The following is a 56,247-nucleotide window of genomic DNA, read 5'->3' as shown; positions in this document are numbered from 1 at the left end:
TGCCGCAGGCGGGCAATCTCGGCGGTGGCGGCTTCGCCCTGGTGCATCGCCCGGCCGACCGCTCGACCCATGCCCTCGACTTCCGCGAGATGGCGCCGGCAGCGGCGCATCGCGACGTCTTCCTCGCCCCCGACGGTTCGGTCGACAGCGAGCGGTCGCGCTACTCGCACCACGCGGTCGGCGTGCCCGGGTCGGTCGCCGGCTACCTCGATCTGCTGGCGCGCTTCGGATCGTGGCCGCGCCAGCGGGTGATGGCGCCGGCGATCCGGCTGGCGGAGCAGGGCATTCCGGTGACGCGGATCCTTCATCGCAACATCGAACAGCGTCTGGAGCGGTTCCGGCCGTGGCCCGCGACCATGGCGGTGATCGTCCGACCGGACGGCAGCGCGCTTCAGCCGGGAGACGTGCTGCGCCAGCCGGATCTGGCGGCCAGCCTGCGGCAGATATCGGAGCAGGGAGCCGGCGCCTTCTACGAGGGCGGTATCGCCGAGCTGATCGCGGCCGAGATGACCCGCCACCACGGCCCGATCACAAGGGCCGACCTGGCCGGCTATCACACGGTCTGGCGCGCGCCGGTGATGGGCAGCTATCGCGGGGTCGGCATCGCCTCCATGCCGCCGCCCAGCTCCGGCGGCGCGCATCTGCTGCAGATGCTGAACATCCTGGAGGGATGGGACCTCGCCGCGCTGGGCCACAACAGTGCGGCCGGTCTGCACCGCATGGCCGAGGCGATGCGGCGGGCCTATGCCGACCGGGCGGTGCATCTGGGCGATCCGGATTTCTGGGAGGTGCCGCTCGACTGGATCACCTCGAAGACCTATGCGGCGGACCTGCGGGCGGCGATCGACCTGGACCACGCCTCGCCGTCGGACACCGTGGCGCCGGGCACGCCGAAGGCGGAGGGGGCGAACACCACCCATCTGTCGGTGATGGACCGTCGGGGCGGGGCGGTGTCGATGACCACCACCCTGAATTTCGGATTCGGCAGCGGCATCGTTGCCGAGGGCACCGGCATCTTCCTGAATAACGAGATGGACGACTTCTCCGCCAAGCCGGGCGTGCCGAATGCCTACGGACTGGTCGGCGGCGAGGCCAACGCGGTGGCCGCGCACAAGCGCCCGCTGTCGTCGATGACGCCGACCCTGCTGCTGGCGGACGGCCGCGCGGTCGGGGCGCTGGGCAGTCCCGACGGCAGCCGGATCATCACGACTGTGCTTCAGGTCATCCTCAACCTGGTCGACCACGGGATGAATCTGGCCGAGGCGACGGCCGCACCGAGGCTCCATCACCAGTGGCAGCCGGACATTGTCTGGGTGGAAGAGGGGGTGTCGCCGGATACGCTCGACCTGTTGCGCCGTCTCGGCCATACGGTGGAGATCCGGCGGGCGTTCGGCGCGGCCCAGTCGGTGCTGGCCTCGCCCAAGGGCTTCCAGGGGATGACCGATCCGCGGCGCCCCGGCGGTCTGGCCGCAGGACCGGATCATTAATTCTTTGACGAGAAAGCGATTTGATACGATCGGATTTTCCCATCCGATCGTGATTTCTCTCGCGGAGGGCGGTCAGTTGGCGAGGTTCGTGTTCTCGTTCAGAAACGCCTCGAGGTCCTGAGGCGCGATCCGCCATTCCTTGCCGAGCTTGATCGCTCTGATGCGCTTGTCCCGGATCCAGGACCGGACGGTGGCTTCCTGCACTTGGAGCATTGACGCCGCGTCGTGCACGGTCAGGAGAGGGCGATTCAGCATAGGTCCCAATTACCCACCATCATTATGGATATTGTCTTCATTACATGCAGAGCATTGTCAGTATATGCATTGTCCTAAAGGCAGCAAGCTGATTGACGAGGTGAGTGTTCCCTTTGATTGCGGAGCCTGCTGCGAGTGTTTGTGACGCCCCCGGTTTCGTCAGGCGCCCGGCCATGAGACCTCGCTGATTCTCTGACCCGCGGCGGCCATGAGCCGCAACAGTCGACCCCGACCGGCAGTCCTGCCCGGCGCCCTGAACAGTCAGCCTCGCCGGGCGCGCTCTGCCAGACGGATGGTGATCGACGCAGAAACCCGTCCGGCCTCGCTCGCCATGGCCTCGGCCAGGGTCAGGTCGAGATTCGCCACGCTACGCCGGACCCGCTCGGCGATCGTCCGGCCGGGCGAGTCGGCCTCGTCCAGGGCGAGGTCGACCAGGGCGGAAAGCCGTTCCTGGACGGCGAGGATGCGGGCCGGAGCGGCGGCGAGCCAGCGCGAGGCCTGGCGGCGCACGATCTCCAGCGATGGGTCCTCGAGCACGAACCGGCGGGCACGCTCCCCCTGCGGATCGGGGCCGGACCGGGCGATCAGCTCGATGGCGATCCAGGCGAACCACCAGCGCCAGGGATCGGCCCGCAGCACGCCGTCGTCGTAGATGTCCTGCATGTAGTGCAGGGTCACCATGGGCGCGTCCGGCTTCAGGCGCACCAGTTGCGGCGGCAGCGTGGTCAGGGCCAGCGGCCGCAGACCTTTGTCGTAGGAGCGGTCGCCGGAGCGCGCCGGCAGAATGCCGAGGCGGCGTTGTTCGGCCTCCACATCGCGGACCTCGAACCAGTGACGCAGGGCCATGGCCACGCCGCGGAGCTGGTCGTCATGTGATGGGGGAGTGTCCAACCAAATCTCCGCAGCGCGCAGATTGCCGGATGGCGTGCTTCCGACCTTGCTAAAGACTACTCTGAAAATGTACCTTTCGGCGACCTCTCGGGAGAGTCGCTCGACGAAAGGAACTGGCAGGCCGGTGGTTGCCGGCCAAGCAATCGATTGCGGGGGAGAATTCATGACCGATGAGTCCGTGGGATGGGCGGACCGCACGGTGCAGAAGGTTCGGCGGCTCCTGCCTGAGCGCCAGATCATTATCCGCACCGAGGGTGAAACCAGCTATCTGCGATTGAGCACGGCCCTTCAGGTCAGCGTCGTCGCGATCTGGATCGGCGTGGCCGGCTGGGTCGGATTCGCCACCGTCGGGTTCCAGAACCAGAAAGAGATGATCGCGGAGAAGGCGGACGCGATCTCCCGCTCCCGACAGGCCTATCGAAAACTGCTCGATCAGGTGTCGGACTATCAGCTCTCGATCGTCGGCATCACGCGCGACCTGAAGGAGACGGAGGCCCATCTGCGCGGCCTGTTCAGCCAGAACGAGGAGCTGAAGCAGGACCTGAGTTCCACCGAGGTGGCGCTGCGCAGCTCGGAGGAGGAGCGCAGCCGGATCGCGTCTGCCCGCAAGCAGATGAACGACCAGCTCGAGCTGTTCAGTTCGGAGCTGCGCCAGATCACCGGCAAGAACAACGCGCTCGAGGCGCATATCGGCACCCTGCGCCAGCACCTGGCGGTGGTCGAGGCCGAGAAGGCGGAGATCGCGGCCGAGCGGGCGGCGTTGGACGACCGGCTCTGGGCCCTGCACAACGAACTGGAGGCCTCCAGCGCCAAGGTGGCGCTGCTGGAGAGCAACGTTCGGGGGCTGAAGACGGACCTGCGCACCGTCATCCTGGAGCGCAGTGCGGTTGCCGTCGACAACGACACCCTGCGGGCCCAGGTCGCCGACCTGGAGAGCACCCTGGACTCCGAGCGCGACGCCCATCGCCGCGAACTGGTGGAGATTTCGGAGCGGACCCACGGTCAGATCGCGAAGGTCGAGGACGTCATCCGGCGCACCGGCCTGAAGCTGGACAAGGTGGTGCCGCTGCGGCCCGAGGACGCGACCGGCAAGGGCGGCCCGTTCCAGCCGGTCTCGCCCGATATGACTCTGAGCGACGAGGACGACGCGCTGCGTGTGGAGCTCGATCGCCGGTTGGACCGCTGGCAGCAGGTGGTGTCGTTCTACACCGCGCTGCCGCTCGCCAAGCCGCTGGAGCAGTACTACATCACCAGCTATTTCGGCCGCCGCAAGGACCCGATCAACGGGCGCTACTCGGTGCATAGCGGCGTCGATCTGGCCGGTCCGTACAAGCAGGAGGTGACTGCAACCGCTCCGGGCGTGGTCAGCTTCGCCGGCCGGCGGACCGCCTATGGCCGCGTGATCGATGTCGACCATGGACATGGACTGGTGACGCGCTACGCTCACCTCGCTAAGATTAAGGTCAAAGTGGGCCAGCGCGTTGATCTCGGGACGACGATCGCGCTGCTGGGTTCCAGCGGCCGAAGCACCGGGCCGCATGTGCACTACGAAGTGCGGTACAACGATAAGCCGATCAACCCGTCCAAGTTCATGAAAGCGGGCATCCATGTTCAGCAGCAAGCAAAAACCGGCGACTAGGTCCGACGCGGGCGGCGGTCCGCCGAAAGCGCCGGCGGCGCCGTCGATCATCAGCTCGGATCTGACGATCAACGGCAACCTGACCAGCGACGGTGACGTTCAGGTCGATGGTACGGTCGAAGGGGACATCGTCTCCAACAAGCTCACGGTGTCGTCCACCGCGACGGTGCGCGGCGCCATCGAATGCGAGACCGTGGTGATCGCCGGCCATGTCACCGGCCAGATCAAGGCGCGGCACGTGACCCTGGCCAAGACCGCTCGGGTGATCGCCGACGTGATACAGGAGCGTCTGTCCATCGAGCCGGGCGCGTTCTTCGAGGGCAACTGCCGGCACTTCCCGAACGATGCCGACAAGAAGTCCCTGCCGAAGCTGGAGCCGGTCAAGCCCGCGGTCGCCAAGCAGGGCAACGGCTCGGCGGTCCCGGTCGAAGCGACCCCCTGATCAAGCGATCGAAAGGCCCCGTATGGGGCCTTTTCCTTTCCCGGATGCGGGGCGGCTGCGGTGTCTATTCCGCTCCCGGCTGGCTGTAGCCGCTGGAGGTCAGGAATCGCGGGTTGGACAGCCCGAGCCGCTCCACGACCTGGGTTTCCAGAACGCCGAAGACCGGCCCAAGCAGGTCCGCGTCGTAGGTCCCAGCGCGTATCTCGTGTGCCAGGTCGCGCGACAGCGCGTTGATGCGCTCGTCCGCCGTCCCGCCGCTGCGGTGCACGTTGTCGTGGCCATACAGTTCCGCATACGCATCGAGCGTGCGGCGGGCCGCGTCGTGACCGGTCTCGATCTCGCGCCGCGCGGTGGCGATGGCGGCGGCGACCATCAGCGCGGCGTATTTGGCGCTGCCCTCCAGCGCCGGCAGCACCTCGTCCCTCAGGGTTTCCTCGGCGGCGGCCAGCAGCTCGCCCTTGTTCGGCCGGTCGCTCATGACATCCGCTCCATCTTGCCGGTCTCGATCGCGCGGATCTGGGTCAGCACGTCGAACTCCATCTCCGCCGCCTTACGCCCGGTCAGCGCCAGTTCCATCGACATCTCCTCGCCCGACAGGTGCCGCTCGCCCTGGTGCAGGGCGATGATCGCCCAGCGCACGGTGGCCAGCACCTCCCAGAAGCCGACCCTGCCCCAGTCCAGACCGTGTCCGGCCTCCGCCTCGTAGCCCAGGCGGAAATCCGACAGATCGCCGATGCCGCCGACGACCCGGTCGTCCACGCCGAAGCGCCAGCAGCGGGCGCAGATCCAGCCCACATCCTCCATCGGGTCGGACCAGCCGGCGAATTCCCAGTCGAGCACCGCCGTCACCTCGGCTCCGTCGGCCATGATGTTGCCGCAGCGGAAGTCGCCGTGACCGAGCACCGTGGCGGCACTGGCGGGGGCGTTCATCTCCAGCCAGCGGATCGCCCATTCAAGGGCGGGATAGGCCCGGGGCAGGGCGTCGAGCTGGGCGCGGAACTCGTCGAGCCGGCGCTCGACCGGCGGGCGCGGATCCTGTGGCAGGAAGGCGAGTTCGGCCCGGGGCGGCGTGATCGAATGGATCCTCGCCAGCTCCCGGCCGATGGCCGCCGTCAGGGCCGGACGGTGCGGGTCCAGGCCGGTGTCCCGCGACAGGGCGCGCGGGTTCGCGGTCCCGGTGGCCCGGCGCATCAGATAGAACGGCTTGCCCAGCACCGCGCCGCCCTCGTCCAGGGCGAGCGGCTCCGGCACGGTCGCACCGGCGGCGAAGGCGGCCCGCAGCAGGGCGAATTCGTGGGCGCGCGGATGGCTGACCGACACCCCGGACGGCGCGTCGGTGCGCAGCACCAGGGCGTGGCTGCCGGCATGGGGACCGTCCACCACCTCGGCATCCAGCTTCCAGTTTTCCTGGATCGCCCCGCCGGACATCTTCGACGGGGGCGAGAGGGTCACGGTCCCGGCGCCGAGCCGGTCCGCGGTCCAGACGGCGAGGGCGTCAATCTGCTCGGGGGTCACCGGGTGACGCTCCAGGCCCGCGGGCGTGAATGAGAGGGGAGGAAACGGCGTTGCGCGTCCATCGGGGCTCGCTCAGCAGGTGGGTCCTGGTTAGGATGGAGGCGCCAACCTTAACGGCCTCGCGCGCAAGCGGCTAGGTCACCCAGAACGCAGATCAGAAGGAACGATGGGATGAGCATTCAGCGCTTCCAGACCGGCCAACGCATGAGCCAGGTCGTAGTCCATAACGGCACCGTCTATCTTGCCGGCCAGGTCGCCCAGGACAAGCAGGGCGCCAGCGCGGGCGAGCAGACCCAGAACATTCTCGACCGGATCGACGCGCTGCTGGCCGAGGCCGGCACCGACAAGACCAAGCTGCTGTCGGCCACCATCTGGCTGAACACCATGGACGATTTCGACGCCATGAACGCGGTGTGGGACGCCTGGGTGCCGGAAGGCTGTGCGCCGGCTCGCGCCTGCGTGGAGTCGCCCCGCCTGGCCCGCCCGGTCTTCACCGTCGAGATCGGCGTGATCGCCGCCGCCGGCTGACGATCCGACTCAGCGTCGGAGCGCGGGGTCGCCCTGCGCTCCGGCGTCGTCCCGGCGCTCAGGACGGTCGGATGGCCGCCCGGGTGCTGAGCCAGATCTCCTGGCCCGCGGTTTCGATGGCCGCCGGCCGGCTGCGTCTGACTTCGGCGATGGCCTCGGCCGGCGCCATGCCGCCGGCGATCATCAGGGCGGCGGCGATGGTGCCGCTGCGTCCCTGGCCGCCCCGGCAATGGACAAGCACCTTGTTGCCTGCCTCGAGCAGGGCCAGCGCCCTGTCGCGGTGGTCCCACCAGTGGGTCTCGAAGGCTTCGTCGGGGCTGCCGTAGTCCACAAGGGGGGCGCGGAGGCAGACGAGACCCTCGCGCTCGAACCGGGCCGACAGCTCCGGCGCGCCGGCACGCTCCGCCTCGTCCTCCTCGACCAGCGACAGCACGAGACCGGCGCCCCAGGCGCGGATCGCCGCGAAGTCGCCGTCGGTGCGGGGCAGCGGGGCGATCGCGAGGCGGCCCGGCCAGGGACCGCCTCCGATCTCTGCAAGCGCGTAGGTCAGGAGACCTCGCGGATGAACTTGGTGATTTCCGGCAGGATGTTCTCGCGCCACTTGCGGCCGTTGAAGATGCCGTAATGGCCGACCGCCTTTTCGATGTGGTTGCGGCGCCGGGTCTTCGGGATGCCGGTGGTCAGGTCGTGGGCGGCGAGGGTCTGGCCTGGGGCGGAAATGTCGTCCTTCTCGCCCTCGATGGTCAGCATGGCGGTCTTCTTGATCGCCGCCGGCTGCACCAGCTGGCCGCGCCACTTCATGATGCCGCGCGGCAACTGGCGTTCCTTGAACACCCGCTCCACGGTCTCGAGGTAATACTCCGCCGGCACGTCCATGACCGACAGGTACTCGTTGTAGAACCGTTGCTTGCCCTCGGCCGATTCGCCGTCGCCCTCGACCAGGTGGCGGAACATCGCCAGATGGGCGGAGACGTGACGGTCCGGGTTCATGGCGATGAACGCACCGACCTGCATGAAGCCGGGATAGACCCGCCGGAAGGCGCCCGGGTAGAACACCGGAACCCGGGTGATGCAGCGGGTCTCGAACCAGCTCATGGGCCGGGCGTCGGCGAGCTGGGTGACGACCGTCGGAGCGGCGTGCGGGTCGATCGGGCCGCCCATCAGCGTCATCGAGGCGGGCTGCGCCGGATCGTCCATCTCCGCCATCAGCGAGACGGTCGCGAGAACGATCGGGGCCGGCTGGCAAACGGCGACGATGTGAACGTCGGGGCCGAGATGACGGATGAAGTCCATCAACAGCGCGATATAGTCGTCGAGATGGAAGGCCCCATCGCTCAGCGGGATGCCGCGGGCGTCCTTCCAGTCGGTGACGTAGACGTCATGCTCGCGGATCAGACCCTGGACGGTCCCGCGCAGCAACGTGGCGTAGTGGCCTGACACCGGAGCGACCAGCAGGACCTTGGGGTCCTTGCGCTCGGTATCGCGGAACACATGGACGAGATCGCAGAACGGGGTCTCGATCACCGGGTCGAAGCTGACCGGCACGGGGCCGTCCGGCGTCTCGGCGAAGTCGATCTCCCAGTCCGGCTTGCCCCGATCCTTGATCACGCCGTCCAGCACTTCCATGCCGGCTTCCATCGCCTTGCCGAAGGCCATGTAGGAGTAGGGCGTCAGGGGGTGACCGGTCATGGCCTTGGAGGCCTGGGTCAGAAAGCGCATCGGCGCCATGAAGGCACGCTGCGCTTCGTACATCGAGTAGAGCAAGTTGGTCCCTCGACTATTGTGTCGGTTATTTCGCAAGTGCGAAAGGGCCGGAAGCTCACTACCAAACGGCTTCCGGCGCAACCCCTAATATAGCGAAATCCCTTATGGTCTCTTAACGAAAGCGTTCATTGCCGGTGTATCCTTCGGGTGATCCACTGCATTCGGAACGGATCGATACGCGAATCCACGGTGCAGAGAGGGTACCAAAATGAGCATGAAACTTCCCGCCGGCAGTGATCTGCCGGCGATGACGCTGGCCGCCGTCGGCGGCGGCGAGGTCACGCTGGGCGGCGCGCGCGACGGCTGGCAGGCGATTTTCGTCTATCGCGGTCTGCACTGCCCGATCTGCAAGACCTATCTCGGCAAGCTCGAGGCGAAGCTGGGCGAGTTCGCGGAGCTCGGTACCGAGGTGGTGGCCGTCTCCGGCGACCCGAAGGACAAGGCGGAGGCCTTCGCCAAGGAGGTCGGGCTCACGATGCCGGTCGCCTACGACCTCAGCGTGGCGCAGATGCGCGACCTCGGCCTGTATATCTCCACCCCGCGCAGCGACACCGAGACCGACCGGCCGTTCCCGGAGCCGGCGCTGTTCGTCACCACGCCGGAGGGCAAGCTGCAGATCGTCGAGATCGCCAACGCGCCCTTCGTGCGTCCAGACCTGGACCTGATCGTGCGCGGCCTGAACCGCGGCCGGGAGGGCTACCCGGTGCGCGGCACCATGGCGTGAGCCCGAACGGCGAGAGCCGGGTGACCGCGCGCGGTTGAAGTGCGGCACGACAGGGACGATCATGGGCGGGGCGGGGGTTCCGCCCATGCCGTTTCAGTCCCTGTCCCCCGTGCCGTCCCCCGGCCGCTGACCCTTCGGAGATCCCCATGGCCGCGTTCGCCGAGTACATGACCCACGACGCCCTGGCCCTGGCGGAACTGATCCGCGACGGTGAGGTGAGTGCCGGCGACGTGCTCGACTCGGCGCTGGAGCGGGCCGACGCGGTGAACCCGACGATCAACGCCATCGTCTCCCGCAACGACGGAGCGGCGCGCGGCCGGGTCGCCGCCGGCCTGCCCCAGGGGCCGCTCGCCGGGGTGCCGTTCCTGCTGAAGGATCTCGGCGCCATGCAGGCGGGGGTGAGCATGGGCAACGGCTCGCGCCTTTGGAAGGACTTCATCGGACCGATCGACTTCACCTATACCGAACGGGTGGAGGAGGCCGGCCTCGTGATCTTCGGGCGCACCAACACGCCGGAGCTCGGCATCTCCTGGACCACCGAGCCGGTGGTGAACGGCCCGACCCGCAATCCGTGGAACCTGGATCATTCCGCCGGCGGCTCCTCCGGCGGTGCGGCGGCGGCGGTGGCGGCCGGTATCGTGCCGGTGGCCCATGCGACCGACGGCGGCGGCTCGATCCGCATTCCGGCGGCGAATTGCGGTCTGTTCGGCCTGAAGCCGACCCGGGCGCGCAATCCGGCCGGCCCGGTGCTGGGCGAGGGCTGGTCGGGCCTGTCGACCGGCCATGTGGTCAGCCGCAGCGTGCGCGACAGTGCCGCCCTGCTGGACGCCACCCAGGGCCCGGCCCCGGGCGATCCCTATGCCGCCCCGGTGCCGGACGGGCCGTACCTGGCCGAGGTCGGCCGCGATCCGGGCAGGCTGCGCGTGGCGCTGCACCTGACGGGTCTGGACGGCACGCCGCTGAACCCGGAGAACAAGACCGCCGCCGAGGCCGCGGCGAAGCTGTTCGCCGATCTCGGCCATGAGGTGGAGGAGGCGATGCCGCAGGTCGATACCGACGCCCTGCGCGACGCCCTGACCGTCATCATCGCCGGCAATCTCTGGGTCGGGATATCGGCCCGCTACCAGCAACTCGACCGGAAGCCGGACGGCGAGGGGCTGGAGAAGGTGACCTGGGCCTGGGCGAAGCACGGGCGCGAACGGGCGGCCGCCGACTACGCCGCCGCCGTCGCCACAATCCACAAGGCCGGCCGCCAGCTCGCCGCCTTCTACGCGCAATACGACGTCATGCTGTCGACGGTGCTGCGCAACCCGCCGCGCCCGCTGGGGTTCCTGGGGCAGGACGAGCGCGAGCTGGACGACTTCATCGCCGCGCTCGGCGACGAGATGCCGGTGACCCCGCTTGCCAACATGACCGGCACGCCGGCCATGTCGCTGCCGCTGGCCTGGAGCAACGACGGCCTGCCGATCGGCATCCATGTGGGCGCGGCCTTCGGACGCGAGGACCTGCTGCTGCGGCTCGCGGGCCAGGTGGAACAGGCGCAGCCCTGGGCGGACAGGCGGCCGGAGATCTGAGCCCATGCTGTCCTACGAGGAGTATGCCGGCCAGGACGCGCTTGGCCTGGCGAAGCTGATCCGCGACGGCGAGGTCTCCGCCGCCGAGGTGGTCGACGCCGCTCTGGCCCGTGCCGACGCGGTCGAGCCGCAGATCAATGCCCTCGTGGCCCGGCGAGACGACGTCGCCCGCGAGCAGGCGGCCGCGCCGTCCGGCAAGGGCTCCTTCGCCGGGGTGCCTTTCGTCTTCAAGGATCTGGGCTGCTGGCAGGAAGGCTGGCCCGCGGAGGCGGGATCCAACCTCTGGAAAGGCTTCGTCGCCCCGAAGGACTTCACCCACACCAGCCGGGTCAAGGAGACCGGCGCGATCCCCATCGCCCGCACCACCACGTCCGAATTCGGCATCAGCATCTCCACCGAGACGGAAGCCTGCGGGCCGACCCGCAACCCCTGGAACCTGGAGCGGTCGGCCGGCGGCTCTTCCGGCGGGACGGCGGCGGCGGTCGCGGCCGGCATCGTGCCCATGGGCCATGGCAGCGACGGCGGTGGCTCGATCCGCATCCCGGCGGCCAATTGCGGGCTGTTCGGCCTGAAACCGAGCCGGGGGCGCAACCCGTTCGGGCCGTTCGTCGGCGAGGGCTGGGCGGGACTCGCCTGCCAGCACGTGCTGTCGCGCAGCGTTCGGGACAGTGCCGCCATGCTGGACGCCACCCAGGGGGCGGAACCGGGCGATCCCTATGCCTGCCCGCCGCCGACGCGGCCGTATCTGCAGGGGGTGGGAGAGGATCCCGGCCGGCTGCGCGTGGCCTACCACGTCACCGGTCTGGGCGGTCTGCCGCTCGACCCGGTGAACAAGGCGGCGGTGCTGGACGCGGTAGACCTGCTCCAGGCGCTCGGTCATGAGGTGGAGGAGGCGCATCCCGAGGTCGACACCGAGGTTCTTGGACCGGCGATGATCGCGGTCGTCGCCCCGAACCAGAAACTTGCCCTCGACGCCCGCTACGCCCAGCTCGGCCGCCCGCCGGAGGACGGTGACGTGGAGGCCGTCACCCGGGCCTTCGCCGAGCGGGCGGCCGATCTGACCGCCGCCGACTATGCCGCCGCGGTCCAGGCCTTCCATCAGCTCGGTCGACGGTTCGGCATTTTCTTCGAGCGCTACGACGTGCTGGTCTCCACCACCCTGGCCCAGCCGCCGGCCGAGATCGGCGAGATCCGCACCGATTGCGGAACGGCGGACGGCTTTCTTGAGGATGTCTGGCAGAGGATGCCCGTGACCCAGTATTTCAACATGACCGGCTGCCCCGCCATGTCGGTGCCTCTGTATTGGTCGCCGCGCGGCCTGCCCATCGGCGTGCATGTGGGCGCCGGCTTAGGCCGCGAGGACGTGCTGTTCCGCCTCGCCGCCCAGTTGGAGGAGACCCGGCCCTGGTTCCATCGGAGGCCGTCGCTTTGAGCTTCGTATTGACCCAGGATCAGGAGGAGTTGGTCGCGGCTGTCGGACGGATCGCCGACCGGTTCGACGGCGCCTACTGGCGCGACAAGGACGCCACGGCGGTCTTCCCGCACGAGTTCGCCTCCGCCATGGCCGAGGGCGGCTGGCTCGGCATCGCCATGCCGGAGGAGGTCGGCGGTGCGGGCCTAGGGGTCACCGAGGCGGCGCTGATGATGGAGCGGGTGGCCCACTCGCCCGGCGCGATGGCCGCCGCCTCGTCGATCCATATCAACATCTTCGGTCTGCACCCGGTCGTCGTTTTCGGCACGCCCGAGCAGCGCCAGCGTTTCCTGCCGCCGCTGATCGCGGGCGAGGAGCGGGGCTGCTTCGGCGTGACGGAGCCGGACTCGGGGCTCGACACCGGTCGTCTGAAGACCCGGGCGGAGCGCGACGGCGACGTCTACCGGATTACCGGCCGCAAGATCTGGACCTCCACCGCCCAGGAGGCGGACCGGGTGCTGATCATCGCCCGCACGTCGCCGCCGGAGGCCGGCAAGAAGCCGACCGACGGCCTCACCCTGTTCTACGCGCCGCTCGACCGCAGCAAGGTGGAGGTGCGGGCGATCGACAAGATGGGCCGGCACGCGGTGGACTCCAACATGCTGTTCATCGACGGGCTGGAGGTGCCGGTCGAGGATCGGATCGGCGAGGAAGGGCAGGGCTTCCGCTGCCTGCTGCACGGGCTCAACCCGGAGCGCATCCTGATCGCCGCCGAGGCCATCGGCGTCGGCCGGCAGGCGCTGGAGGCGGCCACCGCCTATGCCCGCGAGCGCGAGGTGTTCGGCCGGCCGATCGGTCAGAATCAGGCGATCCAGCATCCGCTGGCCGAGTGCTGGATGGCGCTGGAGGCGGCCTGGCTCATGGTGCTGAAGGCGGCGTCGCTCTACGATTCAGGCGCGCCTTGCGGCGCCGAGGCGAATTCGGCGAAGTACCTGGCGGGCGAGGCCGCGTTCCGGGCCTGCGAACGGGCGGTCATGACCCTGGGCGGCATGGGCTATGCGGCCGAATACGACGTGGAACGGTATTTCCGGGAAGTGCTGATCACTCGCATCGCCCCGGTCTCGCCGGAGCTGATCAAGTGCTTCATCGCCGAACGGGTACTGGGCCTGCCGCGCAGCTATTGAGGGCGAGGGAGGCTCAACGCTTGCCGACCTTGCTGTCGAGACCGAGCATCTGTCGACGCAGCTCCTCGATGGGGTCGACGGCGCCGCCCTTCTTTCGTCCGCCGTTCAGGACGGGATCGTCGGGAAGTTTCCGCCAGTCCCAGTCCTTGTGGTCATCCTCCGGATCCCAGTCGTCCTCCGCCGGAGGCGCCGGTTTCGGGGTCGGTGCCTTGGCGGCGCGGCCCACGCTCGGCATCTTCGGATTGCCGGGCATGGCACCGAGCTTCCAGGCCATTCCGGCCTCGTCGTCTTCGGCGCGCGCCTGGCGCTTGGCGGGGCGCTTCGGCTGCTTGGGAGGCGGCGGCGGCGTTTCGGCGGCGGCGTCCTGGAAGATGGGCTTCCACTGGAGCGGCTCGTCATCGATTATTGGCGGCCTGTTCGCCGTCGGGGCGCCGGCCTTGCCGTCGCGGGTCGGAACCGCGCGCCGGCGCCGTTCCAGAAGATCCCGTTCCGTGGTGGCCTGCTTCTCGGCCTTGGCGCTGATCATGAGGCGATCTTCGGGTGGCAGGCTGTCGAAGGTCTGCTCGGCCCGCTGATAGTCCTGGCGCAGACCCGAGTCGGCGGCGCGCTCCAGCCGTTCTTTCAGCCGTGCGCCCGACGCGGAGCTCTTGCTCGATTGCGCCAAGATTCGGAGGCTGCGGCGATCGATATCGCTCAGCCGCTCGTCATCGGACATCGTCGTCCCACCGATTAAGGCCTCAGGAAGAGGCCTCGATTTCCCCACCGGTGAAGAATACCAGCGAATATAGCTAAAATTCAATACATCAAGTCATGGAGACACATCGACTTGCGATCATTCGACGCGTCAAAAGATGAAATTGATGTCGGTGAGGCCGATATCCTGGACGCCCACCAAACGCACCGCGTCGCTGTAGCCGTAGGTCGATCCGGCGGTGTCGGGGTCGATCCGCAGCAGCATGTCGTCGCCGTCATCGAACAGCTGCATATAGAGGGTCGATCCCGAAACGCCTGAGGCAAATGCGCCGGAGACGTCGATGAATTCGCCGACCACGAAATCGGCGATGACATCGATTTCGGCATAATTCTGCTGGTCGCCGTCGACGACGAAGGTGTCGAGCCCGCCGCCGCCATAGAGCGTGTCGGCATCGGCCACCAGGGTATCGGAGCCGCTGACCGTCCCGTTCAGGATATCGTCGCCCCGGTTGCCGTACAGCACATCGTTCCCGCGGGATCCGGATACGACGTCGTTATCCTGGCCGCCGTAGATCGTGTTGTTGCCATAGGAACCGACCAGTGTGTCGTTCCCGAAGTTGCCGTAGATGACATCGGCATCGGTGCTGGTGCCGGACGAGGCATCGGCATAGACCTCGTCGTTGTCCTGTCCGCCATACAGGGTATCGACACCGGCCCCGCCGAAGATGACGTCTGCTCCCTTATTTCCGTACACGAGGTCGTCGCCGTCGTCGCCCGACATGTAGTCGCTGTCATCGCCGCCGGCCAACGTATCGTTGCCCGAGCCACCGCTCATCCGGTCGATGCCGGCGCCGCCGTACATGAGGTCGTCGTTGCCGTTGCCGGACAGCGTGTCGTTGCCGTGATTGCCCATGATGAAATCGTTGCCGACGCCGCCGCTCAGGATGTCGTTGTCCTGACCGCCATACAGCGAGTCGATCGCGTCGCCGCCGAAGACCGTGTCGTCGCCGGCATTGCCGTAGACGATGTCCTCGCCCTGGCTGCCGGAAAGGGCGTCGTTGTCCTGTCCACCGAAGATCGTGTCGTCGCCGGCATTGCCCTGAATGGTGTCACTGTCGCCATTGCCGTACAGAAGGTCCGAGGCGTTCAGGCCCTGAATGAAGTCATTGCCCGCATTGCCCAGGATGCTGTCGCTGTCGACCGTGCCGATGATCGTTTCTGAGGCGACGGTTCCGTTGATCAGAGCCATTTGATCGCACCGAGTGAGTGGCTGGAGTAGCTGGCGAAGAGTCTCAATCACCTGGCGAGCCGCGCAAGCATTAAATTTAACCTATATTTACGGAAAAGGCCGGTAGCGTCTGTTTTTACTCGCGAATCGCGACCCGGGCCCTGGCGGGGCGATTGTCCGGAACGCCTTGAGAATGACACGATTTCCGGCTATCGCTTGCCGACCTTGAACGGGAGGACGCCATGGGGATGACCGCTCGCATTTTCTCCGCAGCCGCCGTGCTGCTCGGCCTGGCCGCCGCCACTCCGGCGCTGGCAGACGAGGCGCGAATCGGGATTGAACTTAATAAACTCGAGCCGACGGAGGCCGCCTGTCGGTCCTATATCGTCGTGCGCAATCCGGCGGATCAGACCTTCACCGCCTTCAACATGGAAGTGCTGGTGTTCGACACCGACGGGGTGATTCAGAACCGCATCGCCATGGATCTGGCGCCGATCCGGCCGAACAAGACCAGCGTGCTGATCGTCAATCTCGCCGGCATCCAGTGCGACAGGATCGGCGAGGTTCTGGTGAACAGCTTCCTCGATTGCGAACGCGGCGATGAGCGCCTGGGCGACTGCCTCGCCCGGGTCGATCTGTCCTCCAAGACCGGCGCCCGCCTGTTCAAATAATCCTGCATCCATGCCCGGATCGCGCCCCCGGATGCGGCCGGTGCATCGTTATATCCTAACGCGCACCATTGCGAGGGGGCGCAAGGAGGCTCACGGTCGGGGCAACCTGGAGGTGAGTGATGTCCGGATCCTGTGGACACGACGTTGCGTTCGACGGCATGTCGACCGGCTATAAGCGCGCCCTGATCGCGGTGGTGCTGATCAATGCGGCCATGTTCGTGGTCGAACTCGGCGGCGGTGCCTTCGCCGGCTCCATGGCGCTAACGGCGGACAGTCTGGACTTCCTGGCGGACAGCCTGACCTACGCGGTAAGCCTCTGGGTGATCGGCAAGGCGGTCACCTGGCGCGCCTGGGCCGCCTTCGGCAAGGGTGTGTCCCTGGCGGTGATGGGCGTGGGCGTGTTCGCCACCACCGTCTATCAGATCTTCGTGCTGGGCGTGCCCGACGCGGCTGTGATGAGCGGCATCGGACTGCTGGCCATGGCGGCCAATGTCGCCAGCGTGCTGATCCTGTTCAACTGGCGGGACGGCGACGCCAATGTGCGCTCGGTCTGGCTGTGCTCGCGCAACGACGCCATCGGCAATGCCGCCGTGGTCGTGGCGGCCGGTCTGGTCTGGTGGAGCGGCACCGGCTGGCCCGACGTGATCGTCGCCCTGCTGATGTCCGGCCTGTTCCTGCGCTCGGCCTATCAGATCCTGACCCAGTCGATCGCCGAGCTGAAGCAGGCCAAGGCGAACGGTCCGGAGCACGACCATGTGCACGCGCCGGCGCCGGAGGCGGGCGAGTAATTGCCTCTCCCGCGGCCGGAGCCGACTTATCCGGTTCCGGTCGCCCCTTGCGCACTCTACCTTTCGGCTGAGCCACAGCCGTGAGAGTAGGGCGATGACCGATACACAAGACGCCATCCGAACCTTCGCCGACCATGTGATCGCCACTCAGTTCGAGGCGATCCCGGCCCATGCGATCCGCGCCGCCAAGACCTTTCTGCTGGACAGTCTCGGGGTCGGGGTAGCCGGCACCCGGGCGGGCCATGTGGATGCGTGGATCGGCGGATATGGGGGCGCGGTCTCCGGTCCGGGCGGGCGCGTCTGGGGTCTGGGCGGCACTCTGCCCACCCCGGCCGCCGCGGCGGTCAACGGCTATCTGATCCACAATTCGGAATACGACTGCGTGCACGAGGGGGCGGTGCTGCACCCGATGGCGACGCTGCTTTCGGCGCTGATGGCCGAGATGGAGGCGCGGGCGGCGGCGGGGCGGCCGACCGACGGCAAGGCGCTGCTGCGCGCCATCGTGCTCGGCGTCGACGTCTCCACCTCCATCGGCAACGCGGTGACCACGGGGCTGAAGTTCTTCCGCCCGGCCACCGCCGGCGGCTTCGGGGCCACGGCGGCGGTCGGGGCCATCGCCGGCCTCGACCGCGAGACGATGCTCGACGCCTTCGGCCTGTATTACGCCCAGGCCGGGGGCACCATGCAGGCCCATACCGAGGGACTGGCGCTGCTCGCCATGCAGGCCGGGTTCTGCGCCCGCGACGCGGTCGTCGCCGTCCACATGGCCGAGCAGGGCATTCCTGGCACCCGGGGCACCCTGGAGGGTCCGTACGGCTATCTGCGGATCATGGAGGACGACTACGACCGTGCGGCGCTGCTGGACGGGCTGGGCCGGGTCTGGCGCATCACCGAGGTCGCCCACAAGCCGTTCCCGAGCGGCCGCGCCACCCACGGCCTGCTCGACGGGCTGTCGACGCTGCAGGCCGAGCACCACGTTCCCGTCGACGCGGTCGAGCGGGTCGAGGCGGCGGTCCCGCCCCTGACCCAGCGGCTGATCGGCCGGCCGGTGAAGCCGGGGATGACGGCGAACTATGCCCGGCTCTCCGGCCCGTACACGGCGGCACGCTTGCTGCTGACCGGCAAACTCGACCTGACCGATTTCACGGAGGCGGCGCTGGCCGACCCCGCCACGCTGGACCTCGGTGCGCGGATCGCGGTGACCGTCGACGGCAATCCCGATCCCAACGCCTTCTCGCCGGTCGCTGTTGCCGTGGTGCTGAAGGACGGCCGGCGCCTGGAGCGCCGGGTCGAGGTGGTCTATGGCAGCCCCGCCAAGCCGATGAGCCGGGAGGCGCATCTGGAGAAGTTCCGCCGCAACATGGCCCATGGCCGCGGCGGCCTGCCGGCGGAGAACGCGGACCGGCTGATCGCCCTGGTGGACGATCTGGAGAGCGTCGCCGATACCCGCGCGCTGATCGACCTGATCGTTCCGGCGTGACACCTTGACCCGTGCGGGATACCGGGGCAGGAGGGGGACAGCGATTCCATACCCGAACATGGCCGGCTTTCGATGACAGGACTGGTTGATCTCTCGCTCGCCGAGATGGTGGGCGGGCTCGATGACGGCGCGATCTCCTCCGTGGACCTGGTGACGGCCCATCTGCAGGCGATCGCGGCAGTGAACCCGGTCCTGAACGCGGTCTGGGACGTCGATGCCGACGGTGCGCTCGCTGCCGCCCTGGAAAGCGATGCCCGGCGCGGCGAGGGGGCGATTCTGTCGGAGCTGGACGGCATCCCCGTCGGGCTTAAGGACAATATCGACGTGGCCGGACGTCCCAGCACCGCCGGGCTCGGCCTCGCCTGGACGCCCGGCGCGGATGCCGCGGTGACCGGCCGCCTGCGCGAGGCGGGAGCGATCCCGATCGCCAAGCTTGCCATGCACGAGGCGGCCCTGGGGGCGACCAGCGACAATCCCCATCGCGGCCGGGTCGACAATCCCGCCGTGCCGGGCCACACGCCCGGCGGCTCGTCGGGAGGATCGGCGGCGGCGGTCGCAGCCGGGCTGGTGCCGCTGGCGCTGGGCACCGACACGCTGGGCTCGGTGCGGATTCCGGCGGCCTATTGCGGGGTGGCGGGCTTCAAGCCGAGCTTCGACCTGCTGCCGATGGGCGGGGTGACGCCGCTGTGCTGGACCCTCGACCATGTGGGACCGCTGGCCCGCTCGGTCTTCGACCTGGCGCTGTCCCTGCCGGTGCTGGCCAATGTCGAGGCCGAGCCGGTGGACCTCCGCGGCCTGGTGCTGGGCTGGCCCGCCGAGGTGGATAATTGCGAGATCGAGCCGGCGGTGCAGGGGGTGATCGACGCAGCGCTGGACCGGCTGCGGGCCGGCGGGGTGACGATCCGCCAGATCAAGCTGGGGCTCGGCGATCTCGCCCTGCTGCGCCGGGCCGCCCTGCTGCTGATCGAGGCTGAGGGGGCGGTGGCACTGGAGGAGATCTGGCGCGACCATCCCGAGGCCCTGTCCGACACTCTGACCGACATGCTGAGTTACGGCCGCGATGCGCCGGCAGCGAAATACGTGAAGGCCTATCGGCGTGTGGAGACCGCGGGCGAGCTTATCAACGCCGCCTTCGACGACGTGGACGCCCTGATCCTGCCGACGGTGCCGCAGACCGCCTTCGCCGCCGATGCGCCGGTGCCGGTCAATCAGGCGGACCTGACCTCGCTCGCCAATTACGCGGGCGCGCCGGCGGTCAGTCTGCCGGTCCCGGGCGGCGGCGCCCCGGTGGGGCTGCAGCTCGTCGGTGGGTTCTACGAGGACGCGCGACTGATCGGCACGGCCCTGGCGGTGGAGGATCTTCTGCGGCGATAGGGGCGGCAAGATCCCAGCGGTCACCCGCCGATGCGCACCGCGCTGGCGAGCTGTTTCACCGTCTTGGTCACCGCCATGGCGACGATCTTGCCGGTCTTGCGGTTCTCCTCGGCGACGGCGACGTTCTCGGTGAAGGAGAACGAGCCGAAGGCGCCGCGGGCTTCCACCGTGATGATGTGGGTCTCGATGGTCGGGTCGGCGACGATCGTCAGCTTCGTGCGGTCCAGCCCGATCCCGGCCAGCGCCACCGCGGCGGAGATGTTCACGTTCTGCGGATAGGTTGCCGCTCCCTCACGAGCTGAGCCCTCGAAGATCACCGTCGGTTCCGTCATGCGGTCCAGGTCGAACATCTGCTCGGCCGCGGTGCCGTACCAGGCGCTGGGGTCCTTGCGGACGGTCATCTCCACCGCGTCGAGCCCGCCGACGGCGGCGCCCGACAGGATGTCCAGCGCGCCGATCCCGGCAGAGGCCAGGGTGAGGGAGGTGCCGCCTTCCTCCGCCGCCTGACGGCAGCTCTCGTACAGCGCGTCGTCGGTGAACGCGCCGATGGAGGTGACGATCACCCGCACACCGCGCTTCAGCAGCGGGATCACGTGATCGCGGACCGCCTGATGGCCCGCCCCCTCCAGCACCACGTCGTACTCACCGGCATGGAAAGCCACGGGGTCGGTGAGGTAGTCCGGTCCGTTCGCCGCCTGCGGGCGTGGGGTGCGGACCAGCACCGCCGGAATGGCGATGCTGCCCTCCAACTCGTTGGCAACGAAGTCGATCACGTGGGCGCCGATGGCGCCGGCCCCGATCAGGCCGAGGCGTAGGGGAGGTTTGCTTTGCATTCGGTCAGCTTACGCCCGGCAAGGGTCCGTGCCCAAGCCACCATCGTGCGCCCGGCTCATTCCGCCGCCGAGGTCTCCTCGATCCAGCCGTCGTCGTCGAGCAGGATCCAGTCCAGCTCGGGCTCGGCAAGGAAGTCGATGGTATGGACCACGACGTTCTCGTCCTCGATCAGCACCACATTGTAGCTCGGTGCCAGCGGGCCGATGCCGATCGCGTTGCGTCCGCCCAGATCCTGCGCGTTCGGATGGTTGGTGGAGCGCGGCGCCGACATGGGAATGCCGCAGACCGAGCCGGACAGGGTGGAATGGCAATGGCCGAAGAAGATGTGGCGGATCGTGTCCCGGTACTGGGCGAGCAGGGCGCGGACCGGGGCGCCGTCGAGCAGGCCGATCATGTCGGAGGCCGGCGCGCCGATCGGGCAGGGATGGTGGTGCATGAAAACATAGGCCGCCTGGCCCGCCGCCCGGGCGCGGGCCAGTTCGGTCGCCAGCCAGCGCTGCCGGTCCTCGCCGTAGCGCCCGGCATGGGTACCCGGCTCCAGGGTGTCGAGATACAGGAAACGGCCCGCCGGGGTATCCTCGGCATATTGCACGAAGCCGCCGGCATCGACCGGGATTTCCGGAAAGACCGCGCGGAAAGTGTCGCGGTCGTCGTGGTTGCCGAGCAGCAGCCGGGGGTCGAGCGGCGACGCCATGACGATCTCGCGCAGTTGGGCGTAGGAATGGCGCGATCCGTGATGGGTGAGATCTCCGGTGATGACCACCCGGTCGGCGTTCCGGTGATGGGTCTCCACATGCGCGAGACAGGCGGTGAAATTGGCGATCGGCGCCTGACCCAGGATCTTGTCGTCCTGGATATGAATGTCGGTGATGTGGATCAGCTTCACGGTCGCCCCCAGGGTTCTGTCAGGTACCTTAGCCGGCGGATGTGACAGCTTTGCTGGCCTTGTACGGGTGTATCCGGGCCGTCGAGGAGCGGTCGGTCCCTGGCGCTGAAAAGATAGCCATAATTTATTGCCGGTATTATTGAGTGATTACAGCTTGATGGCTAAATGGATCGATGAATTATATATGTAAAGGGTAAATTATAAATTGACATTCATGCATAAAAGGCACGCTCTGTAGGTGAGTTAAAAATAAAACCATCCCACGGAACAAGGAATTTACGATGACTCTTCCCACTTGGATTAAGCCGGTTATTTTCGGTGTGGTGATTGGCGCGATTCTGGCGACGATCGTCGGGTTCACCGCCGGAGGTTGGATGACCGCCGGCAAGGCCGAGGTGGCCGCCAACGACCAGGCGGATGCCGAAGTCACGGCCGCGCTGCTGCCGATCTGCGTTGAGCTCGCCAGCCGTGATAGCGACCGGGCCGCCAAGATCGAGGCGATCCGCGCCAAGCCGTCCTATCAGCGCACCGAGGCCATGAACGATTCCGGCTGGACGACGATGCCCGGCACCGAGAAGGCCGAGCGCCGCGTCGCCTCGGCCTGTGCCGAGCAGCTTCTGAACTGAGCGGCCTTCTGACCTGAGCTACCCATGAAAAACTCCCCGGTCGCGTGCGGCCGGGGAGTGAAGTCTGAGGTTACACTTCAGTCGTCCGGGGCAGCGTCAACGCTGGCCCCGCACTACCCGGCCGGGGAGCGCGCCCGTGGGCGAGCCGTCCCGGTAGGTCACTTCGCCCGCGGCGATGGTCGCCGCGTAGCCCTTCGACTTCTGCAGGAGGCGCTTGCCGCCCGCCGGGAGGTCGAAGGTGACGTAGGGGTCGGAGAAGCCGACCGAATCCCAGTCGATGACGTTCACATCCGCCTTCTTGCCCGCCTTCAGCACGCCGCGGTCGGACAGGCCGGCCGCGCCGGCGGTGTCGGAGGTGAGGCGCCGGATGACGTCCTCCATGGGGAAGCGCGAGCGGTCGCGGCCCCAGTAGCTCATCAGCCAGGTCGGGAACCCGGCATCCAGGATGAAGCCCACATGGGCGCCGCCGTCGCCGAGGCCCATGATGACGTTCGGGTCGGCCATCATCGCTTCCGGCGCAGACATGTCGTAATTCACGAAATTGACCAGCGGCGTGTAGATGAACGCCTTGCCGTCGCGCTCCAGCAGCATGTCGTAGGCGACCTCCTGGGCGGTGCGGCCCTCGCGTTCGGCGACGGCGGCGATCGACTGGTCGCGTTGCGGCTCGTAATTCGCCGGCGAGCCCAGGCGGAACATCTTGGAGAACGAGATCCGGTGGATCAGCGGGAAGGTGCTTTCCTTGATCGGATCGTCGGCCAGGATCTTGGCCCGCACTTCCGGATCGCGCATCGCCGCCACCCGCTTTTCGAGCGGCAGGTGGGCGATCGAGCGGTAGGTCTTGGTGCCGGAGAACGGGTTCTGGCTGCCCTCCAGGCCGAGCAGGATGCCGATCGGACGCGGGGCGGCCACCGGTCGGATCGACAGGCCGTCGGCCTTGGCCTCGTTCGACATGCGCATCAGGTCGCGCCAGAAGTCCGGGCGGTCGTGGCGCTGGGTGAGGGAGAACACAGCGGTGCGGCCGCTCTTCTCCACGACCCGGCGCAGCACGGCGAACTCGCCCTCGGGGCTCGGCTCGTTCCAGTCGGAAACGATCTCCAGGAAGCCGGAGCCGGCCTCCTTCATGCCCATGGCGATGCCGGTCAGCTCGTCCTCGTGGGCGCGCAGGGTCGGGGTCAGGTCGCCGGCCAGGGTCTTGTGGCTGATCGTGCGCGAGGTGGAGAAGCCGAAGGCGCCGGCCTGGATGGCGTCGCGGGTCAACTCGCGCATCTTCGCGATGTCGCCCTGGTTGGCCTGCTCGTGCTGGATCGCCCGCTCCCCCATCACATAGACGCGCAGGGCAGCATGGGGCAGCAGGGTGCACAGGTCGATGTCGCGGGGCAGACGGTCGAGGGTGTCGAGATACTCGCCGAAACTCTCCCACTGCCAGTTCAGGCCCTCATGCATGACCGGGCCGGGGATGTCCTCCACGCCTTCCATCAGCTCGACCAGCTTCTCGCGGTCGGCCGGCTTGCAGGGGGCGAAGCCGACGCCGCAATTGCCCATCACCGCCGTGGTGACGCCATGCCAGGCCGACGGCGCCATGTGCCGGTCCCAGACCGCCTGGCCGTCGTAATGGGTGTGGATATCGACGAAGCCGGGGGTGACGATCTTGCCCTTGGCGTCGATCTCCTCGGCCGCCTTGGTGGACCCGATATCACCCACCGCAAGGATCCTGTCGCCGGCAAGCGCCACGTCGCCCTCGTAGGCGGCGGCGCCGGTGCCGTCGACGATCGTGCCGCCACGGATGATGAGTGTCGCTTCGCTGGTCATGAGTGCTTCCTCCGATGGCCGAGTTCCCCGGCCTTATTCGTTGTCTTGGCAACTATAATCTAGCCAATTACCCCCACCCTCGTGAAGTGCATTCCGCGCACGACACTTTCTCTGCGGCGAAAGTCGTGGGTATCATCGTTTTCTCGCCACCGGACGGGCTCCCGCGCGTCCCCGGAACGACATCAATGAACGATAAGAACACTCCGTCGACGGCGGACCGTCCTGCTGACGAGATGCCGGCCGACCGGCCCGCGCTGGCGATCGCGATGCTGCTGTTCGCGATGTTCGTCTTCACCGCCATGGATGGCGTCGCCAAGGGACTGGCGGGGCAGGGGATGCCGCCGGAGCGGATCATCCTGCTGCGCTACCTGCTGGTCTCGGCGATCCTGCTGCCGGTGGTGCTGGCGCGCTGGAAGCACCGGCCGCTGCGGACCACCCGGCCGATACTGCACATCGTGCGCGGCGTGCTGCTGATCGGGTCGGCGACCCTGTTCGTCTATGCCATGCGCACGCTGCCGCTGGAGACGGCGACGGCCATCGGCTTCGTGTCGCCGCTCTATGTGACGGCCCTGTCGATCCCGTTCCTGGGGGAGAAGGTGGGGGTTCGGCGCTGGGCGGCGGTGGGTGTCGGCTTCGTCGGCGTGCTGGTGATCTTGCGGCCGGGAACCGAGTCCTTCGTGCTGGCGATGCTGATCCCGCTGTTCTCGTCGCTGTGCTGGGCGGTCGGGCTCATCATCACGCGGGCGATGCGCGGGCGCGAAGGGCCGCTGACCATCCTGGTCTGGTCGACCGCCAGCGGCATGATCGTGATCGCGCCCCTGGGCGTCGCCGGCTGGGAGATGCCGACCCCGATCCAGTGGGGCATGCTGGTGGCGATCGCCGCCTGCCATGCCGCGGGGCAGTATTTCACGATCCGCGCCTTCATGATGGCGTCGGCCTCGCTGCTGGCGCCGTTCTCCTACAGCACGATCATCTGGGCCACGCTGATCGGCATGTTCGCCTTCGGCTCCTACCCGGACATCGGCACCATCGCCGGCACCTGCCTGCTGGCGGGCGCCGGGCTGTATGTCTGGCATCGCGAACGCCAGGTCACCGGGCAGCCGACCGTGCCCGGCGGCTCGATCTCCGAGGTCGCCCAGGAGGCGCCGGAAAGCGTTGAGGTCGCGGCGGCGGCGGACGGCTCAGAAGGTCCTGGCACCCGTGACCGGTAGCATCACCGAATAGATCGAGGTGGTGCCGGCGATGAACATGCGGTTGCGCTTGGGTCCGCCGAACACCAGGTTCGCCACCCGCTCGGTGAGCTTGATGCGGCCGAGCAGGGTGCCGTCGGGGGCGTAGCACTCCACGCCGGTGCCCGCACTGGTCCAGATCCGGCCCTCGGTATCCAGGCGGAAGCCGTCATAGATGCCGGTCTGGCAGGTCATCAGCACCTCGCCGCCGGACAGGCTGCCGTCCGCATTGACCGAGAACTTCCGGATGTGCCGGTTGCCGTCCTTGTACCGGCTGAAGCCGCTGTCGACGATGTAGAGGGTCTGCTCGTCCACCGAGAAGGCGAGCCCGTTGGGCCGCTGGAAGTCGTCGGCCACCACGGTCAGCCTGCCGCTGTCGGGATCGAGACGGAAGACGAAGTCGCCGTCCTGTTCCTGCGGCGCGGCGAAGCCCTCGTAGTCGCTGTCGATGCCGTAGGCCGGGTCGGTGAACCAGATCGAGCCGTCGGACCGCACGACCACGTCGTTCGGGCTGTTCAGCTTCCTGCCGTCGTAGCTGTCCGCCAGCACGGTGATGCTGCCGTCGTGTTCGGTGCGGGTGACCCGCCGCGTGCCGTGTTCGCAGCTCACCAGCCGGCCCTGGCGGTCGACCGTGTGGCCGTTGGTGTAGTGACCGTGATTGCCGCGGAACACGCCGGTCTCGCCGGTGCATTCGTCCCAGCGCATGATCCGGTCGTTCGGGATGTCGCTCCACAGCAGCGAGCGCATCGCCGGAAAATAGACGGCACCCTCGGTCCAGCGCCCGCCGGTCCAGATACGCTCCACATTGGCGGCGGTCTTCACCAGGGTGCGGAACCGGTCGTCGAGGATATCGAAGTCGCTCTCGGCCAAGGCGGCCTCCTATGGCTGAAGTCGGTCGAGGAAGTCCTGGATGCGCCGGGCATTGGTGCCGAGATCGTGCCGGCCGATCCGTGAGCGCGAGCGCACATCCACGCGCGTGCCGTTTCCTTCGGGGCGCAGGCGCACCACCACGTCGTCCTTGAAGCGCATCATCGGGGTGGTGGCGACGGCTTCGAGCCGTCCCTCGGCCGGTTCGGCGGCGCGGATCCGCCAGTCCATGTCGATGGCGGCATCGCGCGCCCTCTCGAAGACGGCGTCGGGCGACGCGTCCAGGGTGAGGGGGCCGATCTCGGGATAGCCCCGGCGCTGCTTGTCGGCGAAGTCGGCCGGGTAGGACGGTGCGGGGGTGGCGACGAAGGCCGGCGGATCTGCCAGGTCGGTGGCGATGTCGTTGATGGAGGGCTTGGTGAACAGGGTCTGGAGCATGGGCGCCGTCACGTACAGCACGGCCAGGAGCGCACCGGTAAGGATGCAGAGAACCCCATAGGTGGCCGTGCTGCGTGCGGGCATCTCGTCACCCCTCCAGGAACTCCCGGGTCCACCGGGCGTAGTCGGCGTCGCGGGTGACCCGCTTCATCAGCTCGCCGGACGCCACCCCCTGCAGGTCGGCCGGCGCGGTGCCGTCGCGCAGCGCCTTCAGGGTGTTGTAGGTCGCCTGTACCGACGCGGCGAAGGGCTGGTGGCCGGTCAGGCAGATCCGCACACCGAGCGAGGCGAGCCAGTCGGCGTCGCGCAGGCTCTCCGGCAACCCGCCCAGCATGATTGGCAGCTCGGTCTCCGCCGCCACCGCCTCCAGGTCCGACTTCTCGGTGCCGCCGACGAGGAAGATCGCGTCGACCCCGGCGGCGTCATAGGCCTTCACCCGCGCGATGCAGTCGTCGAGGCCGGTGACCGCCAGCGCGCTGGTCCGCCCGAAGATCGACAGGGACTTGTCGACGCGACCGGCAAGGGCGGCCTTCATCTTGCCGATGCCTTCCTCGACCGAGAGCAGGGCGGTCTTGCCGCCGGAGCGGTGGGCGTAGGGGAGGACCGTGTCCTCGATGCTCATGCCGGAGATGCCGGCGATCTCAAGCTCCTCGACCGTGCGCTGCACGTTGAGCGCGTTGCCGTAGCCGTGATCGGCGTCGACCATCAGGGGGATCGAGGAGGCGCGGCAGATGCGGCCCGCCTGGTCGGCGAACTCGCTGAGGGTGAGCACGATCAGGTCGGGCGCGCCCAGCACGGTCATCGAGGCGACGGAGCCGGCGAACATGCCGATCTCGAAGCCGACCTCCTCGGCGATCCGGGCCGAGATCGGATCGAAGACCGACCCCGGATAGACACAGGATTTGCCGCCCAGCACCGCGCGGAACCGCTCGCGCCGCTCACTCCATTTCATGTTCGTCTCCAACCCTTCAGTGTTCTTGGGCAGGAGACTAGCGGCGCCGGCGGCGCGGAACCAGGGGCGATCAGGTCTCGCGCTCGCCGGACGCGATCGCCTTGGCGACCTCGTCGGCCGGAATGTCGTCGAAGGAGGCGTAGTTCATCCGGTACAGCCGGGCGTACAGCCCGCCCGACGCCATGAGCGCGTCGTGGCTGCCCTGTTCGACGATCTCGCCGCCCTCCAGCACGATGATCCGGTCCGCGCCGCGGATCGTGGCCAGCCGGTGGGCGATCACCATCGCCGTGCGGTCCTTCAGCAGGCGGGCCAGCGCGCGCTGGATCTCCAACTCGGTATAGCTGTCGATGCTGGCGGTCGCCTCGTCCAGCACCAGGATCTTGGCGTCGGCGAGCAGGGCGCGGGCGAAGCTGATGAGCTGACGCTGGCCGAGCGACAGGTTCGAGCCGCGCTGGTCCAGCATGGTGTCGTAACCGTTCTCCAGCCGCATGATGAAATCGTGCGCGCCGACGGCGGTGGCCGCGTCCTCGACCTGGGCGCGGGTGGAGCCGGTCTTGGCGTAGCGGATGTTCTCCTCGATGGTGGCGGAGAACAGGAACGGCTCCTGCAGGACCATGGCGATGTGGCGGCCGAGGCTGTCCTGGGTGACCGCGCGCACGTCGCGGCCGCCGACCAGCACCTCGCCCTCCCAGACGTCGTAGAAGCGATGGACCAGGGCGGTGGTGCTGGTCTTGCCGGATCCGGTCGGGCCGACCAGGGCGACGGTCTCGCCCGGCTGCACCTTGAAGGTGATGTTGCGCAGGATCGGGTTGCCGCGCTCGTAGCCGAAGGTGACGTCGCGGAACTCGATGGCGCCGTCGATCTCCGCCGGATCCTCGGCGTCGGGGGCGTCCTGCACTTCCACTTCCACGTCCATGACCTCGAAGATGCGCTGCCCGGCGGCCATGGCGCGCTGCATGATGCTGTACTGCAGGGTCAGCGAGCGGATCGGGTCGAAGAAGCGCTGGACGTAGAACAGGAAGGCGACCATCACGCCGACATCCAGCGTGTTGTCCAGCACCATGGACCCGCCGATCAGGATCACGATCGCCATGGCCGAACCGGTCAGGGTGTCGACGATCGGCACCATGACGTTGGTGTAGCGCGAGGCGGCCAGATGGGCGTCCAGGTTCTCGCGGGCCTTCTCCTCGAACAGCTCGAAATTCACCGCCTCGCGGCGCAGTTCCTGGATCGCGCGGATGCCGTGGACGTTCTCGGCCAGGGCGGCGTTGGTGGTCGAGCTCGCCTCGCGGGCCCGCATGAAGGCCTTGCGCGCCAGCGGCAGCCAGATGATGCGGACCAGCAGCAGCAGCGGCAGCACCGACAGGGTCAGCCCGCCGAGCGCCGGATCCAGGCTGAGCAGCACAATCACGATGCCGACCAGCAGCACCAGATCGCCGATGGCGAAGATCGAGGACTCGAGGAACTCCTGCAGCGCGTTCACGTCGCCCTGGAGCCGCGACATCAGCCGGCCGACCTCCGTGCGGTCCATGAAGGACAGGGAGACCACCTGGAGATGGGCGTACATCGCCCGGCGCAGGTCGAAAAGCAGACGTTGGGCGGTCTTGCCGATCAGCGTCTCCATGAAGTGGTTGGCCGCATAGTTCAGCACCACCACGCCGAGGAAGGCGACGACGAAGATCTGCAGCAGGCTGAGATCGTCGGCTCCGTCCGCGAGCGCGTGGTCGATGGTGGCACGCACGAGCAGCGGCAGGGTGAGCTGGGTCAGGGTGAAGGCCAGCACGCAGCCGAGCCCGATCAGAAGCTGCCGCTTGTAGGGCGCCAGATACGCCATGAAGCGCTTGATCACCCATGGATCGAAGGCGCGGCCGAACAGCTCCTCGTCCTGGCTGATCTGCGATCCGACGACGGCCAGCGGCGGCCGGTCGGTCTCGGCCCCGCTGCCGTCGCGCCGGGTGGCGTCCTGCTGGCTCTGCACCGGATTCATGACGCACCCCCGGTCTTCGGTTCGGCCCCGGTTTTCGGTTCAGCACCGGTGCGGGCCTGCAGCTCGTAGAGCTGGGCGTAGCGGCCGCCGGCGGCCATCAGGCTGTCGTGGTCGCCGCGCTCGACGATGCGGCCGGCCTCCAGGAATACGATCTCGTCGGCATGCATCAGCGAGGACAGGCGGTGGGCGATGACGATCACCCCACGCTCCTTGGTGTAGTCCTTCAGCGACTCGCGGATCCGGCGCTCGGTGGCGGCGTCGATGGCGGCGGTGCTGTCGTCCAGCACCAGAAGCTTGGCGTCGGGCAGGATGGCGCGGGCGATGGACAGGCGCTGGCGCTGGCCGCCGGACAGGGACACGCCGCGCTCGCCCACGAGGGTCTCGTAGTCGTTCGGCAGCGCCTTGATGTAGTTGTGCAGCTGCGCCGTCTGGGCCGAGCGTTCGATGCTGGAGCGGCCGGCCCAGGGATCGCCATAGGCCACGTTGTGATCGATGCTGGCGGTGAACAGGAACGGCTCCTGCTGGACGATCGCCACCGTGTCGCGCAGGGAGGCCAGCGTAACGTCGCGGATGTCCTGGCCGTCCACGGTGATCCGCCCGCCGGTCACGTCGTAGTAGCGGCCGAGCAGCTGGGCGATAGTGGTCTTGCCGGAGCCCGGCGGGCCGACGATGCCGATCATCTTGCCGGGCCGCGCCTCCAGATCGATGCCGGCCAGGGTGCGGTCGTCCTTGGCCCAGCTCGGATAGCTGAAATCCACGTTCTCGAACCGCACCACGCCCTCGGTGAGGACCAGATCCCCGGCGCCCGGCTTGTCGGCGATGGAGGGCTCCAGGTCGATCACGTTGAACAGCCGGCCGCCGCAGGTCGAGGCCCGCGCGATGGAGTTGATCATCCAGCCGATCTGGCGCACCGGCATCTGCAGGATCAGCATGAAGGCCAGCGCCTCGGTGAGCTGGCCCAGCGATATCTCGCCCGCCGCGACCTTGGCGCCGCCGACCCACAGGGTGAGGCCCATCGCCAGGAAATAGACGAAGGTCATCTGGGTGGTGGACAGCACGAACAGCCGCACCCGCCGGCTGGCGATGGTCAGCGCCTCCTCGGAGATCCGGTCGTAACGGCCGAGCTCGAAGGCCTGGGCGGCGAAGGCGCGGACCACGCGGATGCCGCCGAGATTCTCCTCCATCACATTGGTCAGCTCGGACATCTTGTCCTGCATCAGGATCCAGGTGTCGCGCAGCTTGAGCCGGGCGATGGACGCGCGGATGCCGACGATCGGCACGAAGCTCAGGGCGACGCAGGCCAGCACCGGGTCGTTGCGGAACAGGACCACGGCCCCGCCGCCGATCAGCACGGTCAGCAGCACGCTGCGCAGGATGCCGGTATCGACCCACAGCCGGACGCCCTCGATGTCCAGGATGCCGCGGGTCATCAGATCGCCGGTATGCACCCGGTCGTGCCAGGACAGGCTGAGCCGCTGGAGCTGGCGGTAGTAGTCCAGGCGCAGCCGGTAGCCGATGAGCTGGCCGACCGCCTCGCCCTGGTAGTTGTGCATCATGGTGAACACGCCGCGCAGGATCGCAGCACCAAGCAGCAGCAGGGCGCTGGTCAGCAGGGCCGATTCGGCCGCGCTTTGATCCGAGACCCCGGCCGCGGCGTCGCGCAGCAGCCCCTGCGCCTGGTCGACCGCCTGGCCGAGATATTGCGGCACCATGAGCTGGAACAGTCCGCCCAGGATGGTCGTCAGCACCGCGACCGACATCCGCCAGCGGTGGCGGAACGCCATCGCGGTGATCCGCATGAGCACGGTCGCGTCCACGTTCGAGACGTCGATGCTGTAGGCGCCGTCGACCTGGGTGTCGAGGCGCTTGGCGGTGTCGGGCGCGGGGGCCATGGAGGTATCCGTCTGGGGGGAACGGGGCCGCGGACTATGCCAGAACCGGCAGGCAATGGCGAGCGAGCAGGATCTTTCCGGATAAACATAATGGAGTTAGGGAAAACTGATCGACTTACCGTATAGGTGAGGCGGTTCGAACCAACGGCGGAAGTGCCAGCGAGAGCTGCAGACATGTCACCCTCAAACTACATCGGGCTCCGCCCTTTCTGGGAGGCTCTGGATATTGGCGACGTCGCGACGACGAAGCGGCTTCTTCAGTCAGTGGGAGACGAGGAGCGGGAAACTGCGCCGTTTGTGCTTGCCGAAGCGGCCATGGCCTTCTCGGGCGGCGACATGATCCAGGCGGGGGAGTCGATCGACCGGTATGTCGGCCGGTGGCCTAACGAGCCGGAAGGAATTGAATGGGCAATTCGGATCCATCACGTCGCCGGCCAGGTCGAGCGGGCGCAGAAGATCCGGGCCCTACGCGACCGTGCGGCGGCGCTTGCCAGGTTGGATCTGGAGCGGCGGTTCATTGAATGCGGTAGCGATACGCTACGGCTGGTCGAGGACGTTGTGACCGACACCGCGATCAGCGCCGCGGTCCGCATCCGGCTGGGGGAGATCCTCTTCGGCCGCAACCTGCTGGGGCCGGGGCAGAGTGATGGGATCTTCGACGCGATCGGTGAGCGGGCACAGAACTGGCCCGCTCAGAGCCGCCTGTTCTGGGCGACCGTCCTGTTCAATTTCAGCAGCCGGACGCCGGAAGCCCTCGATCGTCTTTTCGAGTTGGCACGGAATGACGAGATCGATCTCGACTCCTTCGCCGCTCTGCAGGTGGTCATCAACCGGGTGGTCGGCTTCGGCAACATGAAGGTTTTCGCCGCCCGCTACGACCTGCTTAGCCTTCTGCATTTGCGGTGGGCTGCGCGGATCGACGCGGCAATGGACGAGCAGGATCGCCGCCGGCTCCGCCGGATCGAGGCGCCCGCCGAACCCACCCGCCGGATCGCGATTCTGGCCCCGCCACTAGTCAGCCTGTTCCATGCGCCCACCGCGCGCACACTCGACCTCTCGGCTGCCTTGATCGGAGATCACGGCTATCAGGTCCGGATCTTCGCCGGCGGGCCATGCTCGCTGCGGCCCAGGGCGCCGGTAGCGGGCGACGCTTTCCACAACGTACAGGCCGATGCGCTTTCGGCTAGCAGCATCGTGTTTGAGGGCATCAAGATCGAGATTGCCAGCGGTTTTCTGGACGACGGCCAGTATCGCCGGCCGGTGACCGTGGCGGGCGATATCCTGGCGTTTCAACCGGACGCGGTGATCTCCTACGGCGATGCCTCTCCGGTTCAGTCGCTGCTCGCCGACCGGGTGCCGATTCTGGTCATGCCCACAGGCAGCGCGCCTCCTGTCGGTCCGCTCGATCGGTTCGCCGGAGAATGGAGCGAGGATGCCCTGAACGAGCAGGTTGCACGCGGCGCCTGGCCGGCCGATCTGATCGAGCGGGCGGTCTTCGGCGCCACCGGGGTGAAACTGCCGCCGCCGCGGTCCCTCCGGCGTCGACAGGATCTCGTCCCAGGGGCCAGGCTGGTGCTGGGGGTGGCCGGGACCCGACTGGCACAGGAGATCCGCGGTGCCTTCGCCACCCGTCTGGCCGCGCTGCTAGTCGACCGGCCCGATCTGCATCTGGTTCTGATCGGCGGCGGTGATCGGGCGGCCCTGATCGGCGGCGAACTGGCGCCAGTGGCCGACAGGGTCCAAGTCCTGGAATTTTCCGACGATCTCGCGGGCCTGTTCTGCGGCTGCGATGTCGTTCTCAATCCGTACCGCCAGGGCGGGGGTACAGGCCTTGCCATGGCCATGTCGGTGGGATGCCCGGTGGTGTGTCTGGAGTCGGGCGACGGTGCGACCCTGCTGGCGCGGGAGGATCTCTCCCCGGATCTCGACGCCTACTTCCGCCGTCTGAACCGTTTGATCGACGATGAGGCGTTCCGCCGGGAGGTCGGCGATCGGATGCCGGCCCAGGTCGAGCGGATGCTCGGTTTCGATCGCTCGATCCAGCAGGTTGTGTGGGCGGTAGAGAACATGGCAGCGGACTTCCGGGCCGGCGCGGCGTCACCGGCCATCCGGTATCGCGAAAAGGACCGGAACGGCCGCCGGACGGCCGCTCAGTAAACCAGCTGGTCGTCGCCGCTGGAGCCGCCGAGCACGATTTCGCCGCGGTCGGCCAGGTCCTTGGCCGACTGCACCATGGCGGTCTGGCTGTCCTCCACGTCCTTCAGGCGGATCGGGCCGAGCGCCTGCATGTCCTCGCGCATCAGCTTGGCGGCGCGTTCCGACATGTTGCCGAAGAACAGGTCGCGCAGCTCCTCCGACGCGCCCTTCAGGGCGATGGTGAGCTTGTCCTTGTCGACCGCGCGCAGCAGGGTCTGCACCCCGGCCGGGTCGAGGCGGTTGAGGTCCTCGAAGGTGAACATCAGCGAGCGGATCTTCTCCGCACTGTCCTTGTTGCGCTCCTCCAGGGCCGACAGGAAGCGGCTCTCGGTGGCGCGGTCCAGGCTGTTGAAGATCTCCGCCATCATCTCGTGGCTGTCGCGCCGGTTGGTGCGCGCCAGGTTCGACATGAACTCGGTGCGCAGCACCCGCTCCACATCCTTTTCGATCTCCTTGTTCACCGCCTCCATGCGCAGCATGCGCATGACCACTTCCATGGCGAAGTTCTCGGGCAGGGTGGCCAGCACCTTGGCGGCGTGGGCCTGGCTTATCTTGCCGAGGATGACGGCGACTGTCTGCGGGTACTCGTTCTTCAGATAGTTCGCCAGGACCTGTTCGCTGACATTCGCCAGCTTGTCCCACATGGTACGACCCGCCGGACCGCGGATCTCCTCCATGATGTCCTCGACCCGGTCCTCTCCCAGCACCTTGGCCAGCAGGCGCTGGGTCGAATCCATGGAGCCGACGAGCGAGCCGGTGGAGGACACCTGCTCGGCGAATTCGACGAAGAGGCGCTCCACGATGTTTGAGGACACCATGCCGAGGCCGGCCATGACCTGGGAGATCTCCTTGATCTCCTCGTCGTCCATCTGGCCGAACAGGGCGGCGGCCTGCTGTTCGCCCAGGGACATCAACAGGATGGCGGCCTTTTCCGGGCCGGTGATGCTGCGGTAGTCCTCGCGGGTACGGGTCCCCATGGCGTCGTCTCCAAAGCCGACAGATCCGCGCCGACAGCCCGGTGACGGATCACCGGCGGCGCATGGCCGGTACGACCCGCTTCTTAGGCGGTTCGCATTACCAAATCGTAACGAAGACGGGCGGAAAATTCGAGACTTTTATATATTTCGGATGTTTCGAAGGGTTGTCTCCATCGATCCCCCAAGTCTCAGATCTTAAGGTCCCGCGGATTATGGAACCGGGGTATCGACGGTGGCGTCTTGGTCGGGGGCAGGACCGGCGGCACGATATCCACGTTGAGGTCGCCCAATTCGCCCGGTCGGCGGTTCTCGAACGGGTTGCGCAGCACCAGCTTTCCCTGCTCCTGCATGGCGGTGTCGATATCCTCCTCGAGCTTCTCGGCCAGCCGCAGGTCCCAGGGGAACTTGTAATAGCGCGGCTCCCGCTCGCCGCTGAGCCGCAGCCACATGTAGATCGCCTCGCCCTCGGCCAGACTGACCGCCAGCACCTCGGCGGCGGCGGCGTTCCGCTGCATCCATTCCATCGACTGGGGTTTGGGGCGGCTGAGGAACTCGACGAACTGAATGTAGCTGATCGGGATCAGCAGCGTGGCGGCCAGGACGGCGCTGATCCGCACCCAGGGCAGGCGCGGGGCCCAGATCGCCAGGCTGGCGAGGGCCGCGGCGACGGCGGTGCTGACGGCGAAGACATAGATCAGGTTGTCCATCGTGTCCTCCGGGTGACCCTGTCTTCCGGGCCGCCTTATCTGCCGGTGATCAGGGGGTAGCGTAGGGTGTTCACGCTGTCCTCGACCAGGTCGCCCTCGGACGACAGGCGGAAGCGGAAAGCGGTTTCCTCCTGGTTGTAGCGGCGCAGCTCGACCGTGGTCTCCAGGATCTGGCGGGTTTCCTCGAGCGGCTTCTTGACGCTGACGACGACCTTGACCGGGATCGGGCGGTCCTTTGGCGGCGCGCCGTACATGTGCACGTTCACCACGTATTCGCCGGACGGGATGCCGCGGCTGTAGCTGACCTCGTAGTTCTCGTCGGTGGCGTCGCCGATGGCGCCCAGGTCGTCGCGCAGCAGGTTGAACACCTCGCCGCCCTGGTTCCAGAATCCGACCGCCCCTTCGCCCGGCGCCTTGACCCAGAGATCGACGTCGTTCTCCATCTCGGAAGGCCAGTGCATCTCGACGATGACGTTGCCGGGGGCGTTGCTGTCCTTGGTCTCCTGCTTCTCCCGGCTGATATGGGGCAGCAGCATGATGACCATCGCGACGAAGCCGATCAGCGCCAGCATGATGACGTCGCGAAAGACCGTGTCGGTGCCGTCCTCCTCGAGGTCGTCGAACGGATCCTCCATCGCCGGACCCTAGCCGCCGTCGCCGCGGTCGATGGTCTCGGTGAGCAGGTCGACCGTGGCGCTGGACAGCAGCCGGTAGTTCACGATCAGCCAGACATAGAGCACCGCCCCGACCAGGGTGGTGTTCAACGCCACCGACATGCCGGAGATCAGGGTGGCGACCATGTCGGCCACGTTGTCGGCATCGGCGGCGCGGCTCGGGTCGACCCCGGACAGCGCGATGATGAAGCCGATCACCGTGCCGATCAGGCCGAGAAAGACCAGGCTGTTGGCGACGTGCCGCACGGTGGCGATGCGCCGGCCCAGCCGCATCCGCAGCACGCCGCGCGGGCTTTCGCGGTCATGGGTGAAGCGGGCCTTGTCGAGATAGAGGGCGGACGGGGTGCCCTCGGTCGGGTCGGCGTTGCGGAGTTCGTCCAACTCGCCGCTGGTCTGGCCGACGCGCAGGGCGCAGTACAGGAAGCCGTAGGAGAAGACGGCCGCGATCACGAGGGACAGTTCGATCAGGTCGCCCTTGATCACCGCGTCGAGCCAGCCTTGCAGATAGGCTCCGCCGAGCAGGGCGGCGGCCACCACATTGATCAGCACGAAGCGAACGATCAGCAGGTATCGGAACATCGCACCGGTCACCTTTGGGACGTCTGCCGGTATCAGACCCGCTCTGCGGCGCCGGCACAAGCGGGAAGGGGTAGGGCGGGGAGTGTAGGCAGGAAGATGGGAGGCAAGCCGCTGGTCCTTCGCCTTTTTCCCCCGCTCCTTTGCCCGTCTTCCCGGCCTTGCGCCGGGATCCAGGAAAGCCGCGCGCTGCGGCACTGCTAATAGAACACCGGCGCTCCAGCGGATGGGTGCTCTGGATCCCGGATCAGCTCCGGGAAGACGGGGAGAGGGCTAGAGAGGGGGGCTTCCTCACCCCGCCAGGAACGGCACCAAAGCCGCCAGCGTCGCGTCCGGGTCCTCCTCGGCCAGGTAATGCCCGGTGTCGATCGCTTCGCTGGCCACCGGGCCGTCGCAGTACCGCTTCCAGATCGCCACCGGGTCGTACCACTGGCCGATCTTGCCCTTGGTGCCCCACATCGCCAGCAGCGGGCAGCGGATGCGGTCGCCGGCTTCCCGGCTCGCCCGGTCGTGCTCCAGGTCGATGGTCGCGGCCGCCCGGTAGTCCTCGCACATGCCGCGGATCATCGCCGGATCGCGGGCGGCGGCGAGATAGTCGGCCAGGGCGTCGGGATGAAAGAACCCGTCATCCTTCGGCTCGCGGTTGGTATGGGCGCGGAACCACGCCTCCGGCGCCGCCGATATGACGGTCTCGGGGAAGGGGTGCGGCTGGGCGAACCAGAACCAGTGATAGTAGCCCATGGCGAAGGCCATATCGGCCCGCTCGAAATGCTCGATGGTCGGCACGATGTCGAGCAGGGCCAGCTTCTCCACCCGCTCCGGATGGTCGATCGCCAGCCGGTGGGAGACCCGCGCGCCCCGGTCATGGGCGACGACCCGGAACCGGTCGTGCCCCAGGACCGCCATCAGGTCGACCATGTCCTGCGCCATCGCCCGCTTGGCGTAGGGCGCGTGATCGGCCGTCGCCGGCGGCTTGTGGCTGCCGCCATAGCCGCGCAGGTCCGGGCAGATCACGGTGTACTGTTCCGCCAGGCGCGGCGCCACCGCGTGCCACATGGCATGGGTCTGCGGGTTGCCGTGCAGCATCAGCAGCGGCGGGCCGCTGCCGCCATGGCGCAGACGCAGGGGCCCGGCACCGATCTCCACGGTCTCCAGGGTCATCCCTTCAAAGAACGTCATTGGCGATCCTCCATAAATTTGACCACTTGATAAAACTTTTGCGCGCAGGCACGCTTTTCTCTGGTCCGGCCATGGGAGAGTGCCATGACGCATGGTTTCGAGGGAGCGGACGTAAAGGCCGGCAGGCTGACGTCGGAACAGGTGGCCGCCAACTTCGCGGATCTCCACCCTCCACTGACCCGCCACGAGGCCGCGGTCGCCGCCGACCGGTGCTACTTCTGCTACGACGCGCCCTGCATGACCGCGTGTCCGACCGGCATCGACATCGCGATGTTCATCCGCCAGATCGCCGCCGACAACCCGTCCGGCGCGGCCAAGACGATCTTCGACCAGAACATCCTGGGCGGCATGTGCGCCCGGGTCTGCCCGACCGAGACCCTCTGTGAGGAAGCCTGCGTGCGCGAGGCCGCCGAGGGCAAGCCCGTCGAGATCGGCCGTCTGCAGCGCTTCGCCACCGACCATCTGATGGCGGATGGCGTCCACCCGTATCAGCCGGGCGTCAGCACCGGCAGGAAGATTGCCGTGGTCGGGGCTGGTCCGGCCGGCCTGGCCTGCGCCCATCGGCTGGCGCTGAAGGGCCATGCGGTCACCCTGTTCGACGCAAAGCCGAAGCCGGGCGGTCTGAACGAGTACGGCATCGCCGCCTACAAGACGCCCGGCGGCTTTGCCGAGGCCGAGGTCGATTTCGTGCTCGGCATCGGCAACATCACCCTGGAGACCGGCAAGGCGCTCGGCCGTGACATCTCCATCGACGGGCTGAAATGGGATTACGACGCCGTGTTCCTCGGCATCGGCCTCGGCGGCGTCAACGCGCTCTGCGTGCCGGGCGAGGACCTGTCGGGCGTCGAGGACGCGGTCGAGTTCATCGCCGAGCTGCGCTCCGCGGAGGATCCGTCGGCGCTGGCGATCGGCCGTCGGGTGGTGGTGATCGGCGGTGGCATGACGGCCATCGATGCGGCGGTGCAGTCCAAGCTGCTCGGGGCGGAGGACGTGACCATCGTCTACCGGCGCGGCCAGGAATCCATGAACGCCAGCCTGTTCGAGCAGGACCTGGCCCAAACCAAGGGCGTGGCGATCAAGCACTGGGCGAAGCCGGTCCGCGTGGTCTGCGAGGGCGAGCGGCGCGGCGTCGAGTTCGAATACACCCGGTCCGGATCCGGCGGGCTGGAAGGCACCGGCGAGACGTTCTTCGTCGCCGCCGACGTGGTCCTGAAGGCCATCGGCCAGACCCTGGAGACACCGGAGGGGCCGGCGACCGAACGGGGCCGGATCGTCGTCGACGCGGAGCTCCGCACCAGCCTCGACGGCGTGTGGGCCGGCGGCGACTGCGTGGCGGCGGGCGACGACCTGACCGTGACCGCCGTCGCCCAGGGCCGCGACGCCGCCGAAAGCATCCACCGCGCCCTGACGGCGTGAGACGGAGAATCAGAGCATGGCAGACCTGCGCAGCGACTTCGTCGGCATCAAGTCCCCGAACCCGTTCTGGCTGGCCTCCGCTCCGCCGACGGACAAGGAATACAACGTGGTCCGGGCGTTCGAGGCCGGCTGGGGCGGGGTGGTGTGGAAGACCCTCGGGCTCGATCCGCATATCGTCAACGTCAACGGCCCGCGCTACGGCGCCGTCTGGGGCGCCGATCGCCGGCTGCTCGGCCTGAACAACATCGAGCTGATCACCGACCGGCCGCTGCAGACCAACCTGGACGAGATCAAGGCGGTCAAACGCGCCTGGCCCGACCGGGCGGTGGTGGTGTCGCTGATGGTGCCCTGCGAGGAGGTCTGCTGGACCGAGATCCTTAAGCAGGTGGAAGACACCGGGGCCGACGGGGTGGAGCTCAATTTCGGCTGCCCGCACGGCATGTCCGAACGCGGCATGGGCTCCGCCGTCGGCCAGGTGCCGGAGTACATCGAGATGGTCACCCGCTGGTGCAAGCAGAACACCCGCATGCCGGTGATCGTGAAGCTGACGCCGAACATCACCGATATCCGCTATCCGGCGCGGGCGGCCAAGAAGGGCGGGGCCGACGCGGTGTCGCTGATCAACACGGTCAGCTCGATCACCTCGGTGAACCTAGACCTGATGGCGCCGGAGCCTACCATCGACGGCAAGGGCAGCCATGGCGGCTATTGCGGTCCGGCGGTCAAGCCGATCGCCCTCAACATGGTGGCGGAGATCGCCCGCGACGCGGAGATGGCGGGTCTGCCGATTTCCGGCATCGGCGGGGTGACCACCTGGCGCGACGCGGCGGAGTTCATGGCGCTGGGGGCCGGCAACGTGCAGGTCTGCACCGCCGCCATGACCTACGGGTTCCGCATCGTGACCGAGATGATCGACGGCCTGTCGCGCTGGATGGACGGCAAGGGCTATGCCCGGACCTCGGACTTCACCGGGCTGGCGACGCCGAACGTGACCGACTGGCAGTATCTGAACCTGAACTACGTGGCCAAGGCGCGGATCGACCAGGATCTCTGCATCAAGTGCGGCCGCTGCCACATCGTCTGCGAGGACACCTCGCACCAGGCGATCACGGCGACGAAGGACGGCGCGCGGCATTTCGAGGTGATCGACGCCGAATGCGTGGCCTGCAATCTCTGCGTCAATGTCTGTCCGGTGGAAGGCTGCATCACCATGGAGCAGATGCCGGCGGGCACCGTGGATCCGCGCACGGGCCGGACAGTCCCGGCCGAGTACGGCAACTGGACCCAGCACCCGAACAACCCGTCCTCGGTCGCCGCGGAGTAGGGGCACGGCACCATCATCCAACCCCCGCCGTCATCCTGATGCAAATCAGGATCAAGCCTCCAACGGCGGGGCCTGGCCCAGGTCGTGATTTGCATCAGGATGACGAGCGGAGTGGTCGGTGCGACGCATGATCCTGACTTGCGTCGGGAGGACGGAGGCGCGCGCGAGGACGGATGGGCCCTTGACCCCGGGACACCCCCGCCGCACACCCCTCGGGCGCCCTCCAATGTGCACCAGGCAACTCAACGGATCCGCATGGCTGACCTCTACAATCCCCGCGTCGAAGCCCTGAAGGGGCACGCGGCCATGCTGCTGTTCGCCACGCTGATCAGCGGGTCCTTCACCCTGGGGCACCTGACCGCGCCGCATATCGATCCCGGCGCCCTGACGGCCCTGCGCTTCGCCCTGGCGGCGGCGGTGATGGCCGGCGCGATCCTGGCGGGGCGCAAGGGTGAGCGACAGCTCGGCGTGCGGGCGCCTTGGCGTTTCCTGCTGCTGGGCGTGCTGCTCGGCTCCTATTTCGTGCTGATGTTCGAGGCGCTGCGGCTTACCGACCCGGTCAGCCTCGCCGCGGTCTTCACCATGACGCCGCTGATGACCGCGCTGTTCGGCTATCTGATCCTGCGCCAGGGCATTTCGCTGCTGGTCGGCGGCAGTCTGCTGCTTGCGGCCAGCGGCGCGGTCTGGGTGGTGTTCCGCGGCGATGTCGACGCCATGCTCGCCTTCGATCTCGGGCCGGGCGAGCTGATCTTCCTCGGGGCCTGCGTGTGTCACGCCCTCTACATCCCGCTGATCACGGTCCTGAACCGGGGCGAGAGCGGCAAGCTGTTCACCCTGTGGACCGTGCTCGGCGGGTTTCTGGTGGTGGGGATCTACGCCTTTCCGGCGATTCTTCGGACCGACTGGACGGCCCTGCCGCCGATCGTCTGGGTGACGGCGGTGTACATCTCGGTCTTCGCCTCGGCGCTCACCTTTTTCCTGATGCGCTACGGCGCCTTGCGCCTGCCGGCGGCCAAGGTGATGGCGTACGGTTATCTGATCCCGACCGTGGTGATCGTGCTGGAGGGGCTGAGCGGCCACGGCTGGGTCGATCCGCCGGTGCTGCTCGGCGTCGCGGCGACGATGCTGGCGCTGCTCATGCTGGTCGCGAACCGCGATGCGGTGCGGTAACAAATCCCAAAACCCATACTTACGCCCCGGAATAAATCCGGGGAGTAAGTAGAAGGCGGGAGCGTTACGTATCCGGCCGCAACCCGCGCAGGATCACCTCTTCCATGAACCGTTCCGCTCCGGCGTAGCGCGTCGCCTCGTCGGACTCGCGGCCGAGCACCGCCCGAACCTGTGCATCAAAGTCCGCGTAGTGCTGCGTCGTCGCCCAGAGCGCGAAGATCAGGTGATAGGGGTCGTGCGGCGCCAGCTTGCCGGCGGCGATCCACCGGCGGATCAGCGCGACCTTCTCGTCCACCAGATCCTTGAGCTCGCCCTCCAGCACATCGCGGATCAGCGGTGCGCCGGCCAGGATCTCGCCGGCGAACAGCCGCGATTCCTGCGGCCGATCCCGCGACATCTCCAGCTTGCGCTGGATGTATCCGCGGATCTCCGCCAGCGGCTCCCCGCCCGGGTCGAGCGCCGCCAGGGGTTCCAGCCAGGTCTCCAGCGTGCGGCCGAGCACTGCGCGGTAGACCTCTTCCTTGCTGTCGAAATAATAGATCAGGTTGGGCTTCGACATGCCCGCCCCGGTGGCGATGTCGTCCAGGGTGGCGCCGGCGAAACCGCTCTGGGCGAAGACGTCCAGGGCGGACGATAGAATCTGGCCTTCCTTTTCCACCTGGATGCGGGTGCGGCGGCGGGTTTCTGCGGCGCGGGCCATGTGTCTCCGACTGCGGCTCTAGGGCCCGATAGGCGCATGATTCTGCACAAAAATCGGGCAGGCGGCGGGCAAACAATGACCTTGACCGGCAACCATGGCCTGATAGCCTAGTTTTTGACCAATTGGTCAAGGTCAGATGATTACAGGCGGAAGTCGCGCGGCCCGCAACCCCCCAAGCGGTTGGGGTCTCCTGCGGGCGGGCAGACTCCCGAAGACGGAAGGGGAGTCCGGAATGTCAGCGGCCAGCAACCTGCGGATCAACGGCGATCGGCTGTGGGACAGCCTGATGGAGATGGCGAAGATCGGCCCCGGCATCGCCGGCGGCAACAACCGCCAGACCCTCACCGATGAGGACGCCGAGGGCCGCGCCCTGTTCCAGAAGTGGTGCGAGGCCGAGGGCTGCACCATGGGCGTCGACAAGGCCGGCAACATGTTCTTCCGCCGCGAGGGCACCGACCCCGACGCGCTGCCGGTCTATGTCGGCAGCCACCTGGACACTCAGCCGACCGGCGGCAAGTACGACGGCGTTCTGGGCGTGCTCGGCGCGCTGGAGATCGTGCGCACACTCAACGAGGCGGGAGTGAAGACCAAACACCCGATCGTCGTGGTCAACTGGACCAACGAGGAGGGTACCCGCTTCGCCCCGGCGATGATGGCGTCCGGAGTGTTCGCCGGCATCCATACGCTGGACTGGGCCTATGCCCGCACCGACCGCGAGGGCAAGAGCTTCGGCGACGAGCTGAAGCGCGTCGGCTGGGTCGGCGACGAGGAGGTCGGCGCCCGCAAGATGAAGGCGTTCTTCGAGCTGCATATCGAGCAGGGCCCGATCCTGGAGGCCGAGGGCAAGGATATCGGGGTCGTCACTCACGGCCAGGGGTTGAGCTGGCTGCAGTTCACCGTTACCGGCAAGGAGAGCCATACCGGCTCCACCCCGATGCCGATGCGGGTCAATGCCGGGCTCGGCATGGCGCGGATCACGCAGCTTGTGGACGAGATCGCCTGGAGCCACAAGCCGGACGCGGTGGGCGCCATCGGCCACTGCGAAATCTATCCGAACTCCCGCAACATCATTCCCGGCCGCGCCGTCTTCACCGTCGATTTCCGCTCGCCCAACAAGGCGATCATCGAGGACATGGAGACCCGCCTGAAGGACGGCGCGCAGAAGATCTGCGACGAGATCGGGCTGACTCTGGAGGTCGAGAAGGTCGGCGGCTTCGATCCGGTCGAATTCGACCAGGGCTGCGTGACCATGATCCGCGAGGCGGCCGAGCGGCTCGGTTACAGCCACCGCAACCTGGTCTCCGGCGCGGGGCACGATGCCTGCTGGATCAACCGGGTGGCGCCGACCGCCATGGTCATGTGCCCCTGCGTCGACGGCTTGAGCCATAACGAGGCGGAGGAGATCTCCCCGGAATGGGCGCGGGCCGGCACCGACGTGCTGTTCCAGGCCGTGGTGGAAGCGGCGGAAATCGTGAGCTAGGGGATCGTCTCCTGAACTGAAATCTTAAAATCAGATCCGCACGGGACAGAGGAGGAGTAGATGGCGAGCAAGGTGATCAAGGGCGGGACCGTCGTCACCGCCGACCTGACCTTCGAGGCGGATGTCCTGGTGGAGGGCGGCAAGATCACGGCCGTGGGTCCGAACCTGTCCGGCGACGAGGTTCTGGACGCCGCCGGCTGCTACGTGATGCCCGGCGGCATCGACCCGCACACCCATATGGAAATGCCCTTCATGGGCACCTATTCCTCCGACGATTTCGAGAGCGGCACCCGCGCCGGCCTGTCCGGCGGCACCACCATGGTGGTCGACTTCTGCCTGCCGGCCCCGGGCCAGTCGCTGCTGGAGGCCATGCAGGCCTGGGACAACAAGTCGTCAAAGGCCTGCGCCGACTATTCCTTCCACATGGCCATCACCTGGTGGGGCGAGCAGGTCTGGAAGGAGATGGAGACGGTGGTCGATCGCGGCATCACCACCTTCAAGCACTTCATGGCCTACAAGGGCGCGCTGATGATCGACGACGACGAGATGTATTCGTCGTTCCAGCGCTGCGCCGACCTGGGCGCCATGCCCCTGGTCCATGCCGAGAACGGCGACGTGGTCGCCCAGCTTCAGGCCAAGCTCATGGCCGAGGGCAATACCGGACCGGAGGCGCATGCCTATTCCCGCCCGCCGGAAGTGGAAGGCGAGGCGGCGAACCGCGCCATCATGATCGCCGACATGGCCGGCGTGCCGCTCTATATCGTCCACGTCTCCTGCGAGCAGGCGCACGAGGCGATCCGCCGGGCCCGGCAGAAGGGGATGCGGATCTTCGGCGAGCCGCTGATCCAGCATCTGGTGCTGGACGAGAGCGAGTATCAGAACGCCGACTGGGACCATGCCGCGCGCCGGGTGATGTCGCCGCCGTTCCGCTCCAAGCTGCACCAGGACGGTCTGTGGGCCGGTCTCGCCGCCGGCAGCCTGCAGGTGGTGGCGACCGACCACTGCGCCTTCACCACCGAGCAGAAGCGCTATGGTGTGGGCGACTTCACCAAGATCCCCAACGGCACCGGCGGCCTGGAGGATCGGATGCCGGTGCTGTGGACCCGGGGGGTGAATACCGGCCGGCTGACCATGAACGAATTCGTGGCCGTCACCTCGACCAACAGCGCCAAGATCCTGAACATGTACCCGCGCAAGGGCGCGATCCGCGAGGGCTCCGACGCCGATATCGTGGTGTGGGACCCGAAGCGCTCGAAGACGATCACCGCCGACAAGCAGCAGTCGGCCATCGACTACAACGTCTTCGAAGGCATCGAGGTCACCGGCCTGCCGCGCTTCACCCTGACCCGGGGCGAGGTCGCGGTGGTGGAGAGCGAGATGAAGGCGAAGCCGGGTCACGGCGAGTTCGTGAAGCGGCCGCCGAACCCCGCGCCGAACCGGGCGCTGTCGACCTGGAAGGAGATCACCGCCCCGCGCAAGGTGATCCGCGATCCGGCCAAGATGCCGGCCGGCGTCTGAGCCGTACACGATGCGCTCCGCGGGAAGCCGGGGAGCGGATGAGAGCGCCGAGGAGGGCGTCGCCTTGAACACTGCTTCGTCTCGTGGGCAGCCGGTCATTCGGGCTGACCATCTGGACCTGACGTTTCAGACCGGCGACGGGCCGGTCCACGCCCTGAGCGACGTGTCGCTGACCATCGGCAAGGGCGACTTCGTGTCGTTCATCGGCCCGTCCGGCTGCGGCAAGACCACTCTGCTTCGGGTGATCGCCGACCTGGAGCAGCCGACCGGCGGCCAGATCTCGGTCAACGGGGTGTCGCCGGAGCAGGCGCGGCTGAACCGGGCCTACGGCTATGTGTTCCAGGCCGCCGGCCTGTATCCCTGGCGCACCATCGCCCGCAACGTGGCGCTGCCGCTGGAGATCATGGGTTATTCCAAGGCCGAGCGGCACGAGCGGGTCGCCAGGACCCTGGAGCTGGTCAACCTGACCGGCTTCGAGAACAAGTTCCCCTGGCAGCTTTCCGGCGGCATGCAGCAGCGCGCCTCCATCGCCCGGGCGCTCGCCTTCGACGCCGACATCCTGCTGATGGACGAGCCGTTCGGCGCGCTGGACGAGATCGTGCGCGACCACCTGAACGAACAGCTCCTTCAGCTCTGGGCGCGGACCACCAAGACCATCGCCTTCGTCACCCACTCGATCCCCGAGGCGGTCTACCTCTCCACCAGGATCGTCGTCATGTCGCCGCGGCCCGGCCGGGTGACCGACGTGATCGAGAGCACTCTGCCGCGCGACCGCCCGCTCGACATCCGCGAGACGCCCGAATTTCTGGAGATTGCCCACCGGGTGCGCGAGGGACTTCGGGCCGGTCATTCCTACGAGGACGCATGACCATGGGCGGCGGCAAGACCATCCCGATCCTGGTCGTCGTCGCGGCGATCATCGGGATCTGGTACGCCGCCACCGTCTGGCTGAACACCCCCTGGCAGCTCGGCGTCTATGAGCGCGAGGGGCGGGACTGGACCGCCTCCGACCTGATCGTCGACACCATGGCCCAGGAGCGCCCGGTCCTGCCGTCGCCGCATCAGGTGGCGGTGGAGATCTGGCAGACCACGGCGGAGAAGAAGGTCACCTCCAAGCGCAGCCTTGTCTATCACGCCTGGATCACCCTCTCGGCGACGCTGGCCGGTTTCGCCATGGGCACGGTTCTTGGTGTCGTCCTGGCCGTGGCCATCGTCCACAACCGGGCGACCGACCGATCGGTGATGCCCTGGGTGATCGCCAGCCAGACCATTCCGATCCTGGCGATCGCACCGATGATCATCGTGGTGCTTAACGCGGTCGGCCTGTCGGGCCTGCTGCCCAAGGCGCTGATATCCACCTATCTCAGCTTCTTCCCGGTCGTGGTCGGCATGGTGAAGGGACTGCGCGCGCCGGAGGCGATCCAGCTCGACCTGATGCGGACCTACAGCGCGTCCACGTCCCAGGTCTTCTGGAAACTGCGCTGGCCCCATTCGATGCCCTATCTCTTCGCTTCGATGAAGGTGGCGGTCGCCATCAGCCTTGTGGGCGCCATCGTCGGTGAGCTGCCGACCGGGGCGGTCGCCGGGCTGGGCGCGCGGCTGCTGGCGGGCTCGTATTACGGACAGACCGTGCAGATCTGGTCCGCGCTGATCGTGGCGGCGCTGCTGGCGTCGGTTCTTGTCACCCTGGTCGGCGCGGCCGGAGGCTATGTCTCCCGGCGCATGGGGGTGCGGCCATGACCCGGCTGCAGGCGGGATTGGCGGCGGCCGTCGGGCTGCTGGGTCTGCTCGGGCTGGTGCTGCCGCTCTCGGCCGAAACCGGACTGCTGGACACGCCGTTCCTGACAACGTTCGCCGTCCTGTGCGCGGCGAGTCTGTTCCGGTTCCGCAATCCGCTGCCCGTCTCGGTCGACGGCTGTCTGACCCTGGCGGCCGGCCTCGCGCTGCCGATGTCGCTGACCGTGATCGACCGGGGAAGTGCCGGCTTCTGGTGCCTTGCCGCGGCCGGTTGGCTCGCCGCCTGGCTGTTCGTGGAGCGGCTGACCGCCTCGCGGCGGGGAGGGCGCTGGACCGCACTCGCCGTGCCGGTGCTGTTCGGCGTCACGTTGCTGGTGTTGTGGGAGGTGGTCACCCGGGGCCTGAACGTGCCCCAGGTGCTGCTGCCGCCGCCCTCGGCCATCGGCGCCCGCTTCGCCGCTTCGATCCCGATCCTGTGGGCCGACTTCCAGCAGACCTTCCTGAAAGCCGTGCTGATCGGCTATGCGCTGGGCTGCGGCTCGGCCTTCCTCGTGGCCATCGCCATCGACCGCTCGCCGTTCCTGCAGCGGGGGCTGCTGCCGGTGGGCAACCTGATCTCGGCCCTGCCGATCATCGGCATCGCGCCGATCATGGTCATGTGGTTCGGCTTCGACTGGCCGTCCAAGGCGGCGGTGGTCATCGTCATGACCTTCTTCCCGATGCTGGTGAACACGGTTGCCGGGCTGGCCGAAGCCGGACGGATGGAGCGCGACCTGATGCGCACCTACGCGGCCGGCTACTGGCAGACCCTGGTGAAGCTGCGGCTGCCGGCGGCGGCCCCGTTCATCTTCAATGCGCTGAAGATCAACTCCACCCTGGCGCTGATCGGTGCCATCGTGGCGGAGTTCTTCGGCACCCCCATCGTCGGCATGGGGTTCCGCATTTCCACCGAAGTCGGCCGCATGAACGTCGACATGGTGTGGGCAGAGATCGCGGTGGCCGCTGTGGCCGGCTCCGCGTTTTTCGGTGCCGTCGCGCTCGTGGAGCGGGCCGTCACCTTCTGGCATCCGTCGAACCGGACCTGACGACACCGGGCCGGCGCGCGGATGCGTCAACAAGAACAGGGAGCACAGACATGCGCAGACTGATTGCAGGAACCGTATTGGGAGTGATGGGTCTGGCCGCCTCCCAGGCCATGGCGGCGGACGAGGTGACGCTGCAGCTCAAATGGGTGACGCAAGCCCAGTTCGCCGGTTACTACGTGGCCGAGGACAAGGGCTTCTACGACGAGGAGAATCTCGACGTCACGATCAAGCCGGGCGGGCCGGACATCGCTCCGCCCCAGGTGATCGCCGGCGGCGGCGCCGACGTGATCATCGACTGGATGCCGTCGGCCCTCGCCAGCCGCGAGAAGGGTGTGCCGCTGGTCAACATCGCCCAGCCGTTCAAGAGCTCGGGCATGATGCTGACCTGCCGCAAGGACACCGGCATCACCAAGCCGGCCGACTTCAAGGGCAAGACGCTCGGCGTGTGGTTCTACGGCAACGAGTATCCGTTCCTGTCCTGGATGTCCCAGCTCGGCATTGCGACCGACGGATCGGACGGCGGCGTGACCGTGCTCAAGCAGGGCTTCAACGTCGACCCGCTGCTGCAGAAGCAGGCCGATTGCGTATCCACCATGACCTATAACGAGTACTGGCAGATCATCGATGCCGGGATTCCGGCCGACGAACTGGTGGTCTTCAAGTACCAGGACCAGGGCGTGGCTACCCTCGAGGACGGGCTCTACGTGCTGGAGAGCAAGCTCGAGGACCCGGTCTTCGTGGACAAGATGGTCCGCTTCGTGCGCGCCTCGATGAAGGGCTGGAAATGGGCCGAGGCGAATCCGGACGCGGCGGCCGAGATCGTGCTCGAGAACGACGCCAGCGGTGCCCAGACCGAGAAGCACCAGAAGCGCATGATGGGCGAGATCGCCAAGCTGACCGCCGGTTCCAACGGCGCGCTGTCGGAAGAGGACTACACCCGCACGGTGGACACCCTCCTGGCCGGCGGCTCCGACCCGGTGATCTCCAAGAAGCCGGAAGGTGCCTGGACCCACGCCATCACCGATGAGGCGCTGAAGTAAGGGCGAGTGTCCAGCCGATCGCCTGATGGATGGTGATCAGTACGGAAGCCCGGTCCCGAGACGGACCGGGCTTTTTTTCCCATCAAACATCCCCCTTCTCCCGGCGCAGGGCCGGGAAGAAGGAGATGGAGGAGAAGGGTGCCTCCCACCAGGGCACGGGTGGCGTTCACCACCGCTTCGGCATGGACGCGCGCCCGTCGTGTCGGCACGGCGGTGCGGGTGGGTCGGGATTCTCGGTCAAGCGCATGGGTCCGTCACTGCAGCCGGCAGGGGCTGCCGGCCGGAGCGGGGCTCCCCGACAGCTGGGCCCGCAGCAGCCAGTCCAGCGCCACATCGGCGCTGGTGCGCGGATCGGTGGCGGCGATCTCGGTGATCCAGTTGCGGTACAGGGTGCGGGCGGCCGTCTGCCAGGCCACCTGAGGACGGCGCAGGCCCGCGTCATAGCCCGCCGGCGGATCGATCTCCCGACCGGCCTTGCGGTCGCGGGCGAATTCCTCGGGCAGACGCCGGGGGCCGTATTCCGGATGGTTCAGGCAGTACACGGCCGGGCGCGTCCGGTCGCGCACCAGCCCGACGCCGGCGACCGGGGCGGTCAGCACGGGGCGCAGGCCGGGCCGGCGGACCAGATCCTCCAGCCGGGTCTCGCTCTGGCGCGACACCGGCATGTGGAACGGCAGGTCGATGCCGGTGAGCAGGCCGTGGCCGCTTCCCATGGGCATGTGCGGGTACAGCCCGAAGCGCTTGCGCCGCAGCGGATGCTTCTCCACCCCGTGGTAGTGGTGCATCGCCGCCTGGGCGCCCCAGCAGACGTGCAGGGAGGGCATCCGCGCCGCGTCCAGCCAGTCCAGGATCCGCCGGAGCCCATCCCAGTAGAAGACATGGTCGAAGGGCAGCGTTTCCACCGGCGCGCCGGTCACAATCACCGCATCGATCCGGGCGAGCGGCAGGTCGAAGAACGGCCGATAGAACCGGGCCATGTGGTCGGCGGGCGTTGCCGTGGTCACGTAGCCGTCGGGCACCGCCAGCAGCAGCCGCACGTGCTGTGGTCCGTTCGCCAGCAGTCGGGCGAAATCCGCCTCCGTCGATGCCTTGTCCGGCATCAGGTTGACCAGCACGACCGTGAGGATCCGGCGGCGGGGGAGCGTGCCATCCGTCGGGGCCGGGTCCTCGGCGACGGGGCAGCCCTCGGCGCGGAGCGACGCGACGGCGGGTAGGGTGCGGGGCAGCAAGACGGCCATGGGCCCTCCAAGGTTCGGGAATGCGAGAGGCGGGGGCGGCTGGGGAGAGGGGGACGCCGCCCCCGCCGGGGCCCGTCAGGCCGCCTGGAGAGAGGCGGCGGCCCGCAGGGCTTGGGAGAGGTCGGCGAGGATGTCGTCGATATCCTCGATCCCGACCGAGAGACGCACGAAACCCGGGGTGACGCCGGCGGCGCGCTGGCGTTCCTCGGAGAGCTGCTGGTGGGTCGAGACGGCCGGCTGCAGGGCCAGGGTCCGGGCGTCGCCGATATTGGCCACGTGATGGATCATCCGGACCGCGTCGATGAAGCGCCGGCCGGCATCGACGCCGCCGACCGCCTCAAACCCGACCAGCCCGCCATGGCGGCCGGCGAGATAGGTGTCGACCCGCTGCTTGCGCCATCCGGTGAACAGGCTCGGGTGGATGACCCGGGCGATCGCCGGATGGTCGGCCAGGAACAGCGCGACCGCATCGGCGTTGCGGCAATGCTCGCGCATCCGCAGGGTCAGGGTCTCCAGGCCCTGGAGGAACAGGAAGGCGTTGAACGGGCTCATCGCCGCCCCGGTATCGCGCAGCAGGGTGGCCTGGGCCTTGAGGATATAGGCGACCGGCCCCAGCGGCTTGGCGGCCTCGACCCAGACCGCGCCGTGATAGCTCGGGTCCGGTCGGTTCAGCATCGCGAAACGGTCGCCATGGGCCTCCCAGTCGAAGCGGCCGGCATCGACGATGACCCCGCCGATGGCGGTGCCGTGGCCGCCGATATATTTGGTGGAGGAATGCACCACGATATGGGCGCCGTGGTCGATCGGCCGGCAGATCACCGGCGCGCAGGTGTTGTCGATGATCAGCGGAATGCCGAGCTCCGCGCCGATCAGCGCGACCTCCTGGATCGGGAAGGGCACCAGGCTCGGGTTCGGCAGGCTCTCGCCGAAGAACGCGCGGGTGCGGGCGTCGGCGGCGGCCCGGAAAGTCTCCGGATCGCTCGGATCGACGAACCTCACCTCGATCCCCATGGTCGGGAAGGTGTTGGCGAACAGGTTCACCGACCCGCCATACAGCTCGTTGGAGACGACGATGTTGTCGCCGGCATGGGCGATGTTCTGGATCGCCAACGTGATCGCCGCCTGTCCCGACGCGGTGGCCAGGGCGGCCACGCCACCCTCCAGCGCCGCGATCCGCTGCTCCAGAACCGCCGTGGTCGGGTTGCTGACGCGGGTATAGAGGTGGCCGATCTTCTCCAGGGCGAAGAGCTGGCGGCCGTTCTCGCTGTCGCCCAGGTCGTAGCTGGTGGTCATGTGGATCGGCACGGCGATGGAGCCGGTGCTCGGGTCGGCCCTGTGGCCGGTATGCAGGGCGATGGTCTGCGGCTTGGTATAGGTCTGCATGGGGGTTCCTTGCTGAATGGGGGATGTGCCGCGCGTTCAGGCGGCGCTGGTTACCGGGTTGGGTTGGATCAGGCAGAGCTGTGCCGCGGCCAGGGCGGCCGTCGCGCAGGGATCGGAGAGCGGGGCCATGTGACCGGCCTCCGGCACGATCCGCAGGGACACGTCGGGCAGGGTGCGTTCGATCAGCTCGACGATGCGCCGGGCGATCGGCCGGGTGCGGCCGCCATAGATCAGTCGCGTGGGGACCGGGAACCGGGTGATGTCGTGCAGCCGCGTCGGGTGATCGAACGCCGCCTGGAAATTGCGGGCGACCTGGGGGGCGTGCTGGGCCATCGCCGCGCGCGCCCGCTGCGACAGTCCTTCCCAGCTCCCCGGTCCGCTCCAGAAGTTCACGAACGCCGCCATGCCGGCCTCGGGCCGGTCGGTCAGCACGCCCTGGCGCACGGCGCCCGCCACCCGACCGATCTCGGCCAGAAGCGTATCGTCTCGGCTGTCGCCGCCTTGCAGCAGATGGAAGCTGACGGGCTCGATCAGCACCAGGGAGCGGACGAGGTCCGGGCGGCCGTGGGCGGCGGCGAGAGCGACGGCGCCGCCGTAGGAATGTCCGATCACATGCACCGGTCCGCCCACATGCCGGGACAGGCTGGCGACGATGGCGGCCTCGTGGGCCAGTCTCAGCGGGTGGGCGCCCTGGCGGGTCGCCGACGCGCCGTAGCCGTGCAGGTCGGGGATCAGGATGTCGAGCGGGCCGACGGTGAAGCGGTCGCGCAGGGCCTCGGCGAAGACCTGCATCTGCCGCGCGCCGGCGGCCGAACAGTGCAGCAGCACGACGGGTGTGCCGCTGCCGTTGCTACTGCCGCTGCGGTGCACGGCGATCTCAGTTCCGGCGACGGGGAGGGTGAACATCTGCGGACGGCTCCGGTCGAACTCTCGATGGAGCCAGAATGCGGGCCGACCTTTTCGCGCCGGTTTCGCCGGATCCGGGTTTTGGTTTCAGGGGCGTTTCAGTGGGGCGCTCGATGTGAGAAATGCCGCACTGTTCGAGCGCGCTGGGACCCGGATCAAAACGGGACGGTAGGATGATGGGGAAGCGGAGGGGATTAACCCGCGGCCTTCGCCGGCACGAACAGATACCCCGCCCCGCGCACGGTCTTGATCACCGTCGGGGTCTTCGGGTCCGGTTCGATCTTGCGGCGCAGACGGGCGATGCGGATGTCGATGGAGCGGTCGAACGGGTCGCTGTCCCGATTATGTGCCAGGTCCAGAAGCTGCTCGCGCGACAGTACCCGGTTCGGGCGCTCGGCGAAGGTCCGCAGCAGGTCGAACTCCATCGCCGTGATCGCCACCTCGTCGCCGGCGCCGTCGAACAGTTTGTGGGCGTCGAGGTCGAGCATGTGGCTGCCGAAGCGCACCCGCTGGCCGGCATCCACCGCCGTGTCGGGGGTCCGCCGCACCCGGCGCAGCACCGCCTTGACCCGGGCCAGCAGCTCGCGCAGGTCGAACGGCTTGGTCACATAGTCGTCGGCGCCCATCTCGATGCCGACGACCCGCTCCACCACCGCGTCGCGGGCGGTGAGCATGATCACGCCGGCGCCGCTCCGCTCCCGCAGGTGGCGGGCGAGGCTGAGGCCGTCCTCGCCGGGCATGGTGATGTCGAGGATGACGAGATCCAGATCCGACTGATCCACCAGCCGGCGCAGGGCGGTGCCGCCATCGGCCTTGCTGACGCGGTAGCCGTTGATCTCCAGGTATTCGGCGACGGTCTCGCGAATGTCGCGCTCGTCGTCCACCACGGCGATGTGGATCCGGTCGCTCACGCCCCGGCCTCCGCCAGCCGGGAGATCAGGCTGCGCAGCTCCGCCGGCATCACCGGCTTCTCCAGATAGGGGCGTCCGGCGTCGTCCAGGAACCGGCGGATCGCCGGACTCATGGTGTCGCCGGTGATGAAGGCCATGCGGGCCAGCAGCTCCGGATGGCGGTCGCAGACCACGGAATACAGGGCCGGCCCGTCGAGATCGGGCATCCGCACGTCGCTCAGGATAGCGTCGTACTGGCGGAACAGCAGGCGCTCCAACGCCGCCCGGCCGGAGGTCGCCACGTCGACGGTATGGCCGTCGGACGCCAGCGACTCGCGGATGATCTCGGCCACCTCCGGCTCGTCGTCGATCACCAGCACCGACAGGCCGGTATCCTCGCCGCCTTCGATCTCGTCGCCGTCCTGATCGCCGATGGCTGCACAGGTCGGGAAGCGCAGGACGAAGGTGGCGCCCTTGCCCGGCGCGCTGTCCAGCGATATCGCGCCGCCATGGGCGTCGACGATGCGGTGGACGATGGTCAGGCCGATGCCCGTGCCTTCGCCGAGATCCTTGGTGGTGAAGAACGGCTCGAAGATCCGCGACGCCACCTCCTCGGGTACGCCACGGCCGTTGTCGATTACCTTCAGCACGGCCTGGCGCCGGCCGCGGTCGTAATGGGTGACCAGCCGCAGGCGATGCGGCATCGGCTGGTTCTCCATGGCGTGCAGGGCATTGACGATCAGGTTGGTGAGCACCTGATTGATCTGGTCGCCATCGGCCATGATCGACGGCACGGTGGGGTTCAACTCCAGGCTCACATCCACGTCGTGGGTGCGCAGCATGTAGCCGGTCATCTCCAGCGCGCTCTCGACGATGTCGTTCAGACGGACCGGGCGCATCTCGCTCGGCTGCTGGCGGGCCATGGCCAGGAAGGTTTTCACGATGCGGGCGCAGCGGTCGGCGGCGTCGCCGATCTTGCGGGCGCGCTCGACGATCGCCGGCTCGCGGGCGGTCTCGCGCAACAGCATCGCCTGGCCGACGACGACGGAGAGCGGGTTGTTCAGCTCGTGACTGACCCCGGCGAGCAGCTCGCCCAGGGCGCTCAACTTCTCCGACTGATGAAGCGCCTCGCGCTGGCGGGCCATCTCCTCTTCCAGCTTGCGGCGTTCGGTGAGGTCGTAGGTGGAGGAGACCACCACCTCGTGGCCCTGGTATTCCACCAGCCGGGCGGCGACCGAGGCGCAGAATTCGGTGCCGTCCGAGCGTCGCAGGAAGGTCTCGAAGGCATCGACGCGGCGGTCGCGGCGCAGAATCTCCAGGTAGCGGTCGCGGTCGGCCGGATCGACGAAGAAGTCGCGGGCGGACATCGCGCCGCCCATGGAATCCCGCTGGAACATCTGCCGGGAGGCGGGGCTCTCATAGATGATCCGGCCATCCTCGGCCTGGGTCATCCCGACCGGGACCGGGCAGGCGTCGAGGATGCGGCGGATCAGCGCCTCGCTCTGGCGCAGCGACTGCTCGGCGCGTTTGCGTCCGGTGATGTCGGCGCGGATGGTGACCGAGCCGCCATCGGTGGTCCGGTGATTGACCATCAGACGCCACTCGCCGTTGGTCAGTTCGACCTCGATCGGCTCGCCGTCGTAATCGGCCAGGCGAGAGACGATCCAGCGGATCTGGCTGGTGTCGCCCTCGACCAGCCGGCCGTCGAACCGGCGCACGTTCTTGAAGAAGCGCTTGATGTTCTGCGTCCGGTCGCTTCCGACCATTTCCTCCGGCGTCATGCCGTACGGGGCGGAGAACGCCTCGTTGCAGTACAGCACGGTGCTGTCCGGGGCGCTGATGACGAAGCCCTCGCTCATGCTGTTGATGGCGTCCTGCAGGAGCTGGGCGATCTTCTGCCGCTCGGCGCGGGCGGCGAGGCGTTCGGAGATGTCCTGAATGTCGGCGATGATGATCGCCTTGCCGTCGATCTCGGCATGGGCGATGGCGATCTCGACCGGAAAGAGGCCGCCATCGGCCCGCTTGGCCTGGGTCTCCAGACGTCGCGACGCCCGGCTCATCCGACCGTCGGCGGCGAACAGGGGCACACCGCCGTCGGGGCCGGCACGGTGCTCGTCGGAGACGATCAGGTCTCCGATCGGCTGGCCGATGGCCCGGCCGCGGGAGTATCCGAACATCTTCTCGGCGGCCGGGTTGAACTCGACGATCAGTCCGTCCTCGTCGGTGGCGACGATGGCGTCCAGGACGTTGCCGAGCAGCACGCGGTTGATCGCCTCGGCCTGACCGACGCGGGCGACCGCCTCTTTCTCGATGGTGATGTCGGCCATGCTGCCGACCAGCATGCGCGGCTCGCCAGGCGCGCTGTCTTCGATCATGCGCAGCCGGTCGCGGATCCACATGTAGTCGCCGTCGCTATCGCGCAGCCGGTATTCGATCACCGTCTCGCCGGTCTTCTCCGGCGTCGCATCCAGGGTGCCGAAATAGGTGTCCATGTCGTCGGGGTGGATCAGCGACGTGCCGAAGCCGCTGTCGTCCACGAAGCGGGCGGCCGGATGGCCGGTCACCGCCTCGACATTGTCGCTGATATAGACCGTGCGGCGGTCGGCATCGATATCGACCAGATAGAAGACGATGGAGGAGTGGGCGACCGCGAAGTCGAGCAGCGCGGCGCGATGGGCCTCGCCCATCTCCGCATACCGGACGGGTACGGAAACGGGCGAGGCCGGAGCGGCCGGGTCGGCTTTTGGATCGGCGATCATGGCGGGGCGGCGTCGCGATCTGGATGTGGAATGTCCGGGGGCGGCCGGACGCGCTCGCGATACTATGCCATGTCTCGCCATCCTCCGCGTCTCCGCATCAACGCCAGGTCACGGCCTGACGCGG

Annotated in this window: 52 protein-coding genes (2 of these 52 only partly in view); 24 read left to right on the top strand and 28 right to left on the bottom strand. The window is 67.8% G+C overall.

All coding sequences use genetic code 11. From position 1 onward, the window contains the following. A protein-coding gene (gene ggt / locus BLS34_RS03150) for a gamma-glutamyltransferase (protein WP_093148071.1) crosses the window boundary here: on the top strand, positions 1–1,487 show its 3' portion. Its footprint begins 253 nt before the window's first position; the window shows 1,487 of its 1,740 coding nt (coding positions 254–1,740); the start codon falls outside the window, past its left edge; its stop codon occupies positions 1,485–1,487. A 72-nt stretch (positions 1,488–1,559) separates the two neighbouring features. Here ggt and BLS34_RS03145 read toward each other — a convergent pair whose 3' ends face one another. Continuing rightward, positions 1,560–1,742 carry a helix-turn-helix domain-containing protein gene (locus BLS34_RS03145; protein ID WP_028794614.1) on the bottom strand — a complete coding sequence of 61 codons (183 nt, stop codon included), beginning with the start codon at positions 1,740–1,742 and terminating at the stop codon, positions 1,560–1,562. A gap of 261 nt (positions 1,743–2,003) precedes the next feature. Next, positions 2,004–2,633: a hypothetical protein gene (locus tag BLS34_RS03140; protein WP_139189075.1), complete on the bottom strand. Its 630-nt coding sequence runs from the start codon at positions 2,631–2,633 to the stop codon at positions 2,004–2,006. Between the two features lie 163 nt (positions 2,634–2,796). Between BLS34_RS03140 and BLS34_RS26385 the strand changes: the two genes are divergently transcribed. Further along, positions 2,797–4,272 (top strand): M23 family metallopeptidase, encoded by a 1,476-nt coding sequence (locus BLS34_RS26385; protein ID WP_051244752.1) that lies wholly within the window; start codon positions 2,797–2,799, stop codon positions 4,270–4,272. Next, positions 4,241–4,714: a bactofilin family protein gene (locus tag BLS34_RS03130; RefSeq protein WP_084618861.1), complete on the top strand. Its 474-nt coding sequence runs from the start codon at positions 4,241–4,243 to the stop codon at positions 4,712–4,714. Before BLS34_RS26385 ends, BLS34_RS03130 begins: the two co-directional genes overlap by 32 nt. A 64-nt stretch (positions 4,715–4,778) precedes the next feature. Here BLS34_RS03130 and BLS34_RS03125 read toward each other — a convergent pair whose 3' ends face one another. Both BLS34_RS03125 and BLS34_RS03120 read right to left on the bottom strand, forming a co-directional pair. Continuing rightward, positions 4,779–5,192, bottom strand: coding sequence for a DUF6285 domain-containing protein (locus BLS34_RS03125; RefSeq protein WP_093148065.1), 414 nt, complete (start codon positions 5,190–5,192; stop codon positions 4,779–4,781). Beyond that, positions 5,189–6,229, bottom strand: a complete 1,041-nt coding sequence (locus tag BLS34_RS03120; protein WP_245701895.1) for a phosphotransferase family protein — start codon at positions 6,227–6,229, stop codon at positions 5,189–5,191. The genes BLS34_RS03125 and BLS34_RS03120 overlap by 4 nt, the downstream gene beginning before the upstream one ends. A 171-nt stretch (positions 6,230–6,400) precedes the next feature. Between BLS34_RS03120 and BLS34_RS03115 the strand changes: the two genes are divergently transcribed. Beyond that, positions 6,401–6,757, top strand: coding sequence for a RidA family protein (locus BLS34_RS03115; RefSeq protein ID WP_028794617.1), 357 nt, complete (start codon positions 6,401–6,403; stop codon positions 6,755–6,757). 58 nt (positions 6,758–6,815) lie between these two features. Here BLS34_RS03115 and BLS34_RS03110 read toward each other — a convergent pair whose 3' ends face one another. Next, a complete protein-coding gene (locus BLS34_RS03110; RefSeq protein WP_093148063.1) occupies positions 6,816–7,358 on the bottom strand; it encodes a phosphatase domain-containing protein in 543 nt (180 codons plus the stop codon). Continuing rightward, positions 7,304–8,521: a polyhydroxyalkanoate depolymerase gene (locus tag BLS34_RS03105; RefSeq protein WP_028794618.1), complete on the bottom strand. Its 1,218-nt coding sequence runs from the start codon at positions 8,519–8,521 to the stop codon at positions 7,304–7,306. Before BLS34_RS03105 ends, BLS34_RS03110 begins: the two co-directional genes overlap by 55 nt. Positions 8,522–8,729: 208 nt before the next feature. Here BLS34_RS03105 and BLS34_RS03100 point away from each other — a divergent pair, with 208 nt between their 5' ends. The 4 genes from BLS34_RS03100 to BLS34_RS03085 all read left to right on the top strand — a co-directional run bounded on the left by BLS34_RS03100 (position 8,730) and on the right by BLS34_RS03085 (position 13,414). Further along, the gene (locus BLS34_RS03100) at positions 8,730–9,245 is read left to right on the top strand and encodes a peroxiredoxin-like family protein (RefSeq protein WP_028794619.1); all 516 of its coding nucleotides are present in this window, start codon (positions 8,730–8,732) and stop codon (positions 9,243–9,245) included. Between the two features lie 146 nt (positions 9,246–9,391). After that, positions 9,392–10,819: an amidase gene (locus BLS34_RS03095; RefSeq protein WP_093148061.1), complete on the top strand. Its 1,428-nt coding sequence runs from the start codon at positions 9,392–9,394 to the stop codon at positions 10,817–10,819. 4 nt (positions 10,820–10,823) lie between these two features. Next, positions 10,824–12,251 carry an amidase gene (locus tag BLS34_RS03090; RefSeq protein WP_175474079.1) on the top strand — a complete coding sequence of 476 codons (1,428 nt, stop codon included), beginning with the start codon at positions 10,824–10,826 and terminating at the stop codon, positions 12,249–12,251. Continuing rightward, entirely contained in the window at positions 12,248–13,414 is a 1,167-nt protein-coding gene (locus BLS34_RS03085) for an acyl-CoA dehydrogenase family protein (protein ID WP_028794622.1), read from the top strand. The genes BLS34_RS03090 and BLS34_RS03085 overlap by 4 nt, the downstream gene beginning before the upstream one ends. 13 nt (positions 13,415–13,427) lie before the next feature. Here the strand turns inward: BLS34_RS03085 and BLS34_RS03080 are convergent, their stop codons facing one another. Together BLS34_RS03080 and BLS34_RS03075 are read right to left on the bottom strand one after the other, a co-directional pair. Then, entirely contained in the window at positions 13,428–14,129 is a 702-nt protein-coding gene (locus tag BLS34_RS03080; protein ID WP_093148060.1) for a hypothetical protein, read from the bottom strand. A gap of 129 nt (positions 14,130–14,258) precedes the next feature. Beyond that, the gene (locus BLS34_RS03075; RefSeq protein ID WP_093148058.1) at positions 14,259–15,356 is read right to left on the bottom strand and encodes a calcium-binding protein; all 1,098 of its coding nucleotides are present in this window, start codon (positions 15,354–15,356) and stop codon (positions 14,259–14,261) included. Positions 15,357–15,583: 227 nt separating this feature from the next. Here BLS34_RS03075 and BLS34_RS03070 point away from each other — a divergent pair, with 227 nt between their 5' ends. The 4 genes from BLS34_RS03070 (at position 15,584) to BLS34_RS03055 (ending at position 19,648) form a co-directional block, all read left to right on the top strand. Continuing rightward, entirely contained in the window at positions 15,584–16,006 is a 423-nt protein-coding gene (locus BLS34_RS03070; RefSeq protein ID WP_139189073.1) for a Tat pathway signal sequence domain protein, read from the top strand. Positions 16,007–16,125: 119 nt separating this feature from the next. Beyond that, positions 16,126–16,794, top strand: a complete 669-nt coding sequence (locus BLS34_RS03065) for a cation efflux transmembrane domain-containing protein (RefSeq protein WP_028794625.1) — start codon at positions 16,126–16,128, stop codon at positions 16,792–16,794. A gap of 94 nt (positions 16,795–16,888) precedes the next feature. Then, entirely contained in the window at positions 16,889–18,274 is a 1,386-nt protein-coding gene (locus tag BLS34_RS03060; protein WP_175474078.1) for an MmgE/PrpD family protein, read from the top strand. A 72-nt stretch (positions 18,275–18,346) separates the two neighbouring features. Then, a complete protein-coding gene (locus BLS34_RS03055; RefSeq protein ID WP_093148052.1) occupies positions 18,347–19,648 on the top strand; it encodes an amidase in 1,302 nt (433 codons plus the stop codon). A 20-nt stretch (positions 19,649–19,668) separates the two neighbouring features. On the opposite strand, the gene BLS34_RS03050 is transcribed toward BLS34_RS03055, so the two are convergent. Together BLS34_RS03050 and BLS34_RS03045 are read right to left on the bottom strand one after the other, a co-directional pair. Continuing rightward, entirely contained in the window at positions 19,669–20,481 is an 813-nt protein-coding gene (locus BLS34_RS03050) for an aspartate dehydrogenase (protein ID WP_093148051.1), read from the bottom strand. 56 nt (positions 20,482–20,537) lie between these two features. Then, positions 20,538–21,368: a metallophosphoesterase gene (locus BLS34_RS03045; RefSeq protein ID WP_028794629.1), complete on the bottom strand. Its 831-nt coding sequence runs from the start codon at positions 21,366–21,368 to the stop codon at positions 20,538–20,540. A gap of 374 nt (positions 21,369–21,742) precedes the next feature. Here BLS34_RS03045 and BLS34_RS03040 point away from each other — a divergent pair, with 374 nt between their 5' ends. After that, positions 21,743–21,994: a hypothetical protein gene (locus BLS34_RS03040; protein WP_245565607.1), complete on the top strand. Its 252-nt coding sequence runs from the start codon at positions 21,743–21,745 to the stop codon at positions 21,992–21,994. 96 nt (positions 21,995–22,090) lie between these two features. Here BLS34_RS03040 and BLS34_RS03035 read toward each other — a convergent pair whose 3' ends face one another. Further along, a complete protein-coding gene (locus BLS34_RS03035) occupies positions 22,091–23,803 on the bottom strand; it encodes an N-acyl-D-amino-acid deacylase family protein (protein ID WP_093148049.1) in 1,713 nt (570 codons plus the stop codon). Between the two features lie 185 nt (positions 23,804–23,988). Here BLS34_RS03035 and BLS34_RS03030 point away from each other — a divergent pair, with 185 nt between their 5' ends. Further along, positions 23,989–25,014 (top strand): DMT family transporter, encoded by a 1,026-nt coding sequence (locus BLS34_RS03030; protein ID WP_051244762.1) that lies wholly within the window; start codon positions 23,989–23,991, stop codon positions 25,012–25,014. Here the strand turns inward: BLS34_RS03030 and BLS34_RS03025 are convergent. The 5 genes from BLS34_RS03025 to BLS34_RS03005 all read right to left on the bottom strand — a co-directional run bounded on the left by BLS34_RS03025 (position 24,985) and on the right by BLS34_RS03005 (position 31,168). Continuing rightward, complete coding sequence (locus BLS34_RS03025; RefSeq protein ID WP_093148047.1) at positions 24,985–25,902, bottom strand: SMP-30/gluconolactonase/LRE family protein; 918 nt, start codon at positions 25,900–25,902, stop codon at positions 24,985–24,987. The genes BLS34_RS03030 and BLS34_RS03025 overlap by 30 nt on opposite strands. Positions 25,903–25,911: 9 nt before the next feature. After that, the gene (locus BLS34_RS03020; RefSeq protein ID WP_051244764.1) at positions 25,912–26,421 is read right to left on the bottom strand and encodes a DUF1499 domain-containing protein; all 510 of its coding nucleotides are present in this window, start codon (positions 26,419–26,421) and stop codon (positions 25,912–25,914) included. 4 nt (positions 26,422–26,425) lie between these two features. Next, the gene (locus BLS34_RS03015) at positions 26,426–27,289 is read right to left on the bottom strand and encodes an isocitrate lyase/PEP mutase family protein (RefSeq protein WP_093148045.1); all 864 of its coding nucleotides are present in this window, start codon (positions 27,287–27,289) and stop codon (positions 26,426–26,428) included. A 70-nt stretch (positions 27,290–27,359) separates the two neighbouring features. Beyond that, positions 27,360–29,276 (bottom strand): ABC transporter ATP-binding protein, encoded by a 1,917-nt coding sequence (locus BLS34_RS03010; protein WP_093148043.1) that lies wholly within the window; start codon positions 29,274–29,276, stop codon positions 27,360–27,362. Continuing rightward, complete coding sequence (locus tag BLS34_RS03005) at positions 29,273–31,168, bottom strand: ABC transporter ATP-binding protein (protein ID WP_093148041.1); 1,896 nt, start codon at positions 31,166–31,168, stop codon at positions 29,273–29,275. The genes BLS34_RS03010 and BLS34_RS03005 overlap by 4 nt, the downstream gene beginning before the upstream one ends. Before the next feature lie 174 nt (positions 31,169–31,342). Between BLS34_RS03005 and BLS34_RS03000 the strand changes: the two genes are divergently transcribed. Further along, the gene (locus tag BLS34_RS03000; RefSeq protein ID WP_093148038.1) at positions 31,343–33,325 is read left to right on the top strand and encodes a glycosyltransferase; all 1,983 of its coding nucleotides are present in this window, start codon (positions 31,343–31,345) and stop codon (positions 33,323–33,325) included. Here the strand turns inward: BLS34_RS03000 and fliG are convergent. The 5 genes from fliG to BLS34_RS02975 all read right to left on the bottom strand — a co-directional run bounded on the left by fliG (position 33,319) and on the right by BLS34_RS02975 (position 37,477). Then, complete coding sequence (fliG, locus tag BLS34_RS02995; RefSeq protein ID WP_028794635.1) at positions 33,319–34,341, bottom strand: flagellar motor switch protein FliG; 1,023 nt, start codon at positions 34,339–34,341, stop codon at positions 33,319–33,321. The genes BLS34_RS03000 and fliG overlap by 7 nt on opposite strands. A 188-nt stretch (positions 34,342–34,529) precedes the next feature. Beyond that, complete coding sequence (locus BLS34_RS02990) at positions 34,530–35,048, bottom strand: hypothetical protein (RefSeq protein WP_051244768.1); 519 nt, start codon at positions 35,046–35,048, stop codon at positions 34,530–34,532. A gap of 35 nt (positions 35,049–35,083) precedes the next feature. Continuing rightward, complete coding sequence (locus tag BLS34_RS02985) at positions 35,084–35,683, bottom strand: hypothetical protein (protein WP_028794636.1); 600 nt, start codon at positions 35,681–35,683, stop codon at positions 35,084–35,086. 9 nt (positions 35,684–35,692) lie between these two features. Further along, complete coding sequence (locus BLS34_RS26380; RefSeq protein ID WP_245701894.1) at positions 35,693–36,301, bottom strand: MotA/TolQ/ExbB proton channel family protein; 609 nt, start codon at positions 36,299–36,301, stop codon at positions 35,693–35,695. Between the two features lie 288 nt (positions 36,302–36,589). Beyond that, positions 36,590–37,477, bottom strand: a complete 888-nt coding sequence (locus BLS34_RS02975) for an alpha/beta fold hydrolase (protein ID WP_093148036.1) — start codon at positions 37,475–37,477, stop codon at positions 36,590–36,592. An 84-nt stretch (positions 37,478–37,561) separates the two neighbouring features. On the opposite strand from BLS34_RS02975, the gene BLS34_RS02970 reads away from it, so the two are divergent. The 3 genes from BLS34_RS02970 to BLS34_RS02960 all read left to right on the top strand — a co-directional run bounded on the left by BLS34_RS02970 (position 37,562) and on the right by BLS34_RS02960 (position 41,387). Beyond that, entirely contained in the window at positions 37,562–38,893 is a 1,332-nt protein-coding gene (locus BLS34_RS02970) for an NAD(P)-dependent oxidoreductase (RefSeq protein WP_093148034.1), read from the top strand. Positions 38,894–38,909: 16 nt separating this feature from the next. Next, the gene (preA, locus tag BLS34_RS02965; RefSeq protein WP_093148031.1) at positions 38,910–40,217 is read left to right on the top strand and encodes an NAD-dependent dihydropyrimidine dehydrogenase subunit PreA; all 1,308 of its coding nucleotides are present in this window, start codon (positions 38,910–38,912) and stop codon (positions 40,215–40,217) included. Positions 40,218–40,472: 255 nt separating this feature from the next. Next, entirely contained in the window at positions 40,473–41,387 is a 915-nt protein-coding gene (locus tag BLS34_RS02960) for a DMT family transporter (protein ID WP_093148029.1), read from the top strand. Positions 41,388–41,451: 64 nt separating this feature from the next. Here BLS34_RS02960 and BLS34_RS02955 read toward each other — a convergent pair whose 3' ends face one another. Further along, positions 41,452–42,087: a TetR family transcriptional regulator C-terminal domain-containing protein gene (locus BLS34_RS02955; RefSeq protein ID WP_093148026.1), complete on the bottom strand. Its 636-nt coding sequence runs from the start codon at positions 42,085–42,087 to the stop codon at positions 41,452–41,454. A gap of 232 nt (positions 42,088–42,319) precedes the next feature. Between BLS34_RS02955 and BLS34_RS02950 the strand changes: the two genes are divergently transcribed. From BLS34_RS02950 to BLS34_RS02925, 6 genes are all read left to right on the top strand, one after another. Further along, on the top strand, positions 42,320–43,567 hold the full coding sequence (locus tag BLS34_RS02950; protein WP_093148024.1) for a Zn-dependent hydrolase: 1,248 nt from the start codon (positions 42,320–42,322) through the stop codon (positions 43,565–43,567). Between the two features lie 60 nt (positions 43,568–43,627). Beyond that, positions 43,628–45,085 (top strand): dihydropyrimidinase, encoded by a 1,458-nt coding sequence (hydA, locus tag BLS34_RS02945; RefSeq protein ID WP_028794644.1) that lies wholly within the window; start codon positions 43,628–43,630, stop codon positions 45,083–45,085. 64 nt (positions 45,086–45,149) lie between these two features. Beyond that, positions 45,150–45,953 carry an ABC transporter ATP-binding protein gene (locus tag BLS34_RS02940; protein WP_245701893.1) on the top strand — a complete coding sequence of 268 codons (804 nt, stop codon included), beginning with the start codon at positions 45,150–45,152 and terminating at the stop codon, positions 45,951–45,953. Further along, the gene (locus tag BLS34_RS02935) at positions 45,950–46,825 is read left to right on the top strand and encodes an ABC transporter permease (protein WP_093148020.1); all 876 of its coding nucleotides are present in this window, start codon (positions 45,950–45,952) and stop codon (positions 46,823–46,825) included. Before BLS34_RS02940 ends, BLS34_RS02935 begins: the two co-directional genes overlap by 4 nt. Next, entirely contained in the window at positions 46,822–47,907 is a 1,086-nt protein-coding gene (locus BLS34_RS02930) for an ABC transporter permease (protein ID WP_084618868.1), read from the top strand. The genes BLS34_RS02935 and BLS34_RS02930 overlap by 4 nt, the downstream gene beginning before the upstream one ends. 50 nt (positions 47,908–47,957) lie before the next feature. Next, positions 47,958–48,947, top strand: a complete 990-nt coding sequence (locus tag BLS34_RS02925) for an ABC transporter substrate-binding protein (protein ID WP_093148018.1) — start codon at positions 47,958–47,960, stop codon at positions 48,945–48,947. A 254-nt stretch (positions 48,948–49,201) separates the two neighbouring features. On the opposite strand, the gene BLS34_RS02920 is transcribed toward BLS34_RS02925, so the two are convergent. From BLS34_RS02920 to BLS34_RS02895, 6 genes are all read right to left on the bottom strand, one after another. Then, positions 49,202–50,185, bottom strand: a complete 984-nt coding sequence (locus BLS34_RS02920) for a homoserine O-acetyltransferase/O-succinyltransferase family protein (RefSeq protein ID WP_093148015.1) — start codon at positions 50,183–50,185, stop codon at positions 49,202–49,204. A gap of 75 nt (positions 50,186–50,260) precedes the next feature. After that, on the bottom strand, positions 50,261–51,568 hold the full coding sequence (locus tag BLS34_RS02915; RefSeq protein ID WP_093148013.1) for an O-acetylhomoserine aminocarboxypropyltransferase/cysteine synthase family protein: 1,308 nt from the start codon (positions 51,566–51,568) through the stop codon (positions 50,261–50,263). 36 nt (positions 51,569–51,604) lie between these two features. After that, positions 51,605–52,474, bottom strand: a complete 870-nt coding sequence (locus BLS34_RS02910; RefSeq protein ID WP_093148010.1) for an alpha/beta fold hydrolase — start codon at positions 52,472–52,474, stop codon at positions 51,605–51,607. Positions 52,475–52,668: 194 nt separating this feature from the next. Further along, positions 52,669–53,385, bottom strand: a complete 717-nt coding sequence (locus BLS34_RS02905) for a response regulator (protein WP_093148009.1) — start codon at positions 53,383–53,385, stop codon at positions 52,669–52,671. After that, a complete protein-coding gene (locus BLS34_RS02900; protein ID WP_175474077.1) occupies positions 53,382–56,051 on the bottom strand; it encodes a hybrid sensor histidine kinase/response regulator in 2,670 nt (889 codons plus the stop codon). The genes BLS34_RS02905 and BLS34_RS02900 overlap by 4 nt, the downstream gene beginning before the upstream one ends. A 169-nt stretch (positions 56,052–56,220) precedes the next feature. After that, positions 56,221–56,247, bottom strand: the final stretch of a protein-coding gene (locus BLS34_RS02895; RefSeq protein ID WP_028794652.1) for a YjiS-like domain-containing protein. It continues 246 nt past the right edge of the window; the window shows 27 of its 273 coding nt (coding positions 247–273); its start codon lies off the right edge, out of view; its stop codon occupies positions 56,221–56,223.

It is taken from the genome of Thalassobaculum litoreum DSM 18839 (genome assembly GCF_900102465.1).
GTDB lineage: Bacteria > Pseudomonadota > Alphaproteobacteria > Thalassobaculales > Thalassobaculaceae > Thalassobaculum > Thalassobaculum litoreum.
The sequence above is the reverse complement of the archived record's forward strand: the minus strand, read 5'-3'. Positions and strand labels throughout refer to the sequence as shown.

What these genes read in the sequence shown, in the direction of transcription:
- BLS34_RS03145 (WP_028794614.1), bottom strand. Translation starts at nt 1,742, where the DNA reads ATGCTGAATCGCCCTCTCCTGACCGTGCACGACGCGGCGTCAATGCTC.
- BLS34_RS26385 (WP_051244752.1), top strand. Translation starts at nt 2,797, where the DNA reads ATGACCGATGAGTCCGTGGGATGGGCGGACCGCACGGTGCAGAAGGTT.
- BLS34_RS03130 (WP_084618861.1), top strand. Translation starts at nt 4,241, where the DNA reads ATGTTCAGCAGCAAGCAAAAACCGGCGACTAGGTCCGACGCGGGCGGC.
- BLS34_RS03125 (WP_093148065.1), bottom strand. Translation starts at nt 5,192, where the DNA reads ATGAGCGACCGGCCGAACAAGGGCGAGCTGCTGGCCGCCGCCGAGGAA.
- BLS34_RS03115 (WP_028794617.1), top strand. Translation starts at nt 6,401, where the DNA reads ATGAGCATTCAGCGCTTCCAGACCGGCCAACGCATGAGCCAGGTCGTA.
- BLS34_RS03100 (WP_028794619.1), top strand. Translation starts at nt 8,730, where the DNA reads ATGAGCATGAAACTTCCCGCCGGCAGTGATCTGCCGGCGATGACGCTG.
- BLS34_RS03095 (WP_093148061.1), top strand. Translation starts at nt 9,392, where the DNA reads ATGGCCGCGTTCGCCGAGTACATGACCCACGACGCCCTGGCCCTGGCG.
- BLS34_RS03090 (WP_175474079.1), top strand. Translation starts at nt 10,824, where the DNA reads ATGCTGTCCTACGAGGAGTATGCCGGCCAGGACGCGCTTGGCCTGGCG.
- BLS34_RS03080 (WP_093148060.1), bottom strand. Translation starts at nt 14,129, where the DNA reads ATGTCCGATGACGAGCGGCTGAGCGATATCGATCGCCGCAGCCTCCGA.
- BLS34_RS03075 (WP_093148058.1), bottom strand. Translation starts at nt 15,356, where the DNA reads ATGGCTCTGATCAACGGAACCGTCGCCTCAGAAACGATCATCGGCACG.
- BLS34_RS03070 (WP_139189073.1), top strand. Translation starts at nt 15,584, where the DNA reads ATGACCGCTCGCATTTTCTCCGCAGCCGCCGTGCTGCTCGGCCTGGCC.
- BLS34_RS03065 (WP_028794625.1), top strand. Translation starts at nt 16,126, where the DNA reads ATGTCCGGATCCTGTGGACACGACGTTGCGTTCGACGGCATGTCGACC.
- BLS34_RS03060 (WP_175474078.1), top strand. Translation starts at nt 16,889, where the DNA reads ATGACCGATACACAAGACGCCATCCGAACCTTCGCCGACCATGTGATC.
- BLS34_RS03055 (WP_093148052.1), top strand. Translation starts at nt 18,347, where the DNA reads ATGACAGGACTGGTTGATCTCTCGCTCGCCGAGATGGTGGGCGGGCTC.
- BLS34_RS03050 (WP_093148051.1), bottom strand. Translation starts at nt 20,481, where the DNA reads ATGCAAAGCAAACCTCCCCTACGCCTCGGCCTGATCGGGGCCGGCGCC.
- BLS34_RS03040 (WP_245565607.1), top strand. Translation starts at nt 21,743, where the DNA reads ATGACCGCCGGCAAGGCCGAGGTGGCCGCCAACGACCAGGCGGATGCC.
- BLS34_RS03035 (WP_093148049.1), bottom strand. Translation starts at nt 23,803, where the DNA reads ATGACCAGCGAAGCGACACTCATCATCCGTGGCGGCACGATCGTCGAC.
- BLS34_RS03030 (WP_051244762.1), top strand. Translation starts at nt 23,989, where the DNA reads ATGAACGATAAGAACACTCCGTCGACGGCGGACCGTCCTGCTGACGAG.
- BLS34_RS03020 (WP_051244764.1), bottom strand. Translation starts at nt 26,421, where the DNA reads ATGCCCGCACGCAGCACGGCCACCTATGGGGTTCTCTGCATCCTTACC.
- BLS34_RS03015 (WP_093148045.1), bottom strand. Translation starts at nt 27,289, where the DNA reads ATGAAATGGAGTGAGCGGCGCGAGCGGTTCCGCGCGGTGCTGGGCGGC.
- BLS34_RS03010 (WP_093148043.1), bottom strand. Translation starts at nt 29,276, where the DNA reads ATGAATCCGGTGCAGAGCCAGCAGGACGCCACCCGGCGCGACGGCAGC.
- BLS34_RS03005 (WP_093148041.1), bottom strand. Translation starts at nt 31,168, where the DNA reads ATGGCCCCCGCGCCCGACACCGCCAAGCGCCTCGACACCCAGGTCGAC.
- BLS34_RS03000 (WP_093148038.1), top strand. Translation starts at nt 31,343, where the DNA reads ATGTCACCCTCAAACTACATCGGGCTCCGCCCTTTCTGGGAGGCTCTG.
- fliG (WP_028794635.1), bottom strand. Translation starts at nt 34,341, where the DNA reads ATGGGGACCCGTACCCGCGAGGACTACCGCAGCATCACCGGCCCGGAA.
- BLS34_RS02990 (WP_051244768.1), bottom strand. Translation starts at nt 35,048, where the DNA reads ATGGACAACCTGATCTATGTCTTCGCCGTCAGCACCGCCGTCGCCGCG.
- BLS34_RS02985 (WP_028794636.1), bottom strand. Translation starts at nt 35,683, where the DNA reads ATGGAGGATCCGTTCGACGACCTCGAGGAGGACGGCACCGACACGGTC.
- BLS34_RS26380 (WP_245701894.1), bottom strand. Translation starts at nt 36,301, where the DNA reads ATGTTCCGATACCTGCTGATCGTTCGCTTCGTGCTGATCAATGTGGTG.
- BLS34_RS02975 (WP_093148036.1), bottom strand. Translation starts at nt 37,477, where the DNA reads ATGACGTTCTTTGAAGGGATGACCCTGGAGACCGTGGAGATCGGTGCC.
- BLS34_RS02970 (WP_093148034.1), top strand. Translation starts at nt 37,562, where the DNA reads ATGACGCATGGTTTCGAGGGAGCGGACGTAAAGGCCGGCAGGCTGACG.
- preA (WP_093148031.1), top strand. Translation starts at nt 38,910, where the DNA reads ATGGCAGACCTGCGCAGCGACTTCGTCGGCATCAAGTCCCCGAACCCG.
- BLS34_RS02960 (WP_093148029.1), top strand. Translation starts at nt 40,473, where the DNA reads ATGGCTGACCTCTACAATCCCCGCGTCGAAGCCCTGAAGGGGCACGCG.
- BLS34_RS02955 (WP_093148026.1), bottom strand. Translation starts at nt 42,087, where the DNA reads ATGGCCCGCGCCGCAGAAACCCGCCGCCGCACCCGCATCCAGGTGGAA.
- BLS34_RS02950 (WP_093148024.1), top strand. Translation starts at nt 42,320, where the DNA reads ATGTCAGCGGCCAGCAACCTGCGGATCAACGGCGATCGGCTGTGGGAC.
- hydA (WP_028794644.1), top strand. Translation starts at nt 43,628, where the DNA reads ATGGCGAGCAAGGTGATCAAGGGCGGGACCGTCGTCACCGCCGACCTG.
- BLS34_RS02935 (WP_093148020.1), top strand. Translation starts at nt 45,950, where the DNA reads ATGACCATGGGCGGCGGCAAGACCATCCCGATCCTGGTCGTCGTCGCG.
- BLS34_RS02930 (WP_084618868.1), top strand. Translation starts at nt 46,822, where the DNA reads ATGACCCGGCTGCAGGCGGGATTGGCGGCGGCCGTCGGGCTGCTGGGT.
- BLS34_RS02925 (WP_093148018.1), top strand. Translation starts at nt 47,958, where the DNA reads ATGCGCAGACTGATTGCAGGAACCGTATTGGGAGTGATGGGTCTGGCC.
- BLS34_RS02920 (WP_093148015.1), bottom strand. Translation starts at nt 50,185, where the DNA reads ATGGCCGTCTTGCTGCCCCGCACCCTACCCGCCGTCGCGTCGCTCCGC.
- BLS34_RS02915 (WP_093148013.1), bottom strand. Translation starts at nt 51,568, where the DNA reads ATGCAGACCTATACCAAGCCGCAGACCATCGCCCTGCATACCGGCCAC.
- BLS34_RS02910 (WP_093148010.1), bottom strand. Translation starts at nt 52,474, where the DNA reads ATGTTCACCCTCCCCGTCGCCGGAACTGAGATCGCCGTGCACCGCAGC.
- BLS34_RS02900 (WP_175474077.1), bottom strand. Translation starts at nt 56,051, where the DNA reads ATGGGCGAGGCCCATCGCGCCGCGCTGCTCGACTTCGCGGTCGCCCAC.